Consider the following 57,671-nt stretch of genomic DNA (forward strand, 5'->3'; position numbering starts at 1 on the left):
ACCCAATCCTAAACCAGAATGATCAATGACCAACCGCCAATCCCCCCACGCCGCCAGCTATGTGACGAGCGCTGCGCAGGGGGATTAGCTGTCACCGCGTGTTACACCACCAAATGGGACGTGATCCTGGGTCAAGCTTCAGTCAGACACATATGATAGCTCAGATCCTTGCTAAGAAACCAAGCATGTCAGTTCTTCAAGTGACGTTTCGGATCCGTCGAGGCATCGATTTTTCTGGTGGGCCAATCATTGCAGAAGTTTTGACCTCCTCGGCTCCTGATGCCACTTCGGTGCAGCTCTCGCAGAATGCGTGGCTTGGCCAAACACAGGCTGGTTCAAAGACGTTTTCATTATCCCAATCTGCCCTTGAACAAGTCATCTCGTTCAATGCTGAATTGCCTGCGAGCGCCAAGTCGACGGCATTTCGCCTCAGATGGACCAGTGCAGGCGTATCTGGAAGTGCAGACACGCTCGACATTACAGAGGTTCAGATCGTGAGCGCGAGTGTGCCAACGCCTTTTGTCCAGCCGGACTTCCGCGAGACGCTGGCGCATTGTGAATTGTATTTTGAAAAATCATACAATCTAATGACGGCACCGGGCACCCCGTCTAATGCCGGCCTCAATGCATTTTATGTTTCCAGTACCTCAATCGCAATCAACAACCGGCTGTCAACTCGTTTTCGAGCCAGAAAAACCAGCGCACCTGTGGTGAAGCTATATGCGCCGTCTGGAAGCGTCGCTGGTTACTTTAATGATGAAAGCAACAATTTACGCAGCGTTACCCCTCTGATTGTCGGTGAGTCAGGCTTTGAGCTCAGCATAACAGATTCCACCCTTGTCGGCGGCATTTGGTTCCACTACACAGCCGACGCTGAGGTTTAGGCCAAAGACATTTTAGATCTGAGTGCCTTTTGCCAACAGACGTGCTTATTGCTTGACCGAATACATGGGGCCTCTGCTGGCCAAGATGGCAGATGTTTTTGGGTGATCGATAGAGCGCCACTGTGCCTATTCATAGATTAAGGGGACGTAAGATGACTGCCAATCCGCATAACCGCAAAGGAATCGTCCTAGCTGGAGGCACCGGGTCGCGGATGCACCCGATTACGCTCGGGGTCATCAAACAATTGTTGCCGATTTATGATAAGCCTTTAATTTATTACCCAATGTCGGTTTTGCTTCTGGCGGGCATCAAAGACATTTTGATGATTACAACGCCTCGTGACCAAATTGCGTTTCAGTCGGTTTTTGGTGACGGCTCTAGGCTTGGGGTTTCGATAAAGTACGCCGTCCAACCAAGCCCTGATGGTTTGGCGCAAGCTTTCTTGATCGCAAGAGACTTTATTGGAAACGATCCTGCTTGTTTGGTGTTGGGTGACAATATTTTCTATGGTGAAGGTCTTGAAAGACTGCTCAAAAGTGCCGACTCGCGTAATGATGGTGCCACCGTTTTTGGATATCACGTCAAAGACCCCCAAGCTTATGGCGTCATTGGCTTTGATGTGAACGGCAAGCCAAATTCTATCGTTGAAAAACCAAAAGTCCCTGTTTCAAACTATGCGGTGACCGGCCTTTATTTCTATGACAATGACGTCTTGGATATTGCCGCTTCAATTAAACCCTCCGCTCGCGGCGAACTTGAGATCACAGATGTCAACCGCATCTATCTTGAACAGGGCCGGCTAAACTGTGAGTTGATGGGGCGGGGTTATGCTTGGCTTGATGCGGGCACGCCGGATAATTTGCTTGAATCTGCCTCATTTGTGCAGACTATAGAACGTCGCCAAGGCTATAAGATCGCGTGCTTAGAAGAGGTGGCCTACCGCAAGGGCTTCATTTCAGCTGACGATTTGATGAAGCTCGGCGAAGCTTTGTACAAAAGCGAGTATGGGCAATACTTGATGGCAATCGCCCAAGAAGGCCAATAGTATCAACGTTGCTGCGGTTCGAGTGTGGGGTGTTTACCCTTGACCAAACCGACTTTTTGATCATTGAATTTGTGGTCCAACCTGCCAATTGGAAGGTCAAAGTTTGTGTCGCGCCCTAAAACAATCAGCCTATTGGACATCGAACCAAACGCATCACGACATGGAACAAAGCAAGATTTTGAGTTTTTGGTAGATCCTGCATGTGGATCAAGCTTTGACTTTGGAAAGATAAACCTTGGGGGCGGCAAGTGGGGTGGTGGCTGGTGGCTGATTGATTTTGATGGTGACGATTGTGTCGCTGATATACAATTGCTGACTGATGACATTGATTTCATTGTTCTTCCCTTGCTTACAGGGAATCCGGTCCTGTTGAGAACGCAAGCAAAAGAGGCATTTGTTCAATTATTTCTTGGTTTGCCGAGTGGCCGTGTTCGCATCAACAAGCTCGAGATACGTCCAGTCGGGTTTGGATTTCTTGCGACCAAGTATGCAAAAAAAATAGTTGATTTGCTGACGCTTAGGATAACGCCAGCTAATTTTTATAGTGGGATGATGGCAATCTTAACAGGCACTAGGTTTCAAACAATTCTGCGAACCAACGAATCACAAGCTAGTCACACTCTCAACCAACAAGATGATGCGCGTCACGATAGGGTGCCTGACCTTGTTAATAAAGGCCAAGAAAGCTGGCAGAAAGTGGCAGAGTTTTGGGTAAAGAAGTCTAATTTAGATCATCTAGACAGCAGGGCCGTCGAACTTGCGTCCAAGCGGTTTGAGGCAAACCCAATGCTTGAAGCCCTCATTGGAAGCGAAGCAGGGCAAGGCCTTTTCGATCCAGCGACCCAATGGGACAACACCCTTTCAGCCTTTGACGTGTATGATCCATGGCCTGTTTTTGTTAGAAGCCAACCCGACCTTTGCGCTTCCACACGCGATGTCTTGGCATCAATTGCTAAGAGATGTGAACCCGGCCTGATTGACCGACTTTGTATGATCGCAGGCCAACGCAACAGCAATGACCAGTCTCCCTCCGACCCTTTCGATTTTCTTGAGGAGACCGGCGTCTGGCCAAAAGTCAGCGTGATCATCCCGACTAAGGTGCGACTCGATCTGTTAGCGCTGTGTTTGAGAGGGCTCAACACATGTACGGATTACCCAGATTTGGAAATTTTGATTGTGGACAATGGTGCACCGTGTGGTGCTGTTCTAGATGTAGCGACATCAAATGCTGGCAATAGACCTTTTGAGATCGTTCGACACAAAGCACCGTTCAATTTTGCTGAGTTGAACAATCTGGGCGTTGAAACATCCAAGTCTGACCTCATCCTGCTCCTAAATGACGATGTGTGCCCGCTTGAACCCACGTGGTTGAAGCGCATGATTTCTTCGGCAATGAAGCCAAATGTGGGAGCGGTCGGCGCGCGACTACTCTATTCAGATGGAACCCTTCAGCATGGCGGGGTGACGCTTGGCCTTTCTGGCCTGTGTGGCCATTTGTGGCGCGGTGCCAACAGTGAAAGCGTTATGAACGTGCCGCGTTTGGTTGCTCCTTCGCGACGGCTAGCGGTAACGGCCGCGTGCTTAGCTGTGAAGCGATCAGCCTGGCAGCAAGTTAGCGGGATGAATAACGTTGACTTTCCAGTGACCCTTAATGACATTGATTTTTGTCTTCGTTTAGAAAGCCAGGGGCTTGAAACGATTTATCGTGGCGACGCTGTACTTCTACACGACGAAAGCAAGTCTCGCGGCACAACATTAGATATCAAGGCCCGACAGCAGCGATGGCACGAGGTGTGTGTCTTTCGAGAAAAATGGCAGCACTTTATTTTGGACGATCCCTTTGGCTCCCCTCTAATTGACCCACCTTTCGAAGGAGCCCGATTGCGGCGGCTCCCCTAGCGATTTCATTTGCTTAAGTGAAGCTAGGCCACTTAACAACGCAACCGACGCACCTTAATCGCTTGAATCTCTACTCAAGAGCACGAACATTCGGTATCGCCATAATCTAGCGTCTTTCTCGGTGCAGACAGTTCGGCCCCTCTGTAATCTAGGAATATCCTTTGGCTATTAAGCTCCTTATATTTGGCAATCGTGGTCAACTCGCCACCTGTATCAAGCGCCACAGTCTGGCGTCACGTTTTGACATTGTCGCACTTGGTCGCCAAGAGTTTGACTTAACTTCTCGCGGTGACTTAAAGGAGGTGATCTCCTCCATCCAGCCTGAACTGGTGATCAACACGGCCGCTTTTACAGATGTGGAAGGTGCTGAAGAAGCACGCTGGAACTGCCTCGATGTCAATTCGCAAGCCGCACGGCACATTGGAGAATTGTGTCAACAAATCAAAATCCCACACATTTACTTCTCCTCTGATTATGTCTTCAATGGTAACAAAGGGAGCCCGTATGTTGAGACTGACCGCCCCAACCCAATAAACCTCTATGGTTTCTCAAAGCTTATGGGCGAAGATGCGGTTAGAGAAACCGGTGGAGTGGTTTTGCGAACGGCTTGGCTGTTCAGCAGCCATGAGAATAGTTTCACGAACCGGATCCTACAGGCCGCGCAGAAGCATCCGCTCTTGAAGATTGTTGCAGATCAAGTTGGTAATCCAACATGTGCTGACAGCTTGGCCCAAATTACGTTAGAAATGAGCGAACGCATATTGTCGGGTGAGGACTTTGCGTCGCTTTATCATGTTGCGGGCAATGAGGCCGCAACTTGGGCCGAGCTTGCGCGCGAAGCCATTGCAAGTGCGGCAGAAGCTGAGCCATCACTTACGCTTGCGAGTGTCCAGGAAATCGACTCAGCTCAATGGAATTACAAAGCACCTCGACCACACGATTCAAGATTGGACACCGCCTTGCTGAAAGATAGGTTCCCCAATGTTGATCTGTCTTGGCGGGCGTCAGTGCGTCGAAGCGCACAAGATCGATCATTCATTGGCCTAGCCTAGGCCTTGCATTGAAACTGTACAAAGGTTTGCAGTTTCAATGCAAAGATTGACACATGCGCTTGATATGTTTGCTTGGTTGCAGCCACTGCGGGTGGGGCTTAAAATGCGCGATCCTACCCTCAAACCTTTCGGTCAAGCCAGTGCTTCTCAATTTTAACCTTTGGATACTGGTTGTCTTAGATGGTAGGTTGACCGGCTAATTTGAAACAGGCGATAATGGAAAAGGGATCTTCAAAAACTATGCAAGTCGATATCACGGTTGAAAACCTTCCCGGGCGCACCAATTATGAGCTGGCTGTACAAGCCGAAGTGCCACGCACAGGATTTTCATTGGATCAGACTGGCTTTCCCGCTTCTGAACCTAGCGGCATACTATCGCAAAGAAATCAGCATTCTTTGTCGAAACTAGAAGACGATCTTCGCCTCGCCAGAGTCGCAAATACCGCCTTGCTATTGGCAAATAATGATCTTTTGGGGAGTTTGATCGCCGCTCAACGCTATGGTAATTTTTACCAACAACTTGCGCATCGGTTGTCACAAGGGACGGACGCCGAGGACCGCTTTCTAAAGTCTCGACAGGACCTTTCACTTCAACAAGCGCGCTTGCTCAGTGCAAGGCGTCAGTTGCAAGAAACCCAGAAGCTTGCGATGTCCATCTTGAGTTCCACCTCGTGGAAAGTCACGCGACCCCTGCGCAGCTTAGTGTCCGCGCTGCGTGGGCAGAAGGCCCAAGATCCGGATTTGCAGAGCTCAATTGATCAATTGCGCGCACAAATCGAAGACGAACCACGCCCAGAAACCTTGGAGACGCAAACCGGACAAGCCAAATTGCCAGGGTATTTGGATGCCCATCTACCCCCATCTTGGTATTGGCCAGACGTAACTATCAATGCGCCGACCGCCACATTTGATCCGTTGCCGCGGCCGTTGAACATTCTGGGCATAGGTGATGGCCCGATCCCATCGATCATACTCGGACTGAACATGCCGCTACAGTCAGTGGCGCAGGCGTGTGGCGGTCGATATGAAGTTCGCTACGAAGTGGACTTTGACAGAAACCCGATCTCTGACGAGGAACTAAACCAAGCCGATATCATCTTTATGCAACGCGTTTGCACCGAACAGGGCACTGATTTGGTGCGCCGGATAAATACGCTTAAGATCCCTTTGGTATATTTGTTAGACGATGATTTCTCACTCTTGCCCCCTGATAGCCCTTTGGGAAAACGTTATCTTGAAATGGGGGCCTGGGAAAACATTCTCTCAAACTGTGGCAAGGCCGATCTTGTTATGTCGTGGTCGCCGATTTTGCTGGAAAAATTGCGAGCACATGCAAAAGATACGCGGCAATTGCATGCGTTGGCTAACGTCGAGATTTTCGATTCATTTCCAGCGCCCCCGCCTCGTAAGGGGACTGGCCTACGCTTTGGATTTGGTGGCGGCCTGGCTCACGAAGCTGACTTGCTTATGATTTTACCTGCGATTTTGACGTTCCTGGACCGCAACCCAGATTCAGTTTTTGAAACCGTTGGTGCAAAACTCTCGATCCTGGAGGGGCATCCTCAATATCGCCACTTCCCAGGCAGTATCGATATCCGCGCTTACTATAAATCGGTTTGGGATAGAGACTGGGATTTCGTCGTGGCTCCCCTTGAGGACAAGCCTGTCAATAATGCCAAGACCGATAACAAGTTCCGCGAAAGCGCTGCCGCTGGATTGCCAGGAATATTTGTGAAGGCTGCGCCTTATCTGGCTGCGGTAGAAGACGGCGTAACAGGCCTGTTAGTTGGTTACGAGCCTAGCGAATGGCTTGGCGCTATGGAACGATTAGCAGCAGATAAGAATCTGCGCGCGTCAATTGCTAAGAATGCCAAAGAGGTTGCTTACAAAACATATAGTCGACAAGCTATTGATCGAGAATACAAACAAGTGATCCTGGATCTTGTGCCAGATACCATGGTCCTCGGTGTCACTGCTACAAGTCTTTCAAGTTCTGCTCATTTGCACTGGCCGTTACAATGCTTGGGCGACGCACGTGCTATACGGTACCGCCATGTTCTGGAGCGCGACCTTAAGAATTCAGACTTGGATTGGGCGAACACTTTAGTCGTTTTCGGCAAAAACGGCAAAGCGACGGAACGGCTAATTTTGGCAGCAAAGGCCAGAGGAATAAAAATCATCTATGTCCCGCTTAGCCAGAACGATTTATTCAACAGATCCCAAATAATTGCCGCCTCCAAAGACGTTGACCTTGTTGTTCTGCCAACCGTAACGTCACAAATGGAAGCCCTTGCGAACTCAGTCGCACTGGAAGAAATTCCCTTTTTACCCGCCCTTAAAATGAGCGGCGGCGCTAAGCCCAATCGTTCGCCTCTGAAGATTGGTGTAATCGGCGGCACATATGATTATCCTGAATTTGTCGAAAATGTTCTGCAGGCGATAGCCGAGGAGCATCGCGCCATAGGGATCGAAGTTGATGCGCCTAATCCTAGCATGCTGGACCGAATTCGCGATTTGAAAACGCTCAAATATGATTCCAAAAGCCTTACCTTTGAACAGGCGGTTGTAGATGCTGGCTGGTCAATTACTATTTGTTTGGACAAAGGCGACCGGGCCGTTTTATTGGACCCAAGACAACATTGGCTGTGCAGCTTAAGCCAAAGCGTTGGTATTCATTTCGATCAGTCAGTTTCGGCCCAGTCAGTCATCCAAGGTGACACAGGTTTCATTTGTGCGCCTAATTCCAAAGCGCTTGAGAAGACGCTTGTGGCGTTGATCGAAGATAAAACTCTGGTGGACCGAATTGCGGAGTTAGCTTTTGAGCGTGTTGGTGGGCATCATGCGATGCAGTTGACAATACAAGCTTGGGAAGTCGCCATCGCACGTTTGAAAGGGACTAAATAAATGGATGTTTCAAGCTTTAATCGATCTAATCCAATTATTTCGCAATTAGAAGGGCGTGGGATCGAGATTGATCCCCCCGAGGTGGGATTTACCTATCGCCGCGGCACTAAGGTGACACCAATCGTCACCATGTCTCCAAGGCTTGCAAAAAAGCCGCCTTACTTCGTTAGTCATGAGGCGGCGCAGTCTCGCCTTGTGGACCGTCCGACCCGGGCAAGGCGCGGGCAGGTTGCGACCCTCGCAGGCAACCCTAGTCTGGTTGCTCCCTTGCTACGCGATGATGAGACAGATTTAGACTTTGTGGTTGTTTACTCTCTAACCCTATGTGCCTCCAACCCGATGAAGGAAATCGCGGTTTTAAGTTCGCGCTTGGCTGTTGGGGGGTTAGTCGTGTTTTGCATCAGCTCTGAAGATGACGGGTTCCTCAAGCAAAGGCCGGTCACTTCGCTTCAGTTTCTATACGGCGTGTACTCACAGCAGTGCAATGCGATGAGCGACGAGCACATTGTTTCAGCTGTTTTATCGCGCGAGCCTGATTTCTATCCAGACCTTGCAAATATGCAGCAAGTACTGGCCTACCTTTGGTTGGTCGGGCTTTTTGATTTTGATGAACGTGCGCTATCAATGTTGTCAGATAATAATCTAAAGGCGCACAAAACTGCAAAGGCCTCAGCCACGGGGCGATTTGCGCCGCACAAGCTCGACGTGCAAAACTTAGTTGGCATGTGCGATCTCTTGAACGCGGACGCGCAGCATATCCTTGTTCCCAATGACTTGGTTGTCAACAACAACTCCGGTGGCAGCGCCACTGTTGCGTTCAGGAAACACTTAGCTAGCGATCTCAATAGTCCAGAACTTGCGGCAGAGCACACGCTTTCTGCTCGCATGTTTGCGCGGATGTACCGCCAGTCTATGGTGGGTCCAGCACGCTGAGACTCACACTTGCTCTACTCGTCCTCGTGTCACAAATTCCAGCATCTTGTGCGCTATTGGCACAGACCAAAAAATCAACTAAGAGCTGCGGTTATAGAGTATAGGTGCCTTACTTGACACTTGAAACACAGGCGGTCTTGGCTTGTTGCAACAAAATCCTAACAGTTGCTTTCCGCGTGCGGATGTTTCGAATGTTGAGAACCATCGCTGTCACCCGAACGAGACTAGCTTAACTTTTTCTGCCTAGGATCTCATGTCCTCCGATATCAGAGAGTCAAAAGTCTGAAATGCTATTGTCTGAAATCACCATACAATTGAGTGCTTGGAAAGCTTCCCCCGGGGCTCTACGCTTACCTTTTTCAAATGCGTCGGGGGAGCAATTGGGCCACCTGATATGTGTTGGAAAGGACGATTGGCTCGACGAAGAGCTTGCACAGAAGATTGCGGAATGGCGCGAACGTGACAAGCTTGCGTTCGCTACGCGCTTCATCCCTGATGTTGCCAAAACCAAGGGATATCTTCAGCACGTCGCATTTGCTGGCAAAGATCGTATCTTGTTCCGGCTAACTGATATGGACGATATGCTGGTCGGCCATATTGGCCTCGCCAATATCAATAATAGTACTGCCGATCTTGATAATTTAATGCTGGGTAATCGTGATAAGGGCTTAGAGTTCATTCACGCAGCTGAGATTGAATTGCTGCATTTCTGCTTCGATGTCTTAGGCGTTGAACGAGTAGCGGCGGACGTGCTGAGCACCAATTTAGGGGCTCAGTTATTGCACAGATCAATCGGATTTAAGGCGACCGTCAAGACACCGCTCGATTCGAAAATCGACGGCAGCGGCACCGAAGTCCTATCACCGGCGCAAGACGTTGCCGCACCAACAAGCGACATCAATAACATTCGTTTTGAACTGGAAATGCTGAAATTTCACAAGCGTTTTCCACCGAACCCTGCTAATCGCTAACCTCACAAAAGCTGGAAACTGAGAATATGCTTATTGACACAACAACCGCGATCGAAAAAATTATCGAAGTGATGAAGTCCTTGGAGATTGGAGGTGATGCTAGCCTTGATGCCTCCTTCATTTTGATGGGAGCGGGCAGCAGCGTCGACTCTCAATCCTTGCTCAAGATCCTTTTGGGACTTGAGGAAGTTGCAGAGGATGAACTGTCATCTGAATTTGAGTGGATGACGGATGCGGCGTTCTCAGAGAAACGTAGTCCTTTTCGCACAATTGCGTCGCTGGCCGAATTCTTTGCTAACCAAGTCAACGCCGTAGGAGCCGCCTAGTGTCGCGAACCATCGTTGTAACTGGTGCTAGTCGTGGGCTGGGGCTTCACATCGCCCAGCGTGCACGTGCAACTGGCTTTAAGGTAATTGGTATCTCGAGGTCAGGGGAATCGACTGACGGCTTTGAGATTTTAAAGTGTGACATCGCGGACTGCGATTCAATCAAAGCTGTCGCCAAGGAAATCACCAAATCAGAACAAGTTTGGGGCGTCGTCAATGCAGCGGGTGTTGCAGCGATGAACCTTGCCATGACGACCCCGTCTGCAACGGTGAACAAGGTTGTTTCGATCAATTTGCTTGGATCAATCTATGTTGCGCAGGCTTTTGCAAAGCATTTTGTACGAAACCAAGAAGGTCGCCTCATCAATTTCTCAACAATTGCTGTGCCTTTGGGCTTGTCTGGCGAGTCAGTCTACGTTGCATCAAAAGCTGGGGTCGAAGGGTTTAGTCGAACCTTTGCACGCGAAATGTCGGAGCACAATGTGACCGTCAATTGCATTGCACCAGGTCCAATCGATACAGATTTGATTGCGAAAGTCCCGTCTGCAGCGATTGACAAGATAGTTGCTCAGCAGGTCATAAAGCGAAAGGGCACGCCTGAGGATATTTGGAGTGTTGCTTCGTTCTTATTGTCCGATCAGGCTAACATGGTCTCTGGTCAGGTTATCAACGTAGGCGGGGCATAGTGGAATGACTCTGATTGAAGAAATCGCAAAGCGGCAAGCGGATGTAAATCGCCCAATTCTAATCTCGGCAGAAAAATCCCTGACATTTGCGCAGATCGCCCAAGCAGAAGGCGTTGATCTTTCGGAAGTTGTGGCAGGCGACGTCGTGGCTTTGATTGGCGACTTCAATCCCCAGAGCATTGCAACGCTTTTGAACTTGATCGACAAATCAGTTGTGCTGGTTCCTCTCACTGTTGAGACAGCGCCAGATCATGACTACTTCAAAGAAACGGCTTTTGTGAACGTCGTGATTGAAGATGGCCAAGTTACACGAACCAGCCAGCGTGGTTTGGAGCATCCGATGCTCCAGCAATTGCGGGCCAGCGGAAATCCGGGGCTGGTGTTGTTCTCGTCGGGAACCACGGGGCGGCCAAAGGCCATCCTCCATGACTTTAGCCAATTTTTGGTCCGGTTCCGCACCCCGCGACCGGCTTTGGTCACCATGAGCTTTTTGTTGTTCGATCACATTGGCGGTATCAACACGCTGCTTCATACGCTTTTCAACAATGGCCAAGTGGTTGTTCCATCTAAGCGAAGCCCTGCAGAAGTTGTCAGTGAAATCATTGCAAATGCTGTGGAGCTTCTGCCAACGACACCAACATTCCTGCGTCTTTTGATGCTCTCAGGTGAGCTAGGTCGATTGGCTTTTTCAAAACTTCAAGTCATTACCTACGGCACCGAGCGGATGGATGAGCCAACATTGGCACGTCTGGCGGTAGCACTTCCAAATGTGGATTTACGTCAAACCTATGGCATGTCGGAGCTCGGCATCTTGCGGATCAAGTCACGCGCGCGGGACAGTCTTTACATGAAAGTTGGAGGAGAAGGTGTCACCACGCGGGTTAATGACGAAAGCGTCCTTGAGATCAAATCAGAGTCACGAATGATCGGTTATTTGAACGCGCCGTCCCCGTTTAACGATGAGGGATGGTATGACACAAAAGACATCGTTTCGGTCGATGGCGAATATCTCAGGATCACGGGCCGAAAGGGTGACTTGATCAATATTGGCGGACAGAAAATTCTGCCCGCCGAGGTCGAGCGTGTCGCTTTGGAAATGCCGGGTGTTGCATTCGCTAAAGCTGTTGGTGCCCCGAATCCAATCACTGGCCAGCACATTGAGGTGCTTGTTCAAGCGTCTGAAGGCATAGAACTCGACAAGAAGCAGATTGCCCAGCATTTTCGCGAGAATTTACCTGCTGCATTTCAACCGCACCGAATTCGAATCGACAATGTGAAGATTGGTCATCGCTTCAAGCAACTCTAAATTGCGTTCTAGGTCTGGTAAAGCTAAGTCATTGGTTCAACAATCCGCATAGCATCATTATTTGTTGGGCGAACGCATAAGAATGCGATACCATCTTTGCGTGCTGGGAGACGGAGGCGATGGTTCAACGACATGCTTAATTGGCGCGCCTCGAATGTGAGACTTAGTGGTTTGGTCTTTCAATGGTTGACGTGCAAACTTAGCCTGTCAGTTGTTCTTGTTGCAGCGTTAGTCGGATGTGGTAGTGGTGGTGGCAGTAGCCTGCCTCCGCCAGTCAACTTGGCTCCGAATTTTAATTCTCTGGCTCAAGTCAATGTTGAAGAGAACAGAGTTGGGGCTTTCTACACAGCCATTGCAACTGATCCTGAAGCGCGCGCCCTAACTTACTCGATCAAGGCGTCCAACGACCGGGATCGCTTCGTCTTTGACCCAGCGTTGCGTAGTCTAAGCTTTGTTGCTGCACCCGATTTCGAACTGCCATCGGATGCTAACCGCGACAATATTTATGAAGTCCTATTGAGCGTGACAGACGGCGTAAACGCCACTGATTTGGCTTTGAATATCACAGTTACGAATGTGATTGATGGACTCTTGCCAAAGGTTCGTCGAGTAGCCTCGGGCTTGACCGAGCCGATCTCTGTAACTGGCTTGCCCGACGGCTCAGGCCGTATTCTGGTTGTTGAGCGCGGCGGTAGAGTTATCATCATGGATCCCATAACGGGTGTGATAGATCCGACGCCATTTCTCGATATTCGAAGCGAGATCACAAGTATCGGCGAATTTGGCCTCTATTCGATAGCTTTCAACTCAGACTTTTCGCAAAACCGTCATGCCTACGTGTTGTTTACCGAAAAATCTAACGTAAGCATCGTTCGCCGCTATGATGTGACATCTGGCACAACAATTGCCGCAGACCCTGCAAGCCAAATCAATATCCTTGAGGTAAAACAACCCGCGGGTCTGACGAACCATAAGGGCGGCATGTTGGTTTTTGGTCCAACCAATGGGCAACCTGCGACTGCAAATGTTCCCAATGGACAGCTGTTGATTGGTCTTGGCGACGGCGGCGGGGGAGGGGACCCCTTAGGAAATGGCCAGAATCCAAACAGCTTGTTGGGCAAGATACTCCGATTGGATGTGTCTGGGGACGACTTTCCAAGTGATCCAACCCGTAACTATCGAATACCAGCAAGCAACCCCTTCGCACGCGGTGGAGGGGCACCAGAGATTTTTGCAACCGGGCTGCGAAACCCATTTCGCGGCACTTTCGATTCGGTGTCCAATGCCATTTTCATCGCTGATGTTGGCCAAGGTGCGGTAGAGGAAGTCAACCGCATGGCCGCAGATTTCGCTGGCCCTATCGTGACGAACTTCGGATGGAATCTGCGAGAAGGTACCCAGCCCTATCTTGGCGGGATCGACTCGCCTGCTTTCACCAAGCCGGTCACCGAATACACCCATGGTAACGGCCCGACACAGGGTAGATCGATAACAGGGGGTATTGTCTACAGAGGGCCAGTGCCATCTTTAAAAGGGCGGTACTTTTTTGGCGACTTCATTACGTCAAACATTTGGTCTTTGCCCATTGAAAATTTGGTGGTCGGTTCAACGGTTCAAGAAGCCCAATTTAAGCTCCACAAGGTGGAGTTCATGCCTAATGTAGGCACAATCAACTTGATTGTTGATTTTGGCACAGACACAGCGGGAAATATGTATATCGTTGATATTGATGGAGAGATATTCGCGGTCGAGCAAACCGATTGATAGTCTAAATCTAACGCCTACTTGTCTGCTTGACAGGCTCGCAAGAAGGGAAAATCTAGTCGGCTGGTGCGTGACATGGGCAATTCATCTGCTTGATTAAGAACCATGCCAGCTTAAAGTTTGCGTCCAGTCAGTCTGATAGATTTACGGGGTGACTTCTTTGGTCTTATCCCGCCTGAGTTAGCTGCCGCTCCCAAGCCAAGGCAGCCGCCACAATATCATCGAGGTTTTCAAACCTAGGCTTCCACGGCACCAGAGATTTCAGATGTGCGGAGTTTGCCACCAAGGAAGGGGCGTCGCCTGCCCTCCGTGGCGACATCTTCGCTGCAATTGGATGGTTCAGTTGCTTTTCCACCGATGCGAGCACTTCAAGTACCGAAGCGCCTTTTCCATAGCCACAATTGGCTGTGACATTAGCGCCGCCCGTCAAAAGGTGCTGAGCTAAAAGCACATGGGCATCAGCGAGGTCGCTGACGTGGATATAATCACGGACACAGGTGCCGTCCGGCGTGTCGTAATCTGTGCCAAACACTTCCATGGTCGGGCGCTGACCCGTGGCAACTTGGCATGCGACCTTGATCAAATGGGTGGCGTTGGGCGTGCTTTGTCCCGTACGGCCTTGTGGGTCGGCACCTGCAACATTGAAATAGCGCAACACGCCCACTGAAAAACCGTGGGCAGCCGACATATCGGCCAGCATAAGTTCGGTCATCAGCTTAGACTGGCCATAGGGGCTTAAGGGCGCTTTAGCGGCGGATTCGTTCAATGGCCCAGCGCTGCCTGGTGCATAAACGGCGGCTGTGGACGAGAAGATGAAGGCCTTCACACCTGCTTTGACCGCTTCTTGAATGAGACCCAAGCTTTTGACCGTGTTGTTCTCATAATAGAGGCCAGGGTTGACCACAGATTCCGGCACCACGATTGAGCCTGCGAAATGCATGATGGCGTCGATCTTGTGGGTGTTCATAACGTTTGCAACGGCTGCCCGATCGCCAATGTCCATCTCAACTAGCGTCGCACTGGCTGGCACATTGCGGGCAACACCCGTCGACAAATTGTCGAGCACCACAACTTCATAACCAGCATCGACACAAGCCCAAGCGGCATGACTTCCGATATATCCTGCTCCGCCGGTAATCAAAATCTTGGTCAAACTTGGCTCTCCCCACGCACAGCTTGCGGCTATAGACTTCTATTGAACTTCTGTAAAATCAAGCCTTCATCCGTCACTTAGGCCAGAAAGTCCAGCCAATTATGGGCCGCAAAGCGCTCGCCCATCCGCTCTTGCCCTGCGGCATTGGGGTGTAGGTGGTCAGGCAGATCAGCCTCATCTGCTGCACCGAAGAGGGTGAGGCCATCGAGGTAGGCTAGGCGGGTGTCGCCGCCTTTTTGGCGTCTCGCTACGACGTCGGCGATGATGGCGCGTCCCTCAACCAAGGTCAAAGCCCCGTCGGCAGCACTATGGGGCCGTACTGTTGTGCCGTAGCTAGCCAATTCATTTCGCTCGAGCGGCCCTGTCTGTGTCTCAAGCAGGGGGCAGAAGATGGGCGAGATAACGAGCAATGGTATATCTGGCTTGCCTTCTCGGATCGTGTCCAAAAAGCTGTGCAAGGCGCTCGCAAAGACGCGTCTGCGCATGGTGTCGGCACCGATGATGTTGATGCCAACTTCTAAGCTAATCGCATCAAACGGCCCATCACGTAGACTGCGCGCCACAAAGCCATCCAAATGGCATTGTCCGGCTAGGCCGATACTCATAAGCTCATGCCCTAGTGCCCGAGCGGCAACTGCGGGCCAGGTCCAGGATGGCCCTTTGGCTTCCATGCCGTGACTGATGGAGCTGCCATAATGGGCCCAGCGAAGCCCCGTCGGCTCCGCGCTGGGAATGATTTCAGCTTCACTCCAAATAGATAGGTTGAGTACTTCCACCTGTGCGGATTGAGGCAACCAGAGCTCAATGGCCTTTAGGCCGGGTCCCAGCGCCTCAAAAGAAACGTCTGAGGCTGTCCCCGGCACGAATGATGGACCCTTGGGATTCACCAAAATCGTGTGGCCTGAACTGGCCGCGGCTGATCCGCACTGCACCCCATCCACATAGAGGTCGAAGGTCACAGGGCGACGCGGCGTGCCTGCCAATTGAATGCCCGTCTCGATGACCTGCAAGCAAAGTGCTTCCGCGTCGGTGGTGAAGCAGAGGCGCACGCCACTCGTCATGCCGACCATCAGATCCACCGCAGGATCGGGTGATTGGGCCCAAGTCCAAGCAGGTAGGCGCCACGCCTTTAAGCTCGCAGGGGTTTGAACCACATGCATGGCCCCGCGAACGGACAAAGCGGGATGATTTAGCGCGACGGACTTCATTTTCATGGCTTCAATTGTCTGTTGTTCGGATCAGAGGGGCGAGAGGGCGGCCCGAATGTCGCCCATAGCGTCTTTCAGGGCGGCGCGGGCTTCTTCGACGGCCCGCTGCAATTGCGCTTCACGGGCTTTTGCTGCGTCCAATTCTTCTTGCAGCAGGGGGTTCATATCCGGTGTGGAGGGATAACCGCGTGCTTCTTCCGCCTCGCGGAGGCCCGCTTGTAGACCCTCTTCATAGCCAGCGCGACGGGACGCCTCGGTCACCCGTGCCATGGAGGCGGTTAGAGCCGTTTCAAGTCGCGCCAGCGCGCTGTCGAAACGGACAAGAGTTTGATCCAGCGGGGGATGCTTTCCAATGCTCATGTCAATTCCATAGCTGAGTCCTGCCAAAACCCCAAATCCTTGGCAAGCAAGTGACACCATTGGGTGGACGATTCGACAGATGATGGCTATAGCCACCCTATAAATGGCATGGGCCTCCCCCACATGCCATGTTCCAGCAAAATAAGGCGAAACTGCCTTGATTTTGTAGTTTTACTACGGAGATTAGTATGAGCGTGCGCGTCGCGATCAATGGATTTGGCCGTATCGGCCGCCTTGTTTTACGGTCCATCATTGAGAATGGACGAGATGATATTGAAGTGGTGGCCATCAACGATTTAGGCCCTGCGGCTACCAATGCGCACCTGTTGAAATACGATTCCGTGCACGGCCGTTTTCCTGCCACCGTCAGCGTCGAAGGCGATACGATCGTCGTCAATGGCAAGCCGATCAAAGTGACCGCCCTACGCGACCCTGCGACGCTGCCTTGGGGTGAAAACCAAGTCGATATCGCGATGGAATGTACAGGTCTGTTCACAGCTCGCGAGAAGGCCGCTGCGCATTTGACGGCTGGTGCCAAACGCGTACTGATTTCCGCTCCCGGCGAACAATCGGATAAGACCATTGTCTATGGCGTGAACCATCAGTCCCTCACGAAGGATGATTTGATTGTCTCCAACGCTTCGTGCACCACCAATTGCTTGGCGCCGGTTGTAAAGGTCTTGAACGATGCCATCGGCATCGACAAAGGTTTCATGACCACCATCCATTCCTATACAGGTGACCAGCCAACACTGGATACAATGCATAAGGATTTGTACCGGGCGCGTGCTGCTGCCCTATCGATGATCCCAACATCAACGGGTGCGGCCAAGGCTGTGGGTTTGGTTCTGCCAGAACTGGCAGGTCGTTTGGATGGCGTGGCCATCCGCGTGCCAACACCAAACGTTTCATGCGTTGACCTGAAATTTGTTGCCAAGCGCACGACCACGGTCGACGAAATCAACGCTGCGATCAAGGCCGCCGCAGATGGCACTCTCAAGGGCGTACTAGGCTATACAGCCGAGCCTAATGTCTCGATCGATTTCAACCATGACAGCCATTCTTCCACCTTTGCTTTGGATCAAACCAAAGTGATGGACGGCACTCTGGTCCGCATCCTGTCTTGGTACGATAATGAATGGGGTTTCTCGACCCGCATGAGCGATACCGCCATAGCCATGGCCAAACTGATCTGATGGATGTGACGGAAGCCAAGTCTGAATTTGCACCCTCGCGCCTCGTAAATGCTTTGGTTGAGGCAGTGCTTTTCTCAATCACCATCCTTCTCGCTATATTTGGTGTGTCTTGGTGGGCAGCCGTGGTGATGATGGTTGTGGCTGCGGTTTGGTGGGGCATTGTGCATAGGCGCAGGGTAGCTGGCATGGTTCGTGCGAGTTTGCTCAAAACGAGTGGCACCGTGGCCTTGGCTTTGGTGTTGATTGTACTCGTGCATGGCGTCGGATTTGGATTTGGTGCGGCACTTCACGCACTGATAGGGTAGAAATGACTTTTTTATCGCTTAAGACTGCTGATCTTCAGGGCAAACGCGTTTTTGTCCGCGTTGATTTCAATGTCCCAATGCAGGACGGTGCGATCACGGATGACACACGTTTGCGTGCGGCAATACCTACGATCCAGCTTCTGATCGAGAAAGGGGCAAAAGTCATTCTCGCCGCCCATTTTGATCGGCCTAAAGGTAAAGTCGTTCCAACTATGTCCTTGGCACCGATTGTGCCGGCATTAGCGGCACTCTTGGATAAGCACGTTGCATTTGCCACCGATTGCGTTGGCCCTATTGCCGAAGCCGCCGTGGCCAATATGAAATCTGGCGACGTGCTTTTGCTGGAGAACACCCGTTTCCAGCCTGGCGAAGAGAAGAATGACCCAGAGTTGGCCAAGGGCTTTGCGCGACTGGCCGATGTCTATGTCAATGACGCCTTCTCAGCCGCCCACCGTGCCCATGCATCCACTGAAGCCATAGCGCACTTGCTGCCGGCCTATCCTGGCCTGTCGATGGCGCATGAGCTTGATTATCTGGATAAGGCACTTGGCAATCCGACCCATCCAGTGATGGCGGTCGTTGGCGGGGCCAAGGTTTCCAGCAAGATTGATCTCCTCCAAAACCTTGTTTCTCGGGTCGATATCTTGGCCGTCGGTGGCGGCATGGCCAATACCTTCCTTGCCGCACGTGGGGCCCATGTTGGCAAGTCCTTGTGCGAGCATGACCTTTTGGACACCGCTCGCGCCATTGAGGCGCAAGCGGCGGCGAATAAGTGCCAGATCCTGCTGCCGACCGATGTTGTGGTCGCTGAGGCCTTTGCCGCCCATGCCCCACATCGGACCTGTGAGATCGACGATGTGAAGGACCAAGAGATGATCTTGGATGCCGGGCCAAAGTCAGTTGCCGCTTTGGCCGCTGCTTTAGAGACCGCCAAGACCTTGGTCTGGAATGGCCCCTTGGGCGCGTTTGAGCTGCCACCTTTCGACATTGGCACGATGGAAGCTGCCCGTACCGCAGCGGCCCTCGCGCATTCTGGCCGCCTTGTCGCGGTTGCGGGCGGCGGCGACACCGTCTCTGCCCTCAATCAAGCCAAAGTGGCTGCCGACTTCACCTTTGTTTCTACCGCCGGCGGTGCCTTCCTCGAATGGATGGAAGGCAAAGCATTGCCGGGCGTCGAAGCCCTTAAACACCCATCCTAATCCAACTATGTATCTAAGAGGACTGCTATGAATCTCGATCAACTCGTCGCGACCGCCAAAGCGATGGTCGCACCCGGTAAGGGCATTTTGGCAGCGGATGAAAGCACCGCCACCATTCGCTCGCGCTTTGACGCGATCGGCGTTGAGTCCACCCCAAATACGCGTCGCGATTATCGGGAATTATTGTTCCGGTCGGAAAAGGCGATGAAGGATCATATCTCCGGTGTGATCCTGTATGATGAGACCATTCGTCAGTTTGCCCGAGATGAGTCGCGCTTGGTCGATATCATCAAGTCGCATGGCGCTATCCCCGGCATTAAGGTCGATATGGGTCCGCGCGAAATGCCCTTTTTCCCGGGCGAGCGGGTTACCGATGGCTTGGACAATTTGCGCGACCGCTTGCGCGACTATTATGTCCACGGCGCGCGCTTTGCGAAGTGGCGGGCGGTGATTGATATTGACGCGCGTCGTCCAAGTGCGGGCTCGGTCAAGGCCAATGCGCACGCTTTGGCGCGTTATGCCGCTATGTGCCAAGAAGAAAACATCGTGCCGATTGTGGAACCCGAAGTCCTGATGGACCTCGATCATGACATCAATCGCTGCTTTGAAGTGACCGAATATGTGCTGAAGAGCACCTTCCAGGCCCTGTATGAAATGCGGGTGCAATTGGAAGGTATCGTGTTGAAGCCAAATATGGTGATCGCGGGTCGCAAGGCGAAGGTCCAAGCTGGCGTCGACGAAGTGGCTGAAAAGACCGTTCAGTGCTTGAAGAACACGGTTCCTTCAACCGTGACCGGGATTGCTTTCTTGTCGGGCGGCCAGTCTGACATCGACGCGACCGCCCATTTGAACGCCATGAATGCCATGCATGCGCTTCCGTGGAACTTGACCTTCTCCTACGGGCGTGCGCTGCAGGCTGCCCCGCAAAAGGCGTGGTCGGGCAAGGAAGAAAATATCCCAGCCGCCCAAGCCGCTTTCTACAAGCGCGCCCATATGAATGGGCTCGCCTCGCTTGGCCAATGGTCGCGAGAGCTGGAAGACAAATAGTCAAAGGCTTAAGCCTGAAAGAATAGGGCACCAGATCGTCGGTCTGGTGCCCTTTTTGTTAGCTTGCGAGGCCCGCAATCGCTTTGGCCGTGGCAATCCAAGCAGGATGGGTCGAGATTGGGACGCACAGGATCTGCACCGCAATGATGGCGACAGCGCCCCAAACCGTGACAGGATGAAAGCGGCCAAGAACCCGTCGATCATAGATCAAAAAGGCAATCAGCAAGAGATCAATCACCAGCGAGGGTGGGAGTGTGACAAACACAGGCGGTGGCCCAACCGCACCGGGCGGGGTCATCAAGACCGCAAAGGGCCGCGCCATCGGGGCTTCCAAAAGCGGCACAAAAGAAAGGCTCATCAAACGGCTATGCCACTCAGGCCGATGCACATTCATGATCGCCAGCGTGATAAAGGCCGTGATGATGGCAATGCCTGAGAAAGTTACGATGGAAAAAGAGGCGGCTTGGGTGGCAAAGCCCGTTAGCTCGCCCTGTTTGATCGTATTAATGGCCGCCAAAACAATCGAAATGGCGAGCGCGGTAAATAGTGAGACCCCGGCTATCCCCCAGCTTCGATGATCTGCCATTTTGCGATTGGCCACGAAATTGACCTGCACGGCATAAAAAAGCACCCACGCAAATAAGAGGAAGCCGTGAATGTGCAGGATGGGTTTTCCGGCAAAGCTGCCGTCCATCAGCTTTAGCCAATAGGTCGGGATAAAGCCGCCAAAGGCCACGGCGACAAACACCCACGCCATCATCTGATAGAAGCGCCGTGGCTTCTGAGTTGTTTCAACTGTTGTCATCATCGTCCCCCCAATAAAGCGCGCTGCCCGCTAAACCGAACAGGGCGGCCTGTTCTTTCACGCCATGTGGCCAATCGCCTCCCGCCACGCCTCAATCGAGGATGTCGCCTGATAGTCACGCTGCATCTCAGAGGTGAGGACTTCAATCATGGTGGAATTTTCAATCCAGAACTCGATCACGTCAAACATGCCACCGCGCGAACAGCGCACAGACCGCCAATTTTCACGCTGGGCGATGGCCTCGATGGCTGATTGAGGTTTATGGCATTGGATCGCCAGATGCGTCGCACCATAGCGGGCGGGCTGCTCAAGATCTGTTGTGTCAAACATGGCATCGTCCACCCCGGGAACCAGCGCCCGACCCCGGGGATAGACCTCAATGCCAGAGCCACGCTCATCGCCTGCCATAGCGATCCAAGCCCCCGAAACAGGCGCAAACGGTAAGGCTTCTCCATCCCAAAGCTCAGCTAAGACAGAGGCGACGTGTTTTGGATCGCCCGCAGAAATAGAGGCATGTAAAATCATCGGATACTCCTACAAAGTGCCGTTACGGGCGGCAGTAAAGATGGCTTGGATGGCCCGGCGTGCGATCTGGCCGGACTGGTCGCCCGAAAGGTCCCAATAATCGCGCATGGTAAGCCAAGCCGTGGCAGATTGGATCAGTTGTACGCTCGCACACACCGTCAGCACCAAGTCTTCTGAAGCGTCTGGGCCAAGCTCGGCCCGTACTGCGCGGCGGATCGCGGCTTGGCGTTCATCATTGCGCGCCAAGGTCATAGCCCTGCCTTGTGGCGACAGGACCGCGCCGCGTATGATTTCGGCTTCTTCGTCAAAGGCAGGAAAGGCCTTCACGGGAAAGTCTAGCAGCGCAGCCAAAGTATCGGGGAAGGCCTCCTGGCCCAGTCGTGCCTTATGGGCGCGCCACCATCCTTCTAAGAGGGCTTCTTTGTTGGGGAAGTGGCGATAAATCGTCCGCTCGCCCAAGCCCGCCATTCGGGCGACTTGGGTAAAGGTTAGCTCTGTGAGTTCCACGTCTTCAAGACAACGGCCGACCGCATCCAAGATAATCTCGGCAGTGGCGTCACGCTGGCGTTCGCGGTGGGTTTTGCTTAAAACTTCTTCCATGACAGTGATGCTGTCATGATGACAGTTAGACTGTCAAGTACAATCTGACGGCGCTAGCGGTCCTGCAAAAGCCGGTCGATATAGTCGCGCTCAGTCTTGTCGCGCTGCGGGTCTGCTTGGCGGCGGCGCAATTCATCGCGCACATCGCGGGCACGCCGCTTTTCAACACCGTCTGGGACTTTGGTAGCTTTGCCATCATCTTGTTTCGGCAAAGCACGGCCAAGCGGGTCTGTCTCTCCACCCGCACCTGCTTGACCCTGTGGGCTCGACTCTGCGGCCTGCCTCAGCGCCTGTAACGCGCGCGCTTGGGCGTCTTGCGCGCGATTGAGGTCGCCTTCACGCAAGGCTTGAGCGGCCTCACGCATGGCTTCGGCGGCTTGGCTCCTATTTTGGTCTTCCGCGCTTTGTTCTTGGGATGGATCGTTCGGGCGGTTACCGCCCAAAGCATCCGCCAACCCCTCTTGCTGATTGGCCAGATCTTCTGCCCTCTGACGGGATTGGTCAGAGGGTGGGGTTTCGCCCAATTGCTCGGTCTGGTCCGATAGTGCCCGTTGTTGGCGCATTGCATCATCTAACGGCCCGCCTTGGCCTTGTCCGTCTGCTTGGCCCGAGGCTCCAGGCGCGCCGGGCTGAAGATTTTCGAGCAATTCATCCAGCTGATCCAATTGAGACAAAGCCTCCTCGCGCGAGCCAGAACTGCCGGACTCTTCTAACTCCCGCAGACGATCTTCCAGATCGCCAGCACTAATTTGCGGGCCAGATTGGCCTTGCTCGCCGCCTTCACCAGATGCACCTTGTTGCGCCAATTCCTGCAGGCGTTCGCCGACGGCTTCACGCAGTTCTTGGGTCAATTGCTGGATTTGCTCAGGGGACGCACCTTGTTCGAGCGCCTGCTTTAAGGCCTCCCGCGCTTCGGCGACCTTTTGTTGGGCGGGCGTCTGATTGCTGGCTTCGATTTGCAGCGCCATTTGCCATAGGAGCGGGGCCACGCTGTGGGCGTCGGACACATCGCGCGCAATACTCAAGCGCTCTAAAGCAAAATGAAGGCTCAACTGCCCCAAATCGCTCAAGCCGAATTGGACCATGGTTTCAGCGATGGCACGTAGATGGCGGGTGGCGCCTGCAATGCCCGGTGGTGCGCCGGGTTGTGGGTCACTTAGGTCAAGTTTTATGGGTCCGAGATTGAGGACATCAGAAACTGAAGCCCCATTCTCCAAAGGTTCAAGCAAAGTGGCAAAGCGCGGCAATGTCCTTTGATAAGGGCGGGCCTCCCGCAGGATCATCAGCCGGACTTCTTGCAGGGCCGCGGCGAGGCTCGATTGCCAAGTCTGTTCGGGCATCGTGAGCTTGGTTGGTTCTGACGCGGTTTCTTGGCCCAATCCGTCGCGCACCACGACTTGGACTTCAACTTGTAAGCCTGCCAAAGCATGGTCGCCAACTTCGACAAAGACGCGTCTGGCCCCATTCTCGCCGGCTGCACCCTCCAAAGGGATGGGCGTATCAAACACCGAGCGACCGGCCAGCCCAATAGGGACGTTGACGGGGCGGATCCGCACAACGGCGGCCGATAGACCATAGTCATCGCTGGCTTGAAACGCGACATCGAGCCGTCCTTTGGGGTCGATTTGGGTTGGGTTAGGCAGTGTGAGCTGTGGCTTCTGATCGGCAATGGCTGCGATGCGCCACTGTGCCCGCGTGCCGAGGCGATCCAGCTTAAGCGTGCCAGAACGGGTAATTTCGATCTGGCCTTGCCACGCAGCCCCTTGTGCCGGGCTCAAGCGAGCGTTTTGGGATGGGCCGCGCAGAACGGGTGCGCCACGTGCGCCATCGACGCGGGCGGTCACTTTAGAACCGACTGGTAGGGCGATTTCGCTTTGGCTGCGGTCCAACCGGATCAAAGGCAAGCCTGTATAGCCCGGTGGTTCTGCCCAAACTTCGACAACCAGATCGCTGTCGCCCATCAAGGGTGACAGATCAAACGTTAGTGCGCGTGCCGTAGCCATCGGGTTCAGCCAGCATAGTCCCAAAGCTGCAACCAACGCCAAAGTCTTGGCGGCATCTTGCCAGTATAGCTTGGGCTTCACGGGTTTGGATAAAGCTGCTGCCGCTTCGATGAGGCGGCGTTGGTGCCAGGACCATAGCGCATCATCGCCACTAATGCGCCGGTCCTCCCCGCCGGTCAGCGGGCGCAATTCCTGCAGGCCTGCTGCCTCTTCAAGGGCGCAACTCGCTTCGTGCTCGCTCATCGGATGGAAGAGCTGCCAGCCGCGCCAGATAAGATAGGCGCAGAGGAGCCAAGCGAGCCCTGCCAAGGCTGATACAAGTGCCGCTGGCAGGCCTTCAGTTAGACTGCCCGCCGCCCCCATGATCGCCAATAAGCAGAGGGGCGGCCAGAGTGTCCGAAGCCCCTTAACCAGCGCGTCCGCCCGCATCGTGCGCGCAATCGCGCGACGCGTTGAAAGAGGAGGGGTGGTTGGCGCTAACACTTGCTCCGTCTAGCACATAGGCGGCTTGTTTGTGAATCCATTTGAAAGCCAGAACCCAACTTGATTTAGGGCTTGCTGGTAGCAGGCTTTGGCTTGGCGGCAATGGCCTCCAATTGCCCCAGAAGCCGGTCAGCATCGGGGGATGAGCCCTTGGCCACACGCGCCCATTGGACGGCAAGCTCAAGATTTTGGGGCGTGCCTTCAGCCTTGGCATTGACCAAGGCCCAATAGAAGGCCCCGTCGAGGTCACCGCCTTCAGCGGCGACCTTAAACCATTGCGCAGCTCCTTTGAGATCGCGAGCCACTCCCCGTCCTTGATACAGCATCAGGCCATAATCCGCCGAGGCATCGGCACGACCTGCTTGAGCGGCTTGGCGAAGGAAACCAATAGCCTTTAGCGGATCATCAATCGGGTCTGGATCCCCGTCGGCATAGAGGATTCCCGCTGCATAGGCTGCATCGGCATCGCCGTAGGCTGCAGCTTGCGCATAAATGCTCGCTGCGCGTGTGCGGTCCTTTGGTCCTGCGGCACCGGACAGAAATAAGTCACCCAAGGGGGCTAGTGCCTCTCTGCGCCCATTTGATGCGGCGCGCTGCAACATGGCTAGGGCTTCGCCCGGTGTCGATCCGCCTTTTCGGGCGAGCCCCAAGCGCGCCAATCCCAACATTGCATCGCTATTGCCACCTGTAACCGCCCGCCGGTACCAGCGCGCTGCCGCTTCGGGTGTGGCGGTTTCGATCAAGCCTTGCTCATAGATAGAGCCAGCCAACGCTGCGGCCTTGGGATTGCCACGCGAGGCAAGATTCTCAGCTTCGCTCAAGGCATCGCGATACTGGCCTGCGCGCAGAGCTGATATTGCAGCCTCTAAAGCGCGCTGATCCGCCGCGGCTTCCAGTGCCATAGGGCTGGCAGGAGCGGGCGTTTGAGCAACCGCCAAAGTGGGTAGTGCGAAGACGCAGGCTAACATGGCAAGGCGCGAACGTGTTAGGCGCATGTCTCAAACATTTCCTTGAAGGCGGCACTGGCGGCCGCAGGGCCCGCTGGCCATGACCAAACCCCAGCCGATACCGCCAGAAAGTCTGCCCCAGCTTTTACGAGGTCTGCCCCATTGTCTGGGGTGATGCCGCCAATGGCTACACACGGGATTTCCATAATCTCTTGCCACCATGAAAGTATGTCCAGATTGGCCCGCGTTGGTGCCGCTTTTGTGGTAGTGTAGAAAAAGGCACCAAACGCGACATAGTCCGCCCCCGCTTCGGCAGCCTCCATCGCAAAATGGCGGCTGTCGTGACAGGTGACGCCAATGACCCCATCCTTTCCAACCTGCTTTCTCGCTTGGTCAATAGTGCCATCAGACTGGCCAATATGAACGCCGTCAGCCCCAGCCAGTTTGGCCAAATCTGCCCGGTCATTGACGAGGCAGGCTACACCCAAGTCTTGTGCCATTGGAAAGATTGCTGCTGCTGCGTCAAGAATTTCAGCGTCCGCCGCTTCTTTTAGTCGCAATTGCAGGCAAGCCACATCGCCAGCCTCAATAACTTCACGCAAGGACTTGGCAAACAGGTCCAGATTTTCGATTTTAGGCGGCGTGATGAGATAGAGCCGCGTTTTTGGACGGTCCGACACGAGTGATTGGCTCCTAAATGATCGATTGAGCAGAACAGATGTTGGACAGATGCCAACATTGTGAGATGCACAACCACTGAGAAACAGGCACATGACGCGCCTTCAACGATTTTAGAGATGTCTATGACCCAAGCCACGCCTCCCGCCAAGCCTGTCCCCAACAACCAGCGCGGTTTCCTAGCTTGGGTCGAGCGGGTCGGGAACCTTTTGCCCGATCCTGTAATGATCTTTGTCTGGTTGATCGGCTTCCTGATGGTGCTGTCTGTGATCGGATCGGCGCTGGGTTGGTCGGCATCCTTGCCGTTCGCCGGTGAGAAGCCACCCAGTGGTGCCGTCTTGAAAGACGGAATTCTGATCTTTGACGCCACCAGTCTGTTTACCGAAGACAATCTCAAGAAGCTGATTGTCGATATGCCACGCACATTGACAGGCTTTGCGCCGCTGGGTGTCGTTTTGGTCGTGTTGTTAGGGGCCTCGGTGGCAGAGCGCTCTGGCCTATTCAGCGCCTTGATCCGCAACAGCTTGCGCGATCTGCCTCGTGCTTTTCTCACCCCTGTGGTTTGTTTGATTGGCATGACCAGCCATCATGCGTCGGATGCGGGTTATGTGGTTTTCATTCCTTTGTGCGGTTTGGTCTATGCAGCCGCAGGCCGTCACCCTCTAGTGGGCATCGCGGCGGCCTTTGCGGCCGTCTCAGGCGGTTTTGCCGGCAATATCACCCCGGGCCAGCTTGACGTGCTTTTGTTTGGCTTCACCCAAGAGGCAGCCCGTATCATTGACCCGACTTGGACCATGAACCCCTTGGGCAATTGGTGGTTTATTCTGGCCATTGTCGTTCTGTTTACCCCCATCATCTGGTTCATCACCGACCGGGTGTTGGAACCGCGCTTGGGCCCGTGGACGGGCCAGCCTGATGATGATCTCAAAGCTGAATTGACAAAATCGGTTGTCACACCAGATGAAAAGCGGGGCCTGGCTTGGGCTGGCTTATCGGCCCTTCTTGTGATCGCGGTTTTTGCTGCTTTGTCCTTGTGGCCCGGCTTCACCCCGTTGATTGATGAGAGTCAGAAGGGCACTGCCCAACTGCAGCCCTTTTATCAGGGCCTGATTGCAGCCTTCACACTGCTTTTCCTGCTCGGTGGTATCGCATTTGGAATCTCGGTTAAGTCGATCCGCTCCTCGTCAGACGTGGTTTCCATGATGACTGAAGGCGTTCGGTCGCTGGCCCCTTATATCGTCTTTGCCTTCTTTGCCGCCCATTTTATCGCTATGTTCAGTTGGTCGAACTTAGGCCCAATCGCCGCGATCAATGGGGCGGCAGCTTTGAAAGAGCTCAGCCTGCCCGCGCCGTTCCTGCTGGTCTGCGTGCAAGCCTTCTCGTCCTTCTTGGACTTGTTCATTGGTTCGGCTTCGGCCAAATGGAGTGCGATGGCACCCGTCGTCGTGCCGATGTTCATGCTGCTCGGCATCTCGCCTGAAATGACGACGGCGGCTTACCGTATGGGCGATAGCTATACTAATATTGCCACGCCCTTGATGGCCTATTTCCCGCTCGTCCTCGCCTTCTGTCGCCGTTGGGACAAGAATGTCGGCGTTGGCACGCTTTTGTCGATGATGCTGCCGTTTGCTTTGGCTTTCATGGTCGCAGGCATGGCGATGACAGCGGCTTGGGTCTATTTCGACTGGCCGTTGGGCCCCGGCGCTTCGGTGCATTACAGCCTGCCGGGGACTAAGTAGGTCCTCGATCAGCCCCGCTGGAACGGATAGAAGTCTGACCCAAGTCTCATGATCTGGGTCAGCTCATCCAAGGCTGTCCGCCCTTCGTTCAGTAGGCTGGGATCGGCCAAATCATCAGGTCCCAAGGTCTCGCGATAATGGCGGTTCACCCAAGCGACTAAATCCCCATAGAGCGCCGTATCGAGCACCGCACGTGCGCTGACCGCTTGTAGCTTGGCGTCATCCAGCACCACCCGCAACCGCAGGCAGGCCGGCCCGCCGCCATTGCGCATGGACTGGCGGACGTCGACGAACTGTACCCGGCCAATGGGTCCATTGCTGGCCACCAGCTTTTCCAAATAAGCATTGGTCGCCGCATTCTCGCGACATTCCTCAGGCGCAATCAGGACCAAACGGTCTTCGCCCGGCATGGATAGCAATTGGGTGTTGAACAAATAGGATTTGATCGCGTCCGCCAAGGGCACTTCAGCCTCGGGCACCTCAACGATAGCCACTTCCATCAAGCCATCACAGGCGCGTTTGATCGCCTCATAGGCGCCCAGCCGATCTTCGAATGCGTGCTCGTGGCAGAAAAGGACCTGAAGGCTAGCCACCGCCACCACGTCGTTGTGGAAGGCTCCAGCCTCAATGGCTTTAAGGCTTTGCTGCAGATGCAGGACACGGGTTGGCGCAAGGCCATGGCGGCGCGCGATGGCTTCACCGGTCTGCAGGGTCTGACGGGCTGGAAAACGTGTCTTTTGTTGGCCAAAGCCATTGCGGCCCCAGACAAAAATCTCCACCCCTGCTGCGCCATGGCTCGCGCACAGGCGCATGTGGTTGGCCGCGCCCTCATCGGCAAACAAGGGCTGATAGGGCAAGGCCTTGTGAACGGCAAAGTGGTTTGTATCGGCAAAGATCGCCCGCAAGCTGCGCTCGGTTTGGCTGGCCTCCAACGCGCGGTGCGGCATGGTCAGAAGGTTAGCTGGGCTGAAATGTAGGCGGCCATCGCTACAATCCGCTGACGGCGATACGGTAGCGGCATTGGCCGCCCACATCTGAGCGGAAGAAGATACATTGCGCACGAGCGCGGGGTCTGCCTCCCAAGCTTGGGCTAGAATCTCCGCGTCTGAGCCTGAAAAGCCAATCGCTTTAAGGGTGGTTAGGTGTGGGCGCTCGTGCGGGGGCAGCAGCCCCTGCACTAAACCGGCATCGGCAAGCCTCTTGGCCTTCGCAAGGCCTTGGAGGGCACCTTCCTTAGGGCGCGAGACGGCAGTCGCATTGGCAGCAGAAGCCAAATTGCCAGCACTGAGCCCGCCATAATTGTGGGTTAAGCCAACCAAACCATCGAAATTTGCTTCAAACGCCAAGACCAACCCCTTTGTTGTCATGGCCACGGGCTATAGACATAGGCTTTGGTGTCAAGCCTGTTGTGCCAGCACTTTGGCCTGTAATGAACGGTCTCCGCGAACCAAAAGCCAGAGGCCGATGACCAGATTGCTGAGCAATGTCACCGCGAACGCAATGGAGCTCGCGATGTTGGTCTCGGGCCAGCCCAGTGCCATGACGGAGCTTACCAGGATGAGTATAGCACCCAATATCGCGACGGCGGATAAAAGGCGCGGCAGGCTGCGCGCTTGGAACAAAAAGAAGAACCCAATCAGCGTTGCCAAGGCCAATCCGAGGGCACCTAGATCAAAGGCGGCATTGGCGGTATCTCGCAACAAGCGGTGCAGCGCTTCTGCCCCCGGCGCGCCCAAAAGATTGGGCTGTGTCTGATTGTCGACCAAGGCAAAACGGATCGCCCAGGTCGCTGTTGAGCTGATCGCTTCAAACAACCGCCAGCCCAGAACCAGTCCGGCACCTAAACGGCTGATCGGCTCAATCCAGAGCGCAAAACTGACCGCAAGACCAACGCTTAAGACACTCGAGACGCCATAGCTTAAAAGGGCCAGGCGATAGAGGCCTTCATTTTGGGCCATTTTGATGCCGGTAGCCGCAAAGTCCCCTGATACGACAAAGCTGCTGACGATCTGAAAGCCTGCCATATGGGTGAGTGTCACGACCAGAAGCAGAAGGCCCGTGAGCCGCGCGGGGGTCCAGATTTGAGGGCTTGCGGTCATGGAACGTACCTTTTTGGCGGGGATTAAAAAAGGGCCACCGACGCGTCGCCGATGACCCTGATGTTGAGGTGACTTACTGCCGCTTAGAGGGCCCGGCGACGCCGGATTTCGCTGGCGGCATAGATGAACCCACCTGCAACGACCAAGCCAATCCAGAAGCTGGGTTGCGCAAGGCCCTTAGAAAAGTGCGCTAGGATTTCAGTTACTGGGACGGTGGGGACTTGGTCGCTGCTGCGCTCCGCAAGGCGGCTCATCCCGTCGGTCATAGGTTCGCCAATCAGGCGGCCAGCGGGTTCCCACAGGGCGTTCAAGATCATGTCATTGTCATCGCCGCGATAGGCAATGGCCATGTAGACGAGGGGCACAACAAACAGGGGGGCAAAGGCTGCAACGAAGGGCATTTTAGGGGCCCAAGCGCTGACCATGGTCACCCAGCCGTACACCGGCAAAGCCCAACCGATATAGAAGAGAAGTCCTACTGCCAGCACAGCCCACATTTTGGTAGCATTGAGGAAGACTGCCCCAGCGCTGACGCCTGTAATACCAACATTGCCAATGGTTGCGACAGCGAGACCCGTGATCGCAATGTGCAAGACAATCGTCACAGCCAGGGCAAAGAACAAACCGACCCCAACAATCGAGACAAGCTTCGCACTTGTGGTCTGAAGATCGCTGACAGGCATGGACTTCCAGAACAAGATGGTGCGATCCTTGCGCTCGTCATGCAAAGCCCCTGCCAAGACAAACAGGATAGAGATGAGCGCGATGCCTAAGGGCAAAACCGCTGCCGCTGCTGTCCCAACGGGCAATATGGCCTCGAGCCCGGCTTTGGTTTTAGGATCAATCGCTTGATCCAGTGTTTTGGTTTCACCATCCGGGCTGGTGATTGTAATTTTGCCGTCGGGCCCACGTTTGACAGTGGCACCGCCATCTTCGGCATCAAGGATCATCTGACCTTGCGCACCGCCGGATCGTTCGGCATTTGCGAATTTTTCAGGGTCAAACCCAAAGCGCGCATTGCCGGTCAATGTGGCAAACGTCGTAACCGCGAGCAGAATGGCTGCGATCACGAGGGGGGTGATGACCAATGCACCACGATTATCGGCCATATCCCGCCGAATAAGGGTCAAAAACTTGTTCATGAGAACACTCCCGCAGGAAGGGTGAAGCTGACAACAGCTGTTTGAATATTGAGGCCAGTGGCGGGGTCAAACGACCATTCCACACCGCCAACGCCGAGAAGAAGCAAGCCGACGAGTGCCAGAACTACGCCCGAAGTTCGGGCCAGTTTCACCACCACATCCCCACTGCTTGGGATTAGTGCGAGCTTCGATGCGCTCGCCTTGGAATTGATCGCTTTGCCCGGAAAGGCGCGGCCTTCAGCCGGTGCCTGACGCTGGGCCAACGTGAAAAGTAAGCCAGTAATCATCATGACCCCCTATTGCGCCAACGCGACAAACAAATCGGCAAGACCAACCCGGCGGGGTTCACCAAAGGTCTTCAATTGGTCCGGGGCAACACCGTCGAACACGAAAGTGGTGCGGCCCAGAAGCGAGCGGCCATAGAGCGGGCGCAAGGCTTCGGCTTCGGCTTTCTGATTGTCGAGGACATCGACCGCCAAGAAGCGTTCCGCAATGACATCCATCGATGCGTCCAGCGTGACCGCGCCATCGCGAATAAAGATCGCATGGCTCAAAATTGGCTCGACCTCGTCAACCTGGTGGGTGGTGATGATCACCGTCCGGGTCTCGTCGAAGAAGTCCGACAAAATGGCGTCATAAAAGCCGCGGCGGTTGACGATGTCGAGGCCCAAGGTTGGCTCGTCCAGAACCAGAATGCGCGCATCAATCGCCAGGGCAATGGCCAGATGGACTTGCACGATCATGCCTTTGGACAGCGCCTTAATCTTGGAGTCCAATTGAACCGTTGTGGTCTTGAGGCGGGCAATTGCTTTGGCTTGGTCAAACTTAGGATGCAGACCTGCAACCCAATCGAGAAGGTCAGCTACTTTTGCCCAGCGGGGCAGGGTGGCGACGTCGGCGATGAAGCACACTTGTTCCATTAAGACGGCCCGCTGCATCAAAGGGTTCATCCCCATGACTTGCAGATCGCCTTGATAGTCAGAGAGGCCGAGTAGGCAGTTGAGTAGCGTGGACTTACCCGCCCCATTGGCCCCGATCACACCGACAATACGGCCGGCTGGGATCTCAAGGCTAGTCGGCTTAAGCGCTTGCTTCTTGCCATAGTTTTTTGCCAGTCCCTTGGCCGAGATTAAAACTTCCGTCATTGCCCATTCCCCTCAATATCTTTTAGCAATTCTTGTGCGCTCAAGCCCAAACGCTTGATGCGGGTCACCACGACCGGCCATTCTTCTTTTAGGAAGGTGTTGCGTTCGCTGGCGCTCAAACCTTTGCGCGCGCCATCGATCACAAACATGCCGAGCCCTCGGCGACGTTCGACCAGACCGTCATCGGCCAATTCTTGATAGGCTTTTGAAACGGTCAAAGGATTGACCTGAAGGTCCAAAGCCACTTGCCGAACGGACGGCAAAGGCTCTCCTTCTTTTATGCCACCATCAAGAATGGCAGACAGGACCCTGTCCTTGATCTGCCTCCAGATGGGTTGATCGTCGCGCCAAGCTTGCGTCATAGACAACTCCCAAATAGCTAGAACTTGCTGTTCTAGCGTTCTGGTGTGTTGGTATAGTAATACACCACCCGTGTCAAGCGGCGTTTTTGTGGGGCGCTGGGAGGTGGAAGCACCCCATCACCGGCTTCGCCGGCATCGGCGCATGCGCCGATGTGTCCCGAAGGGACCGAAGGGGTGGTTCACGCAAAGTGCAGGCTCACCTAACCGGGCGAGCCCTAGCCGCACTAAAATAGATCGCGTTCATCACCAGCGAATCGAGGCCATCGGCCATGCCGCGATAGGTCGGGTCTATGGTGAAGGCGACGACATAGCCGCGCCCTTTGGCTTGAACAGCCACAGCTGGCTTAAAGGCCAATTGCTTGCGAATATCATCCCATACAATCCCGCTAGCTTTGACTTGGTCTGGTCCAGCAAAGCGCACGACATTGTCGCCGACATCTGCGGTCAGCGGGCGATAGATGTCGGAGCCTGCGACCATCATGTGCAGGGTTGGCGCGATGCCCGCCGTCAGCCAATGATCCTTCGCTGTTTCACCGCGCAAAATGGCCCCGTCCAATTCGGTTGGATCGCGGTTGGTCTCAGCAATGGCCTGCTTATAGGTGGTCTCATCGGGGAAATTGATGCCGTCAACGCCAGACACCCCGGCTTTGGCTTTGGGTTCAGGCAGGCGACCCTTGGCTTCAGCCTCCGATAGCGTGGCTTGCTCGCGGCGTAGGCCAATCAGATCCACATCCGGGTCTGCCATCCACGCCGTTGCCGTGCCCAGCGAGATGAGGACCCCGCCATTCTGCACGAAATTGCGCAGGTTACGGGCACCGGTTTCACCCAAAGCCGTGCCATAGCTGCCCTCGCCATCGGGCAAGATCACAACGTCATAGCCGCTTAGCGGCTGGCTAGCCAAACGCCGCATCCGAACCGGGGTAACCGGCACGCCAAATTTACGCTCCAGCACATAACGGGTGGCACCAGCGGAATTGCGGTCCGCGGGGCTATCCCAAGCCAACAGAATGCGGGGATTGCGCAGTTTAAGCGCTTTGTCAGAGCCCAAGCTTGGACCATTGGTGACCCAAGATCCGTTAAAGCCGGTTAGCGTCGCCCCGGTTTCGGCTACAAGGCTCGCCAGCTTAGTGGTCAGGTCGGCCCCATTTTCGCCGCGCGCAATGACGAGGCTGCCTGCAGGATAAGTCTTGCCTTCCAACGTGAAGGCTTCTTCCATGGTGCGCAAAACAACGCCTTGTTGCAGGGCCTTTGCCATAAAGCGCGTCGTCGCGGTGGAGCCAGAGGCTGCGACAAAGGCCACCCTTGCGTCTGGATTGATCACTTGCCCGGCTTGAATCATCGACATGCTGGCTTTTTGGCTCGTCACGGCAGGATCGGTCGCGCACGGCACAACCTCAACATTATAGAGAAGGGGTAGCGACCAACCGGTCACATCATAGATCTGATCGCTAAGACCCGCGCGCCGACGGCGCTGTTGCTCGGCCACAAAACTGGCCTCCATTGCTGTGTCTTGCTCCAGCAAGTTGCGGATCAGCCGCTTTGTCGGTTGAGCGGCTGAAACCACATAAGTACCCGCTGCAAAGGTGCGGCCACAGGCTGTGAAATTGCTCGTCGTGCGGCCGACCTCAATGCCTTGCCGGCTCAGCAAAGCAGCTAATTTGTCGGTGTTGGACTGATCGGTCTGGGTTGGCAGAATATAAGACTTCACGGCCTCAGCCTTGCCTTCTGCAATGGCGGTGCGCTGGAAGTCGTAGAAGGAGCGGACAAACCGCCCGCGCTCGCGGGCGGCTACTTCCAAGGTCGACAAAACGGCGACGAATTGGCTTTTGACGGTATCGCGGAAGGCAAACTTTGACCCATCACTGCGTCGGGCGACCATGCCGCGAGACGAGCCCTGCTCAAATGTCATGGCAATGCTGCCGTGTGCCGTCGGCCAGCCATCGCCATAGCCCGGATAGAACAAATCATAGCTCTCGCGCGTAAAATAGAGCAGGCCGAACTGATCAAACCAGCGGCCATTGTTTTGACCCAGAAGGTTTTTAAGCGCGAGTTGCTCGCCGGTCACATTGGGATTGATGGGCTGGGCTTCTGGCGGGAAGAAGAAGCTGCGGTCGCTGCCCATTTCATGGCTGTCGACTAAGACGACAGGAAAATACTTCAACACCGCCGCCGTGTGCCCGCGTGTTTCTGGCTGGGTGAGTGCAAACCAGTCGCGGTTTAAGTCAAACTGCATGTGGTTGACGCGCCCGCCAGGCCAAGGTTGGTCGCGCTCTGCCGACATCGGGTCGCCGTCGGGTGCTATGCCGGTGCTATTGAGATTGGTGCCGATAAAGCGATCGCGGCCATCGGGATTTTGGATGGGTACAATGATCACCAGCGTATTGCGCTTGATCTCTGCTATACGCGGATCGCCGCGCGCGGCTAACAAGTGATAGGCAAGCTGAAGCGAAGAATCCGCAGGCCCAATTTCGTCACCATGAACGGAATAGGCCAACCAAACAACAGCGGGATGACGCGCAATGATGGCTTCTGCCTCACCGGCACCCAGTTTACGTGGATCTGCCAGTTTTTGGGCATCGGCCTGAATAGCGTCGAGGTTGGCGATCTTTTCCGGGCTACCGATCGCAGCATAGATCAAGCGCTTGCCCTGCCACGACCGGCCATAGTCGAAAATCTTCATCTGGTCTGGGGCATAGGCAGCCAAAGCTTCAAAATAGCGGACAATTTGGGCATGCGGCGTGATGGCTTCGCCAATTTGATAGCCCAAAACACGCTTTGGTGACGGAACGGCTGGATCGTAATTGGCACCGGGCCAATAAAAATCCGGCTCGACCGGTGGGACAGTCCCTACCGCACCCAGCTCTTCATGCGGGACACTCTGGCTTTGCGCAATTCCAGCCGCTGGAATCATGGCCGTTGTGGCAAATAAAGCCATCATTAAGCGAGATTTGAACATGTTGCGCCCCCAATTCCTAAAACCCGTTTTGCCGGGATAGGTGTAAAGCGCCCTGAACTGGCGTTCAAGTTGTTGGGCTGGGTTTAGGCCACGTCAGACTGGTTGGTGTCTTCAGACACTTCGTTCATTTGTGTTGCCCGCATCAGCGCGTTGGCGAGCGCTTCTGCGCTGATCGGCTTGGTGACAAAGTCTGTCATGCCTGACGCCATGCACATGGCGCGATCTTCTTTTCGAGCATTGGCGGTGAGGGCAACGATGGGGGTATGACGATTGATGCCCTCACCCGCCCGCACGCGGCGGGTGGCGGTCATGCCATCCATGATGGGCATTTGCACGTCCATCAAGACGACATCAAAGGCTTGCAGCTCCATGGCCTCCAGCGCTTCAACGCCATTGGTCGCCCAAACTGTATTGACGGGCCAAAGGTCGAGCATAGCGGCAAGGATACGCCGGTTGAGCTCATTATCATCGACCGCCAAGACTTGCAGGGGCCGAGTGATCTCGGTCTCTTGGGCCGCCTCATGGTCCGCGGATTCCAGCGCTAGCGTGGCTTCGAGCCGCCCCTCGAACAAAAAGGTCGAGCCTTTGCCGGGAGCAGACCTTAGGGTCAGATCGCCTTGCATCTGTTGCGCAAGGGACTTCGCAATCGCAAGGCCTAGGCCTGTACCGCCAAAACGGCGCGTGATGGTACTATCGGCCTGAATAAAGGCCTTAAAAATCGAAACTTGGCGATCAAGTGGGATACCAACACCGGTATCTTTAACTTCGATGCCCAACCGGCAGTCCCGCCCGGTGGTCGCACTGCTGAACCTTATGGTCACACCGCCAGAGACGGTAAATTTCACCGCATTTGACACCAGATTAAAAACAATCTGACGCAAGCGCGTGGGGTCTCCAATCACCATGTCCCAATCAAGTCGGGTCGTATCAATCTTCAAATAAAGGCCTTTGGATGCCGCATGTGGGCCCCAAAGTGTCTCGAGCTCAAGCGCTAATTGCTTCAGACTGGTTGGGTGTTTTTCGATTTCCAGCTGGCCCGCTTCAATCTTGGCATAGTCCAAAACGTCATTGACCATCGCCATCATCAAACGACCGGCCTCATTGAACATGCGCACATAATTGGCTTGTGTCGTGTCCAAAGTCGTGCGTGCCATCAGTTCGGCAGAACCGAGCAAAGCATTGAGCGGCGTACGTAATTCGTGACTCATCATCGCCAAGAAGCTCGATTTGGCTTCATTCGCATGCTCAGCCGTTTGCTTGGCAATCTCAAGGGCTTCTTCGCGGGCCCGCCGCTCTGTCTCATCGCGCAGGGCAATGATGCGGAAGGCCATGCTGTCAACCATGCCCACGCTGAAGGTGGCTGAAATAGGCACATCATGGCCGGCGCAATGACGCCCGTTGAAATTGCTGACTTGACCTTCGTTGAGGTGGGTTGGGTCAATGAAGCGATCAATATTGGTGCCAGTGATACTGCGTGGGTTCTCCACACCGAATGCTTGCGCAGCCGCGTGGTTCATCAGAAGAATCTGATTGTCAGCGTCCAGGGTGATCAAGGCGTCGCGTGATTCAAGAATGTAGCTCGTCAGGGTCTGGCGGGCTTCAATCGCGATCTGCGCATTCAACTCACCCATTTCTTCGGACATTAAAGTAATGGAACGCTCTAAGCGGTGGCGCGCGCGTGCATCATCATCATAGGCTGACGAGATCAAAGCGTAAAAGCGCTCTTGCTCCATTTTCCCATTTTGATCGGTGCATTGTTCGATCTGACGCGCCAGCAAACTGTGCATCAGGCCGCCTCGAACACCGTGACGGTCATGGTTTGATTATGCAGGTTACACGTGCCTTGGAAGCCATTAGGCGAAATCTCGCCGTAGGAATAGAAGCCGGCATGAGCGATCCCGCCCAGCGCATCGACGACCGCTCGGACTTCTTCTGTGGCTCGCTGGCCCAGAAGCAAGCGCCGACCGATGCAGGAAACCAGCATAGCAAAGCCGTGATTGTCGCCTCCAGCAGCAGCAAGGCCAGCTTTGCCAGCCCCTTCAATGAGGCCATTGGTTTCACCGACCATCAATTGGGCGGTCCAGCCTTCGGGCATGTCGCCAGCAAAGGTCATCGCCCCGGTTGCTTCGTCAATACCCAGAATTGTCCGCACCACGGTATCGGCGGGGTTGGCTGGATTGCTGACTTGTAAGGGGTAGAACAGCGCAGAACCCGGCAATTTTTCGGCCTCATCACCGAGGTAGCGCTTGTAAAGCTCAAGGGCAGATTTGTTATCGAGTTGATAAAGGGTGTTGCCTTCGGATTTGGTAATCTTCCGCATCGGGCCAAACACTTCCCAGCCGCCGAACGAGCCCGTGCGCAGGCGCAAGCCAGTTCCGAAGAAGGCCACGGCCACCACTTTTCCGGGGCTCATTGGGCCGGAACACCCAACCAAGGTTTCGCCGAACCGGTCGCCATCGCCAGCTAGGCCGCCATTGATGGAGGCATGGGTACCCAATACGCTGCGGAAGCCTTCGACCAGAGCGGAGCCATTCACGCGTGCACCGTCGGAAACGATAAAGACGCCTGCCAATTCTTCGCCGTCAAAGCGGTTTGCCAGTGCTTCCCCGATGCCAAAGCTTTCGCTTGCCGTGTCAATATCGGCCTCAACCACTTGGACGCTGACATTGTCAAAGCCGAGAACGGCAGCAAAGCCGCCGCCGACATAGGCCTGACCATTGGCGATCTCGCCGCCGGTCGTACATCCAATGACTTTTGCGTTTGGCAGCAAGGCCTTTAGTTTTTCAAAGGCATCGGTGGAGCGGGCCACTTCCGGATCCAAGAAGGTGAAAACGACTTCATAGGAATCTGGTGCGAAGTCCGCTGGTATTTCCCAGCAGCCTTGTTGAAAATGCAAAACACAATGCCGCATTGGGGTCCCCTTACACACTACGGGCTCCAGATAACACCAAAGTGATTTAAATTTCGTTGCGGGTGGCCCCTTATAACAAAGGGACTACGCAAGAACCTAGTAAGCGTTGAGCTTGGCCCACCGGTCTCGATGGAAGCCACTTGATCCGTAGAGGGTTTCCAATACCCGGGCACGTTTCAAGTAAAAGCCACTGTCATGGGCATCGGTCATGCCGATCCCGCCATGCATTTGGATTGTCTCATTGGTGACCAATTGCAACGTATCGCCGGCTCGCGCCTTGGCGAGGCTAACAGCTTCGCCAACACCTTTGCCCCGATCAATCGCATCAATGGCGGCCACCACGCAGGAGCGCGTCAACTCGATCTCCACCAACATAGCAGCTGCGCGGTGCTGCAGCGCTTGGAAGGAACCGATCAATTGGCCAAATTGGGTGCGGGTTTTGAGGTAGTCGTGCGTCATGTCGAACGTGGCTCCGATGAGGCCCATCATTTCGCAACACAGCCCGATCCGGCCATAATCGAGAACGAGATCAAGCGTCGCGTCATCCAGTGGTTTGCCGCCCAAATAAGTGCCATCGCTGACGGCAACCTGGTCAAACGTCACATCCGCTAAATCGCGCGCATCGACGCCCGCTAGCGCATGGCGCGTCACACCTGGCGCATCGCTTGCGACCAAGAATGCCCCAAGACCCGCATCGGCCTTAGCGATGACGATTAAGATCTGCGCATGGGCTCCATCGGGAACAAAGCGCTTCTTGCCTGAAAGGCTCCAGCCGTCGGCAGTCTTGGTGGCTTTCGCATCAATTTTGTGCGGGGCATGGTGCGCCCCTTCATCCAAAGCCAAAGCAAAGCTTGAGCTCCCGTCCGCGATTTTTGGCAGAAACTCGTCCTGCTGCGCAGCATTGCCCTGCAGCTTCAAGATGGATGCGGCCATCAGGCCAGTTTGGAACAAGGGCGAGACGCCCAAGGTGCGCGCTTGGGCTTCCAGCACGAGGCCCATGGCGCGCAGACCCATGTCTGAGCCGCCATGTTGCTCGCCTATCAGGGCACCAGCAAAGCCCATGGCCCCAATCTCGCCCCACAAGGAAGGGTCGAGCGTTTCCTTTGAATCGCGCAATTTGCGGAAGCTGGCCACAGGCGCATTGTCGGAGAAAAACCCGTCAGCTGCATCCTTTAGGAGGGTTTGGTCTTCATTGAGTGAAAATGCCATCGGGCCCTCCTATTGATGGTCGCGCAAGCCAAGCACGCGCTTGGCTACGATGTTCAGATTGACTTCCGACGTACCACCTTCGATCGAATTGGCTTTGGCCCGCAACCAGTCACGTGTGACCTTTAGTGCCTCAGGACGATAGCCTTCGCCTTCCCAGCCAAGGCCTTCCATGCCCAAAGCTTCGACCAAAAGCTCTGTCTTGTCTTGGTTGAGTTTGGCAGCTGCGATCTTCAGGACAGACGCATAATGGGAAACCTCCGCCCCGGCTTTTGCTTCTTCTTGCCCGCGGCGCATGGTCAGGTGAAAGGCCCGTTCATACATGCGCTGTTTCGTGATGCGCGAACGCAGGTCGCTATTGGCCAGTTTGCCATTTTCGAGGCCAATCGATTCCTTGGCGGCGTCCACCAAATCAAGGCCTGCCCCGCCGCCAAAGCCCGAAGCCGAAATATTGGTGCGCTCAAACTGCAAGATGCGTTTGGCAACGTCCCAGCCTTTGTTTTTGGGGCCCAGCATTTGTGATGCAGGAACGCGTACATTGGTTAGGAAGGTCTCGCAGAAGGGCGAAGCGCCGGAAATCAGTTTGATCGGGCGGGCTTCCACGCCGGGCGTCTTCATATCGAACAAAAGAACTGAGATACCTTCATGCTTGGGGGCATTTGGTTCGGTTCGTACCAAGCACAACATCCAATCGGCGTGGTTTGCATAGGACGTCCAAACCTTTTGCCCATCGACGACATAATGATCGCCATCTAGAACGGCGCGCGTCTGTAGGCCCGCCAAGTCCGACCCGGCACCTGGTTCTGAATAGCCTTGGCACCACCAAGTGCGGCCATGCACCATATCGGGCAGATAGGTTTGCTTTTGCTCTTCGGTGCCAAACTCCAAGATCACGGGGCCAAACATCCAGATCCCGAAGGAGAGCAGGGCCGGGCGGGCATTGATGCGGCGCAATTCATCTTGCAGCACACGGTCCTCTTCTCCGGTTAGGCCGCCGCCGCCATAGGCCTTTGGCCATTTGGGCGCTGTCCAGCCTTTTGACGCCATGGCTTCCAGCCAAGCTTTCGCGTCTGGGTTTTTGAAGGTTGCGTTGCGGCCACCCCAGACTGTTTCGCTTTCTGGCATGGGGGTTCGCATAGAGGCGGGGCAATTGGCTTCAAGCCAAGCCCGCGTTTCTTGTCGAAAAGTCTCAATGTCGGTCATGATGCCTCCGCTCACCTTGATGGGCCGCCTCTTTTGGACGTTGCAGTTTAATTAGAACCCTTGGCAGGCGCTGACTAGCCCCCAAGCTGGGCTGATCCTGGTCAAAGTTTTTAGCGCATTGGGGCAGACGTTTTGCCCGTCTGAATTCCCGCCAGATTGACGGCATGGATCAGCATAAATAGCGCAACCACAGCGCAGATGATCGACAGGGTTGTCCAGGGGATCATGCGGACCTTGCCGAATTCAGCGGGCCTTGAAGCCCGCCAAGAGGAAAAACCAAACCCGCCAAGACTTAAGAGGAGAAGGACTAAAGTTGTTGACCAATCCACGTCTGCGGCTCGCTCATTGCGTGTTGACCATTGGCAGGGAATGGCCTGTGCGACCTAGCCTCGGCACCCTGCTGGGTTTTGTCCCAGATCGACGGAGAAAGATAGATGCGCCAGATCGCCCGAAACAGTGCTGGCACTTGGCAATCATGCCTGGTCGGGCAAGTCTTGCGCCGACATCTGCGTCTTCGGTGACATTGAAAGTGTCCCACCCACCAGCGCCACGCAAGTATGTGATATCAAAGTGATTGGAGGTTCCGCCAAGTGGCAAAAAACGGGAAACATGCACCAGCGCTGGCAGGATCAGGCGGAACCAGACCGCATAGTCGAGCGCAAACTGGCGGCTGATCCAGCTTTCCCGCTCATTCCAAATCACTAGGTGCGCTTGGACGACTGCCAATGTCGCAGGGCCATACCGAAAGGCATGCCACGCTTCGCATAGATGGCCCGCCGCCACACAGCCGATTTCTGGACTTTTCTTCATGGCATTTCATTTTGTTCCGGCGAAAGAAGCACCTCCTTCTTCAACGATCGCCTATGCCCAATGAGTCAAAAACCATCTGAAATTGTATAAATATTTCTGGTTGAGCAAGCCAAGCGATTGAGTTTAACCTGCACGTGAGTGGTTCAAGCGGTTGCGTGTGTCGGCGTGGCTGGCTAGAAGCGCCTAACGAAATTTTGTGCTGCACAGGGGACATTTTATCCATGAACGTTCATGAACATCAGGCCAAAGAAGTCCTCGCAAGCTATGGTCTTCCCGTTCCTCCAGGCATTGCAGCTTTCTCCGTCGATGAAGCCCAAGCCGCGGCTCAGAAATTGGGCGGGTCGATGTGGGTGGTAAAGTCGCAAATCCATGCAGGTGGTCGCGGCAAGGGCAAGTTCAAAGAACTGCCCCCCGAAGCAAAAGGCGGCGTGCGTCTTGCATTCAGCCTCGATGAAGTGGCTTCCCACGCAAAGGACATGCTGGGCAATACGTTGGTGACCGTGCAAACCGGGGCGGCTGGCAAGCAGGTTCAGCGGCTATATATCGCTGGCGGCGCAGACATTGCGCGCGAACTTTATCTCTCGGTTCTGGTTGATCGTGGTACAGGCCGTGTTGCCTTTGTCGCTTCTGAAGCTGGCGGCATGGACATTGAGACTGTGGCACATGACACGCCAGAGAAAATCTCCACCATCGTCATCGACCCTGCTGTCGGTGTCACCCCTGCTGACAGCGCAAAGGTGGCCGAGGCCCTCAATCTCGACGCTGGCCAAGCGGATGAGTGCCATGACCTCTGCGTGAAGCTCTATACCGCCTTCACCAAGGGCGACATGGAAATGTGCGAAATCAACCCGCTGATCGTCGAAGAAGGATCAGGCAAGCTCGTTTGCTTGGATGCGAAGATGAGCTTTGATTCCAACGCAGAGTTCCGTCACCCCGAATGGGCCGCGATGCGCGACCTGTCCGAAGAAGATGACAAGGAAATCGAGGCCTCCAAGTATGACCTCGCCTATATCGCGCTCGACGGCACGATTGGCTGCATGGTCAATGGCGCAGGTCTTGCCATGGCCACCATGGACATCATCAAGCTTTATGGCGAAGAGCCTGCCAACTTCCTCGACGTAGGTGGCGGTGCAACGCGCGAAAAAGTGACGGCCGCGTTCAAGATCATCACCGCCGACCCAGCCGTAAAAGGCATTCTGGTCAATATCTTCGGCGGCATCATGCGCTGTGATGTGATCGCTGAAGGTGTGGTTGCAGCCATCACCGACGTCGGCCTAAAGGTTCCTTTGGTGGTGCGTCTGGAAGGCACCAATGTCGAACTGGGCAAGCAAATCCTGCGCGACAGTGGTCTGGCCGTGGTGCCAGCCGATGATCTGGCCGATGCAGCGCAAAAGATCGTCGCGGCGGTTCGCAAGGCGGCTTAAGTTAGCGCCATTCTGAGCTAAGAGGAGTTGAGGGCCCCATCGTTGATGCGGGCCCTCTCTCTTGTAGCCCATCCCAACTGGCACTTTTGTAAGGCTCAGGTTAAAGGGTCGCTATGTCCACACCGAATCCATCCGTGCCCCGCCTAGAACCGCTCGATATTTCCGTTGTGGTCCCTGTCCATAATGAGAGCGGGGCTGTTGCGGGTCTGGTGCAGGAAATTGCGACGGCCCTGAATGGCTGGGCCTATGAGATGATTTTCGTCGATGATACGTCCAAGGACGATACCCATGCCAAACTCGTAGCGCTGAAGGCCACCTATCCGGCCTTGCGCGTTCTGGCCAACCGCAAGAATGCCGGCCAAAGCCGGGCTATTATGAATGGTGTTTTGGCGGCGCGTGCCCCTGTTATCGGCACGCTGGATGGCGATGGTCAAAATGATCCAGCCGACCTTCCTGCCCTTCTGCAGCAACTCAATCGGCCCGATGCGCCACAGGGTTTGGCTTTTGTTGGTGGGCGACGGGTGAAGCGGCAAGATAGCCAAGCCAAGAAATTAGCGTCCCGTTTGGCTAACAATGTGCGCCAAGCTTTGCTGCGTGATGGGGCCGATGATTCTGGCTGCGGCATCAAAGTGGTTCGGCGCGACTTGTTTCTGCGCCTACCCTATTTCGATCACATGCACCGCTACATGCCAGCCTTGGTGCAGCGTGAAGGGGCCATGGCCGAGTTTGCGGTCGTCAATCATCGCCACCGTTCAACCGGTGCGTCCAAATACACCAATCTAGGCCGATTGCTTGCCGCTTTGACCGATTTGGGCGGTGTCATTTGGCTCAGGACCCGCCGCCGCGACTTCGGCCATGTGGACGAAACGTGAGTGTCAGTTCACTCTGCGCCTCAGGGCATACAAAACTGGGGTGATTCGAAGCCATGCTGGTGTTGAGACGTATCTTTGAGATGGTGCCGATCTTGACGATTCCGGTCTTGATCTATGCGCTATTTGGCGGGGTTACGGCGTCCACCCGTGGGCCAGACGTCTTTACCCAGTCGATCGAAAAGGGTGTCTTCGTGCTGACAATGCCGTCTGGCGCGCCTTGGGCGTTGTCTGGCGGCGATCTTCTGTTGATGATGGGCCTGATTATCCTGTTTTTTGAATTGACGCGCGGCGTGGGTGTTAGCCGTTTTGCCATCATCCACCACACCTTGGCAGTCCTGCTTGCCCTCTCGTGCGCAGGGGCGTTTTTATTGTTTGAAGCCTTTGCCACCTCGACCTTCTTCTTATTGACCCTCATGTGCTGGCTCGACATGATTGGTGGGGTGATTTTCAACATCGCCAGTGCGCCGAGTGGCGATCGACGGAATTCCAATTACGATTAAAGTGGAGATTAGATAGCTTGGCCCTTTTTTTTGATGCAGGCTGGTTCAGTAAGCGTTTGGCCGCGCTCAATCTTCAAAAGCAAGACATGGCCCGCGCAGCGGGGTGGACGCCGGAAGAGCTTGCCTTGGTGTTTAAGGATCAGAAGGAAGTCAGTGCGCGCGAAGTCGAGGTCTTGAGCGCCCTCTTACATGCCTCGCCGGGCGAAATCGCCAATCGATGCGGCATCTCGACGCCAGTCGCGGCACAGCCGTTGAACGCTGCGGCACAGATCGACCATTTGCAAAAGCGTGTTGCCGCTTTGGAAGCCCATGTCGCGTCCCTAGAGGCAGCCCTAAGAAGCCGCTAGACGACCAGCTGGACGCGACGTGTCCGGGCAACGCGGGCTTGATAGGCCTTTGCGCCGCGCATAGCCGCGAATGGATCTTCGCCTGTTAGCCCTGCTTCCATCAGAACATGAATGGAAAAACCAGCCGCCGCACTATTTGCATCATAGCGCCCCCGCTCGAATGCCTGTTTGTCGTGATGCGCGCGGCTCGTATAGTCCTGACTTGACCCCCATAGGTCCTCTGGGATCGGCTCAATCGCAGGCACAGCTGTGACTTTGTGCCGATATGGCACAGAAGCAAAAGGTGCATAGGGCGAGAGTGCGTTCATGGCCTGCACATCGCAGGTCATGTGCCACGCAGCCGAAGCGCAGAAAATCTAGTGCGAGCGGGTTAGGTTTTTGGCTGCGATCGCATGGACTTTGGCGCTCGGCCCCGAGCCGCTGGGCATCAGCGCATGAATGGGTCCTTGAAACAGCCCTTCAAAAGCCGGGTCAAATAGGTTCAGGCCACCTGTAAAGGCACCAAAGGCGGGCATGATTAGGCTGCGCCCATCGGTTACAAAGCAGCGCCGCCTAATGCTGCCGCCGCGCTTGCCCGTCACCCGCGCACATGGGTGCAGGTGGCCCGCCACTTCGCCTGACGTCTGCCCGGTTGGCTCATGGCGAAACCACAAGCCGTCATGCTGGAATTCTGCCGCGCGCCTTCCTTCCAGCCAAGCAGGCGGTTCTGGGTCATGATTGCCCTCGATCCAAATGGTTTCGGCTTGGCCGACCAAGCTTTCCAGTTTGGCCCGATCCTCTTGGGCCAATCGGCTGCCTGCGCCCCGGTCGTGGAAGCTATCACCCAAGGCGATCAGGACTTTGGGTGCAAGGGCTACGACTAAAGCCTCAAGGCGACGCAAGGTTTCCGCTGTATCAAAGGGCGGCAGCATAATACCTTTGACGGCAAAGGCAGAACCTTTTTCAAAATGCAGATCGGAGACAATCAGCGTCTGTGTCCGGGGCAAGAATAATGCGGCCTCTGCCAAGGCGACGACAGGGGTCTCATAAAGCTGAAAGGCATGCCCCTGCATCATCAGCCCCTATTTGGCCGGTTCGCTAGCACCTGCTTTGGCGGCCTTCTCGGCCTCTTTCTTCATTTCATCGCGCTCAGTGTCCAGGAGGCGCTGGGCAGGATGGCTCTCTGATTGCCGCCAGACTTTCGGCAATTGGCAAACCCGGACGGACTTCTCAAACACGCTGCCCAACACCATGGTGGAGCCCGAGCGGATGGCGACCGATGCACCAGAGAAACCGTCGGTACCGTCTTTTAGATAGATCTGATCAATCTTGCCGCCCTTGCCAGTAGGCGAAGACTCTAGAATCAAAATCTGGCTGGGCGAAGGCTTCGCCGGATTGCCCGCATGCTGAATGAAGCTCAGCATTTTAGGATGGGCCGCCATCCACACAATGCCGTCTGGATCGACGTCGAGATTATCGATCCCTGTGCCGAGCAAGGCTGCGTCGCGCCGCTTGATCGCCCCAGTGGCCGGATCGCGGTCATAGAGGTAGATGCTGCGGCTGATGGTGGCACTGGCATAAAGCGTCTTGCCGTCGTTTGAGAGAGCCAGCGAATTGGCAAAGCCCAGCCCGCTTTCGAGCTTGTTGCCCTTAGCCCCGTCAAAATACCAAATCGCGCCCGTGCGATCATTACCGGAAACAAAGCTCAAGCTTTCCGATAGAGAGCCCCGTTCGAGGTCACTTTCACTGGTCGCGTAAAAGCTATTGGCACTGGTCGCCACGATGTCATTGATGCGGGTCAGGCCCGGAACAGCAACGCTACGACGTAGTTTTAAGCTGCCGTCGGCTTGTGCGTCGAAAAGCTCGACCGTCGTTCCCGTATAGTCAGCAGCCCCTTTTGGGTGGTTCACCACCATCAAGGTCACTTGGCCGTCAGGGCCTCGGAATAAGGACGTTCCATGGGGGTGGAATGCCGTTGGCTGGCCGCCAGTTAGATCTTTCAAAGCGGGAGGGGTGGTCAAACTCTCGACAGGCAAGCTGTAGATCGCGCCGCGAACAGGTTTGCCCATTGCAGCTGCACGGCGGTCGTCCGACGCCACAAAGATGCGCCCTGTGGTACGATCAATGGCCATGTCTTCAGAGCCGGACATGCCGGCGATGTCGGTACATGTGCCGTCAAAGACGGGCACTAAAGTGGTGAATTCACCCGCGCGCGATGCCGTTCGAAACCACGTAAACGACAGGATCCCGACGATGGCGACACCAGTTAGAAGGATAATCTGAGAGGGTTTCATCAACCTGACTTTCACGCCTGAGTTTGGGTTTCAAATTGCAGCTTTGCGAGATGGGCATAGAGGCCGCCCTTGGCCACCAAGTCACTATGTGTACCTTGTTCGGCGACTTGGCCGTCGTCCAGTACGATAATCCAGTCCGCGCGTTGGACTGTCGCTAAACGGTGCGCAATCACGAGAGTTGTCCGGTTTGCCATAGCTACATCGAAGGCCTTTTGGACCAAACGTTCATTTTCTGCATCCAGTGCGCTGGTCGCTTCATCAAGCAGCAAGACCGGCGCATCGCGTACCAGTGCCCGGGCAATTGCCAAGCGTTGCCGCTCGCCACCTGAAAGCGCGCGACCCCGGTCGCCAATGGCTTTGTCATAGCCACCAAGACGGGCCAGAATAAAGGGCTCTGCCTCCGCCCGTTGCGCGGCCTCTTGCGCCATGTCGGATGTGGCACCCTCATTGCCAAACAAAATATTGTCCATCGCTGTGCCGGTAAACAAGTCCGGGTTTTGCGACACATAGGCAAAACGGTGCCGCCAAGCGACCGGGTCTGTGTCGCGCGCATCAATGCCATCGACCTCAATCGCCCCTGCTGCCGGGTCGTAATAGCGCAGGAGAAGCTTAAACAAGGTCGATTTACCGGCCCCCGAAGGGCCAACAATTGCAACCGTCTGGCCGGGCTTCACCTCAAAGCTTATACCTTTGAGGGCGCTGCGCTCGCCATCACTTGGATAAGCAAAGGCAACATCTTTGAACGAAACAAGGCCCGGTGCCTCAATGGGGAACGAGATCGGGGCAGAAGGGGCGCCAATTTCAGGCACTTCGTCTAGGATTTCCGACAGGCGTTGCGTGGCCCCGGCAGCCTTCTGCACATCGCCCCAAACCTCTGCCAAGGCACCCACGCCCGAGCCTGTCAGCACCGAGAGGATGACAAATTGAGTCAAAGCACCCGGCGTCATGGAACCCGCTAAGACCGACCGCGTGCCCTCCCACAGAACAAATGAGATGCCGCAAAACACGATGGCAATCGCGACCGCCGTCATCATGCTGCGGGCCGCAATCCGACGACGGGCCGCAGCAAAGCTAATCTCAATCGCTTGGCGAAAGCGGGAACGCGCATAATCCTCGCGGCCAAAGGCCTGCACGGTTTCCACAGCATCCAGGCTCTCTGACGCTTCTGCTGCCGCTTCGGCGACCCGGTCTTGCGCCGAGGTAGAGAGGGCGCGGACCCGGCGGCCAATGGTGAATAAGGGAACCAAAACCAAGGGGATGATTAGCAAGACCATGAAGGTCAGTTTCAGGCTGGTCACGACCATCATGGATATGCCACCCGCCAACATGACCAAATTGCGGATAGCAATGGAAGCTGATGACCCAACCAAGGATTCAATGAGTGTGGCATCAACGGTCAGGCGGGAGAGCGCTTCACCGGTGCGGACACGCGCAAAATAGGAAGGCGATAGCCCGATCAGGCGGTCATAGACGTCAGCGCGCAGGTCTGCGACGACCCGCTCGCCCAACTTCGTCACAAAATAAAAGCGCGAGGCGGAAAACACGGCCATGCACAAAGCTACACCCACCAACAACAAAAACCATTGATTGACGGCTTCTGGGGTTGCGGTGGCAAAGCCACGGTCAACCAAAGCGCGGGCTGCAACCGGCAGGGCCAACGTCGCAGCCGCGGCCAGAATAAGGAAAATGGCTGCCGCTGCCACATCTTTTGGCCGACGCTGAATATAGGGAATCAAGCGCGTCAGTGGGCGCAGATCAGAACTACGACCTCGCTTGGCGGCGGCATCGGCGGTTAATTCGGCTTGGACGGCTCCGCGACTGGGACGATCCTCAACGACGCGGCTGGCAGGGGTATCGGTCATGCGCAGGGAGTTAGCACGCGCGAGCCCGACGTGAAATATTGTCAGCAGTTAAATTGATGGCTTGGTCTCTGCGTACGATCTGCGCGCAACACTAGACTCTGAAGCGATTTTCCTCTAACCGCGCCGCTCTATTTGGTTCAAAGCCGCTCTCAACATCGCGCGCCCTTTTGGGGCCTGCGCGCAGGACACGAAGATGAAAGCCGACACACATCCTAATTATGATTTCATCACCATCGTGATGACCAATGGGACCACCTATCAGACCCGTTCGACCATGGGTGGCGAGGGCAAGTCCTTGTCGTTGGACATTGATCCAACAGTGCATCCCGCTTGGACCGGTTCGACCAACACGCTTCTCGATCGTGGCGGCCGCGTTGCACGCTTCAAAGATAAGTTTGCTGGTTTCATCAAGAAATAAGTATTTGTCCGGTTGATTTAACTGGATGGTTACGCAGATGGTTTAAAGCGCTCGGTATGTTCCGAGCGCTTTTTTCGTTTGTATCGCTTTCTATTGCTCGCCGTCTTGCACTCGCGTTCATTCTCTTTGCTTTGCCCGTGTTTTTCCTAACGTGGCAATTGATCCATAAGCAAAATGAAGAAATTGCTTTCTCAAAGTTAGAGTTAAACGGCGCGCGTTATCTTGAGCCCTTGCTGGTTTTGCATGCTACGATGGCCAATGCTGCCTCAGCACTGGCCGATGAAAGGCCGATCCCTCAGACCTTACAGCCAGCGCTCAACAAGGTCCTGGAAGCACGAGCGCAGGCCCCCCACGGCCTTCAATTTCAAGATGATTTCGCCGCGCTCAAGGCAGCTGTCGGTGATCTCCAGAGCATGAAGATCTATGAACCGACGCGCGTGCGCGATGCTTTAGGGTCAAGCCAGCACCATTTCACCCGCGTGGTAGAATCCTCAAATCTCATTCTCGATACCGAACTTTCCACTTTTTATCTGATGCAGGCGGTGGCGATCCATGCGACGCCTTTGATTGAACAGATCGGCTATTTCGGTTCTGCCAAGAGCTATATTGATCTGCCCGGCCTCACCCCTGAGAATACATTCTGGCGTTTGGTCGCCAAGCATCAAGGCAACCTCAATGCCAAGACATTTGCCTTTGAAGTGTCCATTGATGATGCGGTGCGCGCTTCGGACCAGGCCCGGACGCGAGAGCTTGGGCTTGCGGACGTCAAGCTCACCATGGTGCAAGAGATCGCCAGCCTGATCGACGATCCAGACCCCAAAGCCGCGCAGACGAATGCGCAAATTGCGCGAAATGCTGTCGTCCGGACGTCCTTGGCTGCCAATCAAGAACTGATCCGTGGCCTCGAAGTCCGGATCGCACGGCAGGAATCTCAGCAGAGGCATGTATTGGTAGCCGCCATCGGGCTTTTTCTGGTCGCGCTCTTGGGTGTGTTGACGGTTATCCGCGACGGCGTGGTCCAACCGCTTGGGCAATTGACCAAGGCCATGCGCAAAGTCGCCCAAGGCGATTTCAGTATCGAACCGCCCTATCAAAAGCGGGCTGATGAGATTGGCGGTATGGCCCGAGCCTTGAGCGTGTTTAAGGAAAATGCCTTGGCCCGCATTCGGGCCGAGCATGCAGCGCAGGCCAAGTCAGAATTCTTGGCGATGATGAGCCACGAAATCCGCACGCCGATGAATGGCGTGATCGGGATGGCGCAAGCCCTGATGAAGACCCAAATGAAGGACGAGCAGCGCAAAATGCTGTCTGTCATGATCGATTCTAGCGACATGCTGCTGCTCTTGTTGAACGACATTCTCGATATGTCAAAGATTGAAGCGGGCAAGATTGAGCTTGAGAGCATTCCCTTCTCCCCCCAGAAACTGGTTCATGCAGCCGGTGACTTGTTTGATGCACGCGCCTCAGCGAAGGACATTCAGCTGGAGGTCGAGATCGCAGCCGATGCTTCGCAATGGCGCTTGGGCGATCCAGCTCGTCTTCGACAGATCGTCTTCAACCTCGTGTCGAACGCAATCAAGTTTACCGACCAAGGGACGGTCAAAATTGCGCTCCACTTGGGCCCAAGCCGGGAAATGGCGATTTCTGTTACCGACACGGGGATTGGCATCCCGCCTGATCGGGTGGCGCAATTATTTGAGAAATTCACCCAAGCCGATTCCTCGCATACCCGTCTCTACGGTGGCACTGGCTTGGGGCTGTCTATTGCGAAGGCCATGACAGAGGCGATGGGCGGCGAGCTATTGGTTGAGAGCGAGGTGGGCGTGGGCTCAACCTTTACCTGTCGCATCCCGCTCCAAGCCGTTTCAGCACCTTTGGACGAACCGGAAAACTTGGCTGAAAACGGCAAAAGCGCTGACCGGAATGCGCCCACGCTGCAGCATACGCCGCAAGCTTCGGCCCTGAAGCTGTTGGTCGCCGAGGACAATCAAACCAACCAATTGGTTTTGCAAGCTTTGCTATCAAGTTATGAGATCGAACTGGTCTTTACACACAATGGGCAAGAAGCCATCGAAGCCTGGCAGGCAGCACGTTATGACGCCATTTTGATGGACATGCAGATGCCGGTGATGGACGGCGTCACGGCGATCCGCGCGATCCGTGCGCAAGAAATCCGCGAGAGCCGTCCCCGAACGCCAATTGTCTCGCTGACCGCCAACGCGCTGCAACATCAGATCGATGCGCAAATCGACGCCGGGGCCGATGCTCATGCCCCTAAGCCGATTCATTTGCCAAGTTTGCTAGCAGCCATAGAAGCGGCCATTTCACTGTGTGAATTACAAGACGAAACGGATTTCCGTCAGTGCGATGCGCCCAATGCCGCTTGAAGGCGCTTTAATTGGGCACTGACTGGGTTCTCAACTGGTGTTTCGCTGGCTTCAAAGAGACTGAGTTCCATGCGGTCAACCCGTTCGTAAAGCCGTCTTGATCGTTCAAGAAGGTCCAGTAAGCGCACGGGCAATTCGGCCAAGGGCTGTTTATCAGCGCTGCAGACCGTTCGCGCACCGAGCCGATACTTTGGATCATGAGCGTCACGTGGGGTCATTTCGCCCTCGCGGACCGCGCGATGAACCAGCAACCATGAGGCCGATTGCATCAGACGGGTCGTCAATCGCATGCTTTCAGAAGCATAGGCCAAGGCTGCGGAGCGTTCGAGGCCACGTGCTTCTTGTCGGCCATCGCCATCCAGATAAGCCGCTGTTTCCTCAACCAAGTCCATGCCTTCGCGGAACATGCGTTCAAAGATGTCCGAACTCGCAAAATCTGCGATCCGATCAAATGCTGTCTTTAGACCCACGGTCTGCTTTGAAACTTCCGTCAACATGCGGCATTCCGCCCTTCTTTAGTCTCTGTCCTTAACCCGCAAAGCGTCGCGGGCCAAGTGCTTGATCCGGAGAGCTCCCTTTTGGAGCAAATTCCAGTTCAACCCCGATTATCCCCACACAGCTAAACCAAAGCTCTGGCCCAGAATTATAGATCCAGAGCGATGGGTTAAGTGGAAGAAGCACCATGCTTCCTGCGTCTGTCTCAGCAAGGGCCGTGCCGCTTTTGCGCTTAGCTTGTCTTAAAAAAGGAATCTGCTGCCTTTTTACTGCCTTCTTTCGCCTCAATTAAGTCATTTATATGCCGAATTTCCGCCTCGAGGTCAGAAATGCGCTCTTGAAGCTCCCGAATAGACAGATCTTCTAGGCGTATGGACTGGGGTTTTGACTTGGCGAATGGGTCGTCGTCGAGCATGAGTAGCCTCCTGATCCCATTTTGGCGCCGGAGTCTGAATTTTGACAGCCCTTCCTGAAAAAATGCGTGCGATTGTTGCATCCCCCGGCACCCCATTGCGGGTTGAACTCCTTGATCGGGCCATCGCTGGCCCCGGCCAAGTACTGATCAAAGTCGCCTATGCGGGTATAAATCGACCTGATTTGATCCAGCGTATGGGCGCTTATCCGCCACCAAAAGGTGCGCCTGACACGATGGGGCTGGAATGTTCGGGCGAGATTGTGGCGATTGGCGCCGATGTTTCGCGTTGGAAGCTAGGGGATCAAGTGTGCGCCCTTTTGCCAGGCGGTGGCTATGCCGATTACGCTTGGGCGGATGAAGGCTCTTGCATGGCAATCCCTAACGGCATCAGCTTGCTGGAGGCGGCAGCCCTGCCTGAGACCGTCTTGACGGTCTGGGCGAATGTGTTTGAGCGGGCGGCTTTGCAAACGGGTGAGGCCTTTTTGGTCCATGGCGGCGCATCAGGCATCGGCACCACGGCCATTCAAATGGCCAAAGCGCATGGTGCAAAAGTCTATGCAACAGCAGGCGGCGCGGAGAAGGCAAGTCTGTGTGCCAAGCTCGGTGCCGATGTCGCCATTGATTATCGGGGGCAGAGCTTCTCTGACATTATCAAAGCCGATGGTGGGGTGGATGTGGTCCTTGATATGGTTGGTGGGCCTTATGTCCAGCAAAATCTCGATTGTTTGAACCTCGATGGCCGCTGCGTCCAAATTGCCTTTTTGCAAGGTCCCCAAGTTGAGCTTAATCTGATGACCTTGATGCTGAAGCGGCTGACCTTGACGGGTTCTACCCTTAGGGCGCGGCCTGTGGCGGAAAAGGCGCGGCTGGCGCGCGCGGTCGAGGCCCATGTTTGGCCCTGGGTGGCCCAAGGTCTCGTGCGTCCTGTGGTGGATTCGGTATTTGATCTGGAAGACGCCGAAGCTGCTCAGGCCAAGATGCAGGCCAATACCCATGCCGGGAAAATCATGCTGAAGGTTGCGGATTAGCCTTCTGGAACCACGATCCCAAGCCTGACCTAGGGCGAGGTGAGATTCATTTGGCGATTACCGCCTCTTTCGGTTTGCAAGTGGAGCGGGCTGCGCTAACACGGCGGCCAACATATCAGCTGTTAACCGAGGGCCTCATGTCGATCCTGATCAATAAAGAAACCAAGGTAATCTGCCAGGGCTTCACCGGGAAGAATGGTACCTTCCACTCCGAACAAGCCATTGCCTATGGCACCCGCATGACGGGTGGGGTCAGTCCCGGTAAAGGTGGGCAAACCCATCTGGGTCTTCCTGTGTTCAATTCGGTTCAAGAGGCCAAGGATGTAGCCGGCGCAGACGCCACCGTGATCTATGTGCCGCCCCCAGGTGCAGCTGCTGCGATCATCGAAGCGATTGAGGCAGAAATTGAGTTGATCGTCTGCATCACCGAAGGCATCCCTGTAGCAGACATGGTGCAAGTCAAGAGCCGGTTGGAGCGTTCTAAGTCGCGCTTGATCGGACCCAACTGCCCCGGCGTTCTGACCCCTGATGAGTGCAAGATCGGCATTATGCCCGGCTCCATCTTCAAAAAGGGCAATGTTGGCATCGTGTCTCGTTCGGGTACTTTGACCTATGAAGCGGTGTTCCAAACCTCAAACGCAGGTCTTGGCCAAACAACGGCAGTCGGTATCGGCGGCGACCCTGTGAAGGGCACCGAGTTCATCGATGTGTTGGAAATGTTCTTGGCCGACCCAGAGACCCAGTCGATCATCATGATTGGTGAAATTGGCGGCAGCGCCGAAGAAGATGCCGCGCAATTCATTCTTGATGAAGCCAAGCGCGGACGTAAAAAGCCGATGGCAGGCTTTATTGCAGGGCGCACCGCGCCTCCAGGCCGTCGTATGGGCCATGCTGGCGCGATTATCGCCGGCGGCAAAGGTGGCTCAGAAGACAAAATTGCAGCGATGGAAGCCGCAGGTATTCGCGTTGCCCCATCGCCTGCTGCATTGGGTTCAACATTGTTGGAAGTTCTTAAGGGTTGATGTGCTTTAAGCTTACATAAAGCAGTCGCCTGAAACGCGAATGACTATATAGAAGTAAATGTGTGACGGCCGGGCAAGGCCGACTTCCTTCGCCCTGACCGACCGTCCCGACGAATGGACGGTTGGCTTATGGCAGACGACATGCGCAGTGCTCAGAATTCCGCACTCCTCGACACTTCCTTTCTTTATGGCGGCAATGCCGTCTTTATCGAGCAGCAATACGCCAAATGGGCGGCCAATCCGGCGTCGGTCGACGCGTCTTGGGCCAGCTTCTTTGCCGGGATGGGCGACGGGGCAGGCGATGCACAGCGTGCGGCCAGTGGCCCATCTTGGAAGCGCAACGATTGGCCAAAGTCTGAAGTCGGCGAATGGGTTGCCACCTTGGACGGCAATTGGGCGCTGATCGAGCCGAAGATCGAAAAGAAGCTCACCGAAAAAGCCGCAGCAGCACCAGTTAATGCTGGCAAGCCCGTCTCTGAAGTCGATGTGATGCGCGCGACGCGCGACAGCATCAAGGCTTTGATGATGATCCGCGCCTATCGGATCCGTGGCCATTTGGCGGCAAAGCTCGACCCCCTCGGCCTGGATGAAGGTCGCGAGCCCCAACCAGAGTTGCAACCAGAATCTTACGGGTTCGGCCCAGAAGATATGGATCGGCCGATTTTCATCGATTTCGTGCTCGGGATGGAATATGCCACCCCTCGCCAAATGCTGGACGTTTTGAATCGTACCTATTGTTCGACGGTCGGCATTGAGTTCATGCACATTTCGGACCCAGCCGAAAAATCTTGGCTGCAAGAGCGCATTGAGGGCCCGGATAAGAGTATTGCCTTCACCAATGAAGGCAAGAAGGCGATCCTCAGCAAGGTGATCCAAGCGGAGACTTTTGAGAAGTTCCTGCATAAGCGCTTCCCTGGTACCAAGCGCTTTGGCTTGGACGGCGGTGAAGCTTTGATCCCTGCGATGGAACAAATCATCAAGCGCGGCGGCAATCTGGGCGTCAAAGACATTGTTCTGGGCATGCCACACCGGGGTCGTTTGAACGTTTTGTCTGCCGTGATGGGCAAGCCTTATCACGTAATCTTCCACGAATTCCAAGGTGGGTCTGCTACCCCGGATGATGTCGGTGGTTCGGGCGATGTGAAATATCATATGGGCGCTTCGTCGGATCGTGCGTTTGACGGCAATAGTGTGCACTTGTCGCTGACGCCAAACCCGTCTCACCTTGAAATCGTTAACCCCGTCGTTTTGGGTAAATGCCGCGCCAAAATGATGACGCATGGGCCTGAGAAGGCTGACCAATTCCGCGCAGTGATGCCGCTTTTGTTGCACGGTGATGCAGCTTTTGCGGGCCAAGGCGTGGTGGCAGAGTGTTTTGCCATCTCTGGCGTCCGGGGTCACCGCACCGGCGGGACGGTGCATCTCATCGTCAATAACCAGATTGGCTTTACCACTGCACCGCGCTTCTCGCGTTCGTCGCCCTATCCTTCAGACGTGGCGCTCATGGTGGCGGCCCCCATCTTCCACGTGAATGGCGACGATCCAGAGGCCGTCGTGTTTGCCGCAAAAGTGGCGACCGAATATCGCCAAAAATTCGCAAAAGACGTGGTGGTCGACATGTTCTGCTACCGCCGCTTTGGCCACAATGAGGGTGACGATCCAACCATGACGAACCCCGTCATGTACGCCAAGATCAAGAACCAAAAACCAACCCGCGAGCTTTACGCCGCCCGCTTGATCGAGCAAGGCATCGTTACCGCTGAAGAAGTAGAGGCTGAAGTCAAGCAATTTGAAGATTTCCTCGAAAGTGAGTTTGAGGCTGCAAAATCCTATAAGCCCAATAAAGCTGATTGGCTGGATGGCGTCTGGGCAGGTCTTGGTCTGCCGGAAGGCGAAGATCGTCGCGGCGACACCAATCTCTCGCTCGAGAAGCTGAAAGACTTAGGCGAAAAGATCACCACCATTCCAGCTGGCTTGACCATCCACAAAACCGTGGAGCGAGTGGTGCAAGCCCGTCAAAAAATGATCGAAGCGGGCGAGAATGTCGATTGGGCCTTGGGTGAACATTTGGCCTTTGCGTCTTTGCTGGACGAAGGCTTCCCAGTCCGCCTGTCGGGTCAAGACTCCTGTCGCGGGACCTTCTCCCATCGCCACAGCCATTTCGTCGATCAATTGACGGAGCGGCGCTATACGCCGCTGAACAATATCTCGCCCGCCCAAGCCAATTACGAAGTGATCGACAGCGCTTTGTCAGAAGAAGCCGTCCTTGGGTATGAATATGGCTTTTCGCTCTCGTCCCCAAACAGCCTGACGATTTGGGAAGGCCAGTTCGGCGACTTCGTGAATGGCGCGCAAGTCGTCATCGACCAATTCATCTGCTCGGGTGAACGCAAGTGGTTGCGGATGAGTGGCTTGGTTATGCTGTTGCCACATGGTTATGAAGGCCAAGGGCCAGAGCACTCCTCAGCCCGCCTCGAGCGCTTCTTGCAGCTCTGTGCGGAAGACAACATGCAAGTAGTGAACTGCACGACGCCCGCGAATTACTTCCACGTCCTGCGTCGCCAGATCCATCGCCAGTTCCGCAAGCCTTTGATTGTGATGTCGCCCAAGTCCCTGTTGCGGCATAAGCGCTGCATCTCGACCTTGGCAGAAATGGGCCCAGGCTCGTCTTTCCACCGCATCCTGTGGGACGACGCCCATTATCGCCCTGAGACCACGACCGTCACGCTGAAGCCTGATTCAGAGGTCAAGCGCGTGATTTTCTGCTCGGGCAAG

The 57,671-nt window shown here is 55.0% G+C and carries 53 protein-coding genes (1 of these 53 running past the window's edge); 25 read left to right on the forward strand and 28 right to left on the reverse strand.

Going from position 1 to position 57,671, the window contains the following annotated elements:
• Window positions 1-185: 185 nt before the first annotated feature.
• The 11 genes from ACIQ20_RS01845 (at window position 186) to ACIQ20_RS01895 (ending at window position 13,771) form a co-directional block, all read left to right on the forward strand.
• On the forward strand, window positions 186-884 hold the full coding sequence (locus ACIQ20_RS01845) for a hypothetical protein (RefSeq protein ID WP_395776858.1): 699 nt from the start codon (window positions 186-188) through the stop codon (window positions 882-884).
• 152 nt (window positions 885-1,036) lie between these two features.
• Entirely contained in the window at window positions 1,037-1,930 is an 894-nt protein-coding gene (gene rfbA, locus ACIQ20_RS01850; RefSeq protein ID WP_395776860.1) for a glucose-1-phosphate thymidylyltransferase RfbA, read from the forward strand.
• Between the two features lie 105 nt (window positions 1,931-2,035).
• Window positions 2,036-3,829, forward strand: a complete 1,794-nt coding sequence (locus tag ACIQ20_RS01855) for a glycosyltransferase family 2 protein (RefSeq protein WP_395776862.1) — start codon at window positions 2,036-2,038, stop codon at window positions 3,827-3,829.
• Between the two features lie 161 nt (window positions 3,830-3,990).
• Window positions 3,991-4,881: a dTDP-4-dehydrorhamnose reductase gene (rfbD, locus tag ACIQ20_RS01860; protein ID WP_395776864.1), complete on the forward strand. Its 891-nt coding sequence runs from the start codon at window positions 3,991-3,993 to the stop codon at window positions 4,879-4,881.
• A gap of 801 nt (window positions 4,882-5,682) precedes the next feature.
• Window positions 5,683-7,785, forward strand: a complete 2,103-nt coding sequence (locus ACIQ20_RS01865) for a glycosyltransferase (protein ID WP_395776866.1) — start codon at window positions 5,683-5,685, stop codon at window positions 7,783-7,785.
• A 339-nt stretch (window positions 7,786-8,124) separates the two neighbouring features.
• Window positions 8,125-8,718 carry a hypothetical protein gene (locus ACIQ20_RS01870; protein ID WP_395776868.1) on the forward strand — a complete coding sequence of 198 codons (594 nt, stop codon included), beginning with the start codon at window positions 8,125-8,127 and terminating at the stop codon, window positions 8,716-8,718.
• 287 nt (window positions 8,719-9,005) lie between these two features.
• Window positions 9,006-9,689 carry a GNAT family N-acetyltransferase gene (locus ACIQ20_RS01875; protein ID WP_395776870.1) on the forward strand — a complete coding sequence of 228 codons (684 nt, stop codon included), beginning with the start codon at window positions 9,006-9,008 and terminating at the stop codon, window positions 9,687-9,689.
• A gap of 26 nt (window positions 9,690-9,715) precedes the next feature.
• Complete coding sequence (locus tag ACIQ20_RS01880; RefSeq protein ID WP_395776872.1) at window positions 9,716-10,015, forward strand: hypothetical protein; 300 nt, start codon at window positions 9,716-9,718, stop codon at window positions 10,013-10,015.
• Window positions 10,015-10,701, forward strand: a complete 687-nt coding sequence (locus ACIQ20_RS01885) for an SDR family NAD(P)-dependent oxidoreductase (RefSeq protein ID WP_395776874.1) — start codon at window positions 10,015-10,017, stop codon at window positions 10,699-10,701. The genes ACIQ20_RS01880 and ACIQ20_RS01885 overlap by 1 nt, the downstream gene beginning before the upstream one ends.
• Window positions 10,702-10,705: 4 nt before the next feature.
• Window positions 10,706-12,007 (forward strand): long-chain fatty acid--CoA ligase, encoded by a 1,302-nt coding sequence (locus ACIQ20_RS01890; protein WP_395776876.1) that lies wholly within the window; start codon window positions 10,706-10,708, stop codon window positions 12,005-12,007.
• 279 nt (window positions 12,008-12,286) lie between these two features.
• Window positions 12,287-13,771 carry a PQQ-dependent sugar dehydrogenase gene (locus ACIQ20_RS01895; protein ID WP_395776878.1) on the forward strand — a complete coding sequence of 495 codons (1,485 nt, stop codon included), beginning with the start codon at window positions 12,287-12,289 and terminating at the stop codon, window positions 13,769-13,771.
• Between the two features lie 166 nt (window positions 13,772-13,937).
• Here ACIQ20_RS01895 and galE read toward each other — a convergent pair whose 3' ends face one another.
• From galE to ACIQ20_RS01910, 3 genes are all read right to left on the reverse strand, one after another.
• A complete protein-coding gene (gene galE, locus ACIQ20_RS01900) occupies window positions 13,938-14,924 on the reverse strand; it encodes a UDP-glucose 4-epimerase GalE (protein WP_395776880.1) in 987 nt (328 codons plus the stop codon).
• A gap of 77 nt (window positions 14,925-15,001) precedes the next feature.
• The gene (locus ACIQ20_RS01905; RefSeq protein WP_395776882.1) at window positions 15,002-16,138 is read right to left on the reverse strand and encodes a GDSL-type esterase/lipase family protein; all 1,137 of its coding nucleotides are present in this window, start codon (window positions 16,136-16,138) and stop codon (window positions 15,002-15,004) included.
• Window positions 16,139-16,162: 24 nt separating this feature from the next.
• A complete protein-coding gene (locus tag ACIQ20_RS01910; protein WP_395776884.1) occupies window positions 16,163-16,492 on the reverse strand; it encodes a hypothetical protein in 330 nt (109 codons plus the stop codon).
• 188 nt (window positions 16,493-16,680) lie between these two features.
• Between ACIQ20_RS01910 and gap the strand changes: the two genes are divergently transcribed.
• The 4 genes from gap to ACIQ20_RS01930 are packed head-to-tail and all read left to right on the forward strand — an operon-like array spanning window position 16,681 to window position 20,239.
• On the forward strand, window positions 16,681-17,688 hold the full coding sequence (gene gap / locus ACIQ20_RS01915) for a type I glyceraldehyde-3-phosphate dehydrogenase (RefSeq protein WP_395776886.1): 1,008 nt from the start codon (window positions 16,681-16,683) through the stop codon (window positions 17,686-17,688).
• Window positions 17,631-17,993 carry a hypothetical protein gene (locus ACIQ20_RS01920; RefSeq protein WP_395776888.1) on the forward strand — a complete coding sequence of 121 codons (363 nt, stop codon included), beginning with the start codon at window positions 17,631-17,633 and terminating at the stop codon, window positions 17,991-17,993. Before gap ends, ACIQ20_RS01920 begins: the two co-directional genes overlap by 58 nt.
• Before the next feature lie 2 nt (window positions 17,994-17,995).
• Window positions 17,996-19,192 (forward strand): phosphoglycerate kinase, encoded by a 1,197-nt coding sequence (locus ACIQ20_RS01925; RefSeq protein WP_395776890.1) that lies wholly within the window; start codon window positions 17,996-17,998, stop codon window positions 19,190-19,192.
• A gap of 27 nt (window positions 19,193-19,219) precedes the next feature.
• A complete protein-coding gene (locus ACIQ20_RS01930; RefSeq protein WP_395776892.1) occupies window positions 19,220-20,239 on the forward strand; it encodes a class I fructose-bisphosphate aldolase in 1,020 nt (339 codons plus the stop codon).
• A 58-nt stretch (window positions 20,240-20,297) separates the two neighbouring features.
• Here the strand turns inward: ACIQ20_RS01930 and ACIQ20_RS01935 are convergent, their stop codons facing one another.
• From ACIQ20_RS01935 to thiE, 6 genes are all read right to left on the reverse strand, one after another.
• Window positions 20,298-21,044 carry a hypothetical protein gene (locus ACIQ20_RS01935; RefSeq protein ID WP_395776894.1) on the reverse strand — a complete coding sequence of 249 codons (747 nt, stop codon included), beginning with the start codon at window positions 21,042-21,044 and terminating at the stop codon, window positions 20,298-20,300.
• A gap of 57 nt (window positions 21,045-21,101) precedes the next feature.
• Window positions 21,102-21,569 carry a hypothetical protein gene (locus ACIQ20_RS01940; RefSeq protein ID WP_085341234.1) on the reverse strand — a complete coding sequence of 156 codons (468 nt, stop codon included), beginning with the start codon at window positions 21,567-21,569 and terminating at the stop codon, window positions 21,102-21,104.
• 9 nt (window positions 21,570-21,578) lie between these two features.
• The gene (locus ACIQ20_RS01945; protein WP_395776896.1) at window positions 21,579-22,169 is read right to left on the reverse strand and encodes a TetR/AcrR family transcriptional regulator; all 591 of its coding nucleotides are present in this window, start codon (window positions 22,167-22,169) and stop codon (window positions 21,579-21,581) included.
• A gap of 53 nt (window positions 22,170-22,222) precedes the next feature.
• The gene (locus ACIQ20_RS01950) at window positions 22,223-24,655 is read right to left on the reverse strand and encodes a DUF4175 family protein (RefSeq protein ID WP_395776898.1); all 2,433 of its coding nucleotides are present in this window, start codon (window positions 24,653-24,655) and stop codon (window positions 22,223-22,225) included.
• 65 nt (window positions 24,656-24,720) lie between these two features.
• On the reverse strand, window positions 24,721-25,650 hold the full coding sequence (locus ACIQ20_RS01955; RefSeq protein ID WP_395776900.1) for a tetratricopeptide repeat protein: 930 nt from the start codon (window positions 25,648-25,650) through the stop codon (window positions 24,721-24,723).
• Window positions 25,641-26,282, reverse strand: a complete 642-nt coding sequence (gene thiE / locus ACIQ20_RS01960) for a thiamine phosphate synthase (protein ID WP_395776902.1) — start codon at window positions 26,280-26,282, stop codon at window positions 25,641-25,643. Before thiE ends, ACIQ20_RS01955 begins: the two co-directional genes overlap by 10 nt.
• A 123-nt stretch (window positions 26,283-26,405) precedes the next feature.
• Between thiE and ACIQ20_RS01965 the strand changes: the two genes are divergently transcribed.
• Window positions 26,406-28,019, forward strand: a complete 1,614-nt coding sequence (locus ACIQ20_RS01965; protein ID WP_395776904.1) for an AbgT family transporter — start codon at window positions 26,406-26,408, stop codon at window positions 28,017-28,019.
• Window positions 28,020-28,027: 8 nt separating this feature from the next.
• Here the strand turns inward: ACIQ20_RS01965 and astB are convergent, their stop codons facing one another.
• The 13 genes from astB to ACIQ20_RS02030 form a co-directional block, all read right to left on the reverse strand.
• On the reverse strand, window positions 28,028-29,371 hold the full coding sequence (gene astB, locus ACIQ20_RS01970) for an N-succinylarginine dihydrolase (protein WP_395777066.1): 1,344 nt from the start codon (window positions 29,369-29,371) through the stop codon (window positions 28,028-28,030).
• A 45-nt stretch (window positions 29,372-29,416) separates the two neighbouring features.
• Window positions 29,417-30,118, reverse strand: coding sequence for a DUF4386 domain-containing protein (locus ACIQ20_RS01975; RefSeq protein ID WP_395776906.1), 702 nt, complete (start codon window positions 30,116-30,118; stop codon window positions 29,417-29,419).
• An 83-nt stretch (window positions 30,119-30,201) separates the two neighbouring features.
• Entirely contained in the window at window positions 30,202-31,260 is a 1,059-nt protein-coding gene (locus ACIQ20_RS01980) for a hypothetical protein (RefSeq protein WP_395776908.1), read from the reverse strand.
• The gene (locus tag ACIQ20_RS01985) at window positions 31,257-31,547 is read right to left on the reverse strand and encodes a hypothetical protein (RefSeq protein WP_395776910.1); all 291 of its coding nucleotides are present in this window, start codon (window positions 31,545-31,547) and stop codon (window positions 31,257-31,259) included. Before ACIQ20_RS01985 ends, ACIQ20_RS01980 begins: the two co-directional genes overlap by 4 nt.
• 9 nt (window positions 31,548-31,556) lie before the next feature.
• On the reverse strand, window positions 31,557-32,405 hold the full coding sequence (locus tag ACIQ20_RS01990; RefSeq protein ID WP_395776912.1) for an ABC transporter ATP-binding protein: 849 nt from the start codon (window positions 32,403-32,405) through the stop codon (window positions 31,557-31,559).
• Window positions 32,402-32,767, reverse strand: coding sequence for a GntR family transcriptional regulator (locus ACIQ20_RS01995; RefSeq protein WP_395776914.1), 366 nt, complete (start codon window positions 32,765-32,767; stop codon window positions 32,402-32,404). The genes ACIQ20_RS01990 and ACIQ20_RS01995 overlap by 4 nt, the downstream gene beginning before the upstream one ends.
• Window positions 32,768-32,963: 196 nt before the next feature.
• Window positions 32,964-35,723 (reverse strand): M14 family metallopeptidase, encoded by a 2,760-nt coding sequence (locus ACIQ20_RS02000; protein ID WP_395776916.1) that lies wholly within the window; start codon window positions 35,721-35,723, stop codon window positions 32,964-32,966.
• A gap of 83 nt (window positions 35,724-35,806) precedes the next feature.
• A complete protein-coding gene (locus ACIQ20_RS02005; RefSeq protein WP_395776918.1) occupies window positions 35,807-37,510 on the reverse strand; it encodes an ATP-binding protein in 1,704 nt (567 codons plus the stop codon).
• Window positions 37,510-38,634 (reverse strand): FIST signal transduction protein, encoded by a 1,125-nt coding sequence (locus ACIQ20_RS02010; protein WP_395776920.1) that lies wholly within the window; start codon window positions 38,632-38,634, stop codon window positions 37,510-37,512. Before ACIQ20_RS02010 ends, ACIQ20_RS02005 begins: the two co-directional genes overlap by 1 nt.
• A gap of 96 nt (window positions 38,635-38,730) precedes the next feature.
• Window positions 38,731-39,843 carry an acyl-CoA dehydrogenase family protein gene (locus ACIQ20_RS02015; RefSeq protein WP_395776922.1) on the reverse strand — a complete coding sequence of 371 codons (1,113 nt, stop codon included), beginning with the start codon at window positions 39,841-39,843 and terminating at the stop codon, window positions 38,731-38,733.
• Window positions 39,844-39,852: 9 nt separating this feature from the next.
• Window positions 39,853-41,043: an acyl-CoA dehydrogenase family protein gene (locus tag ACIQ20_RS02020; protein ID WP_395776924.1), complete on the reverse strand. Its 1,191-nt coding sequence runs from the start codon at window positions 41,041-41,043 to the stop codon at window positions 39,853-39,855.
• A 110-nt stretch (window positions 41,044-41,153) separates the two neighbouring features.
• Window positions 41,154-41,372 carry a hypothetical protein gene (locus ACIQ20_RS02025; RefSeq protein WP_395776926.1) on the reverse strand — a complete coding sequence of 73 codons (219 nt, stop codon included), beginning with the start codon at window positions 41,370-41,372 and terminating at the stop codon, window positions 41,154-41,156.
• Between the two features lie 13 nt (window positions 41,373-41,385).
• Complete coding sequence (locus ACIQ20_RS02030; protein WP_395776928.1) at window positions 41,386-41,853, reverse strand: glycosyltransferase family 2 protein; 468 nt, start codon at window positions 41,851-41,853, stop codon at window positions 41,386-41,388.
• Between the two features lie 221 nt (window positions 41,854-42,074).
• On the opposite strand from ACIQ20_RS02030, the gene sucC reads away from it, so the two are divergent.
• From sucC to ACIQ20_RS02050, 4 genes are all read left to right on the forward strand, one after another.
• Window positions 42,075-43,277: an ADP-forming succinate--CoA ligase subunit beta gene (gene sucC / locus ACIQ20_RS02035; protein WP_395776930.1), complete on the forward strand. Its 1,203-nt coding sequence runs from the start codon at window positions 42,075-42,077 to the stop codon at window positions 43,275-43,277.
• Window positions 43,278-43,390: 113 nt separating this feature from the next.
• Window positions 43,391-44,149, forward strand: coding sequence for a glycosyltransferase family 2 protein (locus tag ACIQ20_RS02040; RefSeq protein WP_395776932.1), 759 nt, complete (start codon window positions 43,391-43,393; stop codon window positions 44,147-44,149).
• Window positions 44,150-44,202: 53 nt separating this feature from the next.
• The gene (locus ACIQ20_RS02045; RefSeq protein ID WP_395776934.1) at window positions 44,203-44,649 is read left to right on the forward strand and encodes a hypothetical protein; all 447 of its coding nucleotides are present in this window, start codon (window positions 44,203-44,205) and stop codon (window positions 44,647-44,649) included.
• A gap of 17 nt (window positions 44,650-44,666) precedes the next feature.
• Window positions 44,667-44,996, forward strand: a complete 330-nt coding sequence (locus ACIQ20_RS02050; RefSeq protein WP_395776936.1) for a DNA-binding protein — start codon at window positions 44,667-44,669, stop codon at window positions 44,994-44,996.
• Here ACIQ20_RS02050 and ACIQ20_RS02055 read toward each other — a convergent pair.
• The 4 genes from ACIQ20_RS02055 to ACIQ20_RS02070 are packed head-to-tail and all read right to left on the reverse strand — an operon-like array spanning window position 44,993 to window position 49,131.
• Complete coding sequence (locus tag ACIQ20_RS02055; RefSeq protein WP_395776938.1) at window positions 44,993-45,304, reverse strand: hypothetical protein; 312 nt, start codon at window positions 45,302-45,304, stop codon at window positions 44,993-44,995. The genes ACIQ20_RS02050 and ACIQ20_RS02055 overlap by 4 nt on opposite strands.
• Window positions 45,305-45,352: 48 nt before the next feature.
• Window positions 45,353-46,048, reverse strand: coding sequence for a ligase-associated DNA damage response endonuclease PdeM (gene pdeM, locus ACIQ20_RS02060; protein WP_395776940.1), 696 nt, complete (start codon window positions 46,046-46,048; stop codon window positions 45,353-45,355).
• A 9-nt stretch (window positions 46,049-46,057) separates the two neighbouring features.
• A complete protein-coding gene (locus ACIQ20_RS02065) occupies window positions 46,058-47,269 on the reverse strand; it encodes an SMP-30/gluconolactonase/LRE family protein (protein WP_395776942.1) in 1,212 nt (403 codons plus the stop codon).
• A gap of 11 nt (window positions 47,270-47,280) precedes the next feature.
• Complete coding sequence (locus ACIQ20_RS02070) at window positions 47,281-49,131, reverse strand: ABC transporter transmembrane domain-containing protein (protein ID WP_395776944.1); 1,851 nt, start codon at window positions 49,129-49,131, stop codon at window positions 47,281-47,283.
• A gap of 193 nt (window positions 49,132-49,324) precedes the next feature.
• Between ACIQ20_RS02070 and rpmE the strand changes: the two genes are divergently transcribed.
• A complete protein-coding gene (gene rpmE, locus ACIQ20_RS02075) occupies window positions 49,325-49,549 on the forward strand; it encodes a 50S ribosomal protein L31 (RefSeq protein ID WP_313588894.1) in 225 nt (74 codons plus the stop codon).
• A gap of 56 nt (window positions 49,550-49,605) precedes the next feature.
• Window positions 49,606-51,936: an ATP-binding protein gene (locus ACIQ20_RS02080; RefSeq protein WP_395776946.1), complete on the forward strand. Its 2,331-nt coding sequence runs from the start codon at window positions 49,606-49,608 to the stop codon at window positions 51,934-51,936.
• On the opposite strand, the gene ACIQ20_RS02085 is transcribed toward ACIQ20_RS02080, so the two are convergent.
• Window positions 51,909-52,433, reverse strand: coding sequence for a DUF1465 family protein (locus ACIQ20_RS02085; protein WP_395776948.1), 525 nt, complete (start codon window positions 52,431-52,433; stop codon window positions 51,909-51,911). The genes ACIQ20_RS02080 and ACIQ20_RS02085 overlap by 28 nt on opposite strands.
• Before the next feature lie 230 nt (window positions 52,434-52,663).
• Entirely contained in the window at window positions 52,664-52,846 is a 183-nt protein-coding gene (locus ACIQ20_RS02090; RefSeq protein ID WP_395776950.1) for a DUF1192 domain-containing protein, read from the reverse strand.
• 41 nt (window positions 52,847-52,887) lie between these two features.
• Between ACIQ20_RS02090 and ACIQ20_RS02095 the strand changes: the two genes are divergently transcribed.
• From ACIQ20_RS02095 to ACIQ20_RS02105, 3 genes are all read left to right on the forward strand, one after another.
• The gene (locus ACIQ20_RS02095; RefSeq protein WP_395776952.1) at window positions 52,888-53,874 is read left to right on the forward strand and encodes an NAD(P)H-quinone oxidoreductase; all 987 of its coding nucleotides are present in this window, start codon (window positions 52,888-52,890) and stop codon (window positions 53,872-53,874) included.
• Window positions 53,875-54,011: 137 nt separating this feature from the next.
• Complete coding sequence (gene sucD, locus ACIQ20_RS02100; RefSeq protein ID WP_313589185.1) at window positions 54,012-54,896, forward strand: succinate--CoA ligase subunit alpha; 885 nt, start codon at window positions 54,012-54,014, stop codon at window positions 54,894-54,896.
• A gap of 129 nt (window positions 54,897-55,025) precedes the next feature.
• On the forward strand, window positions 55,026-57,671 hold the 5' portion of the coding sequence (locus tag ACIQ20_RS02105) for a 2-oxoglutarate dehydrogenase E1 component (protein ID WP_395776954.1). 339 nt of this gene lie beyond the right edge of the window; only the first 2,646 of its 2,985 coding nucleotides appear in the window; its start codon is at window positions 55,026-55,028; its stop codon lies beyond the right edge, outside the window.

Source organism: Aquidulcibacter sp. (assembly GCF_044346625.1).
GTDB lineage: Bacteria > Pseudomonadota > Alphaproteobacteria > Caulobacterales > Aquidulcibacteraceae > Aquidulcibacter.

What these genes read in the sequence shown, in the direction of transcription:
- ACIQ20_RS02020 (WP_395776924.1), bottom strand. Translation starts at nt 41,043, where the DNA reads ATGACCGACATTGAGACTTTTCGACAAGAAACGCGGGCTTGGCTTGAA.
- ACIQ20_RS02055 (WP_395776938.1), bottom strand. Translation starts at nt 45,304, where the DNA reads ATGAACGCACTCTCGCCCTATGCACCTTTTGCTTCTGTGCCATATCGG.
- ACIQ20_RS01940 (WP_085341234.1), bottom strand. Translation starts at nt 21,569, where the DNA reads ATGATTTTACATGCCTCTATTTCTGCGGGCGATCCAAAACACGTCGCC.
- rpmE (WP_313588894.1), top strand. Translation starts at nt 49,325, where the DNA reads ATGAAAGCCGACACACATCCTAATTATGATTTCATCACCATCGTGATG.
- ACIQ20_RS02005 (WP_395776918.1), bottom strand. Translation starts at nt 37,510, where the DNA reads ATGCACAGTTTGCTGGCGCGTCAGATCGAACAATGCACCGATCAAAAT.
- ACIQ20_RS02090 (WP_395776950.1), bottom strand. Translation starts at nt 52,846, where the DNA reads ATGCTCGACGACGACCCATTCGCCAAGTCAAAACCCCAGTCCATACGC.
- ACIQ20_RS01945 (WP_395776896.1), bottom strand. Translation starts at nt 22,169, where the DNA reads ATGGAAGAAGTTTTAAGCAAAACCCACCGCGAACGCCAGCGTGACGCC.
- ACIQ20_RS01985 (WP_395776910.1), bottom strand. Translation starts at nt 31,547, where the DNA reads ATGATTACTGGCTTACTTTTCACGTTGGCCCAGCGTCAGGCACCGGCT.
- ACIQ20_RS01870 (WP_395776868.1), top strand. Translation starts at nt 8,125, where the DNA reads ATGAAGGAAATCGCGGTTTTAAGTTCGCGCTTGGCTGTTGGGGGGTTA.
- pdeM (WP_395776940.1), bottom strand. Translation starts at nt 46,048, where the DNA reads ATGCAGGGGCATGCCTTTCAGCTTTATGAGACCCCTGTCGTCGCCTTG.
- ACIQ20_RS01890 (WP_395776876.1), top strand. Translation starts at nt 10,706, where the DNA reads ATGACTCTGATTGAAGAAATCGCAAAGCGGCAAGCGGATGTAAATCGC.
- ACIQ20_RS02000 (WP_395776916.1), bottom strand. Translation starts at nt 35,723, where the DNA reads ATGTTCAAATCTCGCTTAATGATGGCTTTATTTGCCACAACGGCCATG.
- ACIQ20_RS01930 (WP_395776892.1), top strand. Translation starts at nt 19,220, where the DNA reads ATGAATCTCGATCAACTCGTCGCGACCGCCAAAGCGATGGTCGCACCC.
- ACIQ20_RS02070 (WP_395776944.1), bottom strand. Translation starts at nt 49,131, where the DNA reads ATGACCGATACCCCTGCCAGCCGCGTCGTTGAGGATCGTCCCAGTCGC.
- ACIQ20_RS01995 (WP_395776914.1), bottom strand. Translation starts at nt 32,767, where the DNA reads ATGACGCAAGCTTGGCGCGACGATCAACCCATCTGGAGGCAGATCAAG.
- ACIQ20_RS01905 (WP_395776882.1), bottom strand. Translation starts at nt 16,138, where the DNA reads ATGAAAATGAAGTCCGTCGCGCTAAATCATCCCGCTTTGTCCGTTCGC.
- ACIQ20_RS02010 (WP_395776920.1), bottom strand. Translation starts at nt 38,634, where the DNA reads ATGCGGCATTGTGTTTTGCATTTTCAACAAGGCTGCTGGGAAATACCA.
- ACIQ20_RS01910 (WP_395776884.1), bottom strand. Translation starts at nt 16,492, where the DNA reads ATGAGCATTGGAAAGCATCCCCCGCTGGATCAAACTCTTGTCCGTTTC.
- ACIQ20_RS01935 (WP_395776894.1), bottom strand. Translation starts at nt 21,044, where the DNA reads ATGACAACAGTTGAAACAACTCAGAAGCCACGGCGCTTCTATCAGATG.
- ACIQ20_RS02085 (WP_395776948.1), bottom strand. Translation starts at nt 52,433, where the DNA reads ATGTTGACGGAAGTTTCAAAGCAGACCGTGGGTCTAAAGACAGCATTT.
- gap (WP_395776886.1), top strand. Translation starts at nt 16,681, where the DNA reads ATGAGCGTGCGCGTCGCGATCAATGGATTTGGCCGTATCGGCCGCCTT.
- ACIQ20_RS01955 (WP_395776900.1), bottom strand. Translation starts at nt 25,650, where the DNA reads ATGCGCCTAACACGTTCGCGCCTTGCCATGTTAGCCTGCGTCTTCGCA.
- sucD (WP_313589185.1), top strand. Translation starts at nt 54,012, where the DNA reads ATGTCGATCCTGATCAATAAAGAAACCAAGGTAATCTGCCAGGGCTTC.
- ACIQ20_RS01880 (WP_395776872.1), top strand. Translation starts at nt 9,716, where the DNA reads ATGCTTATTGACACAACAACCGCGATCGAAAAAATTATCGAAGTGATG.
- ACIQ20_RS01845 (WP_395776858.1), top strand. Translation starts at nt 186, where the DNA reads ATGTCAGTTCTTCAAGTGACGTTTCGGATCCGTCGAGGCATCGATTTT.
- ACIQ20_RS01965 (WP_395776904.1), top strand. Translation starts at nt 26,406, where the DNA reads ATGACCCAAGCCACGCCTCCCGCCAAGCCTGTCCCCAACAACCAGCGC.
- ACIQ20_RS02065 (WP_395776942.1), bottom strand. Translation starts at nt 47,269, where the DNA reads ATGAAACCCTCTCAGATTATCCTTCTAACTGGTGTCGCCATCGTCGGG.
- ACIQ20_RS01925 (WP_395776890.1), top strand. Translation starts at nt 17,996, where the DNA reads ATGACTTTTTTATCGCTTAAGACTGCTGATCTTCAGGGCAAACGCGTT.
- ACIQ20_RS01920 (WP_395776888.1), top strand. Translation starts at nt 17,631, where the DNA reads ATGGGGTTTCTCGACCCGCATGAGCGATACCGCCATAGCCATGGCCAA.
- ACIQ20_RS01975 (WP_395776906.1), bottom strand. Translation starts at nt 30,118, where the DNA reads ATGACCGCAAGCCCTCAAATCTGGACCCCCGCGCGGCTCACGGGCCTT.
- ACIQ20_RS02080 (WP_395776946.1), top strand. Translation starts at nt 49,606, where the DNA reads ATGTTCCGAGCGCTTTTTTCGTTTGTATCGCTTTCTATTGCTCGCCGT.
- rfbA (WP_395776860.1), top strand. Translation starts at nt 1,037, where the DNA reads ATGACTGCCAATCCGCATAACCGCAAAGGAATCGTCCTAGCTGGAGGC.
- ACIQ20_RS02015 (WP_395776922.1), bottom strand. Translation starts at nt 39,843, where the DNA reads ATGGCATTTTCACTCAATGAAGACCAAACCCTCCTAAAGGATGCAGCT.
- sucC (WP_395776930.1), top strand. Translation starts at nt 42,075, where the DNA reads ATGAACGTTCATGAACATCAGGCCAAAGAAGTCCTCGCAAGCTATGGT.
- ACIQ20_RS02030 (WP_395776928.1), bottom strand. Translation starts at nt 41,853, where the DNA reads ATGAAGAAAAGTCCAGAAATCGGCTGTGTGGCGGCGGGCCATCTATGC.
- ACIQ20_RS01875 (WP_395776870.1), top strand. Translation starts at nt 9,006, where the DNA reads ATGCTATTGTCTGAAATCACCATACAATTGAGTGCTTGGAAAGCTTCC.
- ACIQ20_RS02040 (WP_395776932.1), top strand. Translation starts at nt 43,391, where the DNA reads ATGTCCACACCGAATCCATCCGTGCCCCGCCTAGAACCGCTCGATATT.
- ACIQ20_RS02045 (WP_395776934.1), top strand. Translation starts at nt 44,203, where the DNA reads ATGCTGGTGTTGAGACGTATCTTTGAGATGGTGCCGATCTTGACGATT.
- ACIQ20_RS01980 (WP_395776908.1), bottom strand. Translation starts at nt 31,260, where the DNA reads ATGAACAAGTTTTTGACCCTTATTCGGCGGGATATGGCCGATAATCGT.
- ACIQ20_RS01990 (WP_395776912.1), bottom strand. Translation starts at nt 32,405, where the DNA reads ATGACGGAAGTTTTAATCTCGGCCAAGGGACTGGCAAAAAACTATGGC.